A 53,904-nucleotide genomic window follows, 5' to 3' on the forward strand; every position below is an offset into this window, starting at 1 on the left:
CAGGTCGAGCGAGCGGGATGCCCAGCTGAGGCAGATCACGGCGATACGTTGAAAGACCGTGCGGAGCCACTGCGGAGCCTGCGTCTCGTGAGCGGCCCGGCGAGCGCATTGACCGGCGATGTGGGCCGCCCAAGGCCCTCCTTCAGGGAGTACGTCGAACGGATCCGGGCCGCCTTCGAGTGGCAACGTAGCGAGTGCCGAAGCGAGGTCCTGCTGCGGATTCCCACGAATGGCCTGGGCCCAGTCCACCAGCACCACGCGTCGACCGACGAAACACAGATTGTCGCTCCGGACGTCGTTGTGCACCAGCGCATCACCCCCGACTGGGACGTTGCCCTCGGCTTCCATCAGTCCATCCAGCGCAGCGCTGAACCAGGCCTCGCTGCACAGGCCGAGCGCCAGGAAGTCATCCGCCTCGCGCTCGATCAACGGCCACTGCGGTCGGAATCTGTCCCGGGCTGACGGAAGGGATTCCGGCGGGGGCAGCTCACCGACCCGCCGCAGTGCCGCGAACAGGAGATCGAACTGACCGGGCTTCCACGTCACCGGGTCATGGTCGGCCGGCCAATGCGCAGCACGCAGGTCCTCCATCACGAGGACCGGGCGATCGCCGTCCTCGAGCCAGGCCAGCTCCCGGGCGACCAGGTCGCTATCGACAGTGGAGACGATCTCATGCTCTGTACGGAGCCCTTTCGCTCCCTGGTCATCGACTGCAGCCTTCACGAAGGCGCTCGAGCCGTCAGCAAAGCCAACGACGAAGGACGCGGCCGACAGCCCGGTGTGCGGCCGATGCCAGTCAATCGGCTCTTTGCCTAGTGCCGACGCAATCAGCGTGTGCAGCTCCTCCGTCGGAGGCCCGTCCTTTGTCAGAGCCATACTGTGCTTCTCCAAGCCGGTTGGATCTTGACTGCTCCGAGTGCCAGCGCCGGTCGCATACAACGAACGGGATCGTAGTGTCACCGAAGTCCTGACACATCCATGGTCACCGATGTCCTGATGCAGAACCGGCACCGATGTCCTGAGACATCACATCCTGACTCGTCAATCGGCCGCTGGCAGGTTGTGTCACCAGTGGCGTGCTGTAACCCGCCAGCCATCACAAACCCGCAAGTGGCAAGCCGCCGAGCCAGCGGTGGGCTGGCTGCGGTCGGCCCGGCGGGCGGCGGTTCTGGGGGTGGTCGGCTGCGGGCGGCTGACGGGTAGCAGCGCGCCGGAGCCGGCCGCGTGGTGCGGGGCGGTGGGTCGGTGGCTGGGCAGAGGGGTTAGCGGCGTTGGGTGGTGGAGTGGGGGAGGGCGCGGTCGAGGGTGAGGATGGTGGCGGCGGCCAGGAGGGCTAGGGCGGAGAGGGCTAGCCATGGGAACTCGTGGCGGACTTCGAAGAGTTGGGCGAAGAAGGCCGGCGCCAGCACGCTCGCGAAGGTGAACGAGTACTGCCAGTACGACAGGTACTTCCCATGCCCCACCACCGGCGCCACCGCTGCGGCCAGTGCGTTCGAGGTCGCCGCATGCAGTACGTCGGCAAACGCAAAGACCGCCGTCGCCAGGATCAGAGCGGGCACCACGAGTGCGGTCGAGATGTGCAGCAGCGACGCCATCAGCACTCCCCACACCGCCCACGTCACACCGGCGACGATCAACACGTTGGTACGACGCCGGTTCTCGGTGTGCCGCACTACCAGCGTCTGTCCAGTCGCCAGTACGACGGACACCGCCGCCAGCAACACACCGACCAGCCACTTCGGCGCCGGCAGCGCTTCAGAGACGTACACCGGCAGTGCAACACCCATCAGCATCGTGCAGAGCGCCAAGACGGTGTTGGCGCCGATCAGCACCAAGAACGGCTTGTCCTTGCGCAGCAGCGGAGCCGGTCCGGTGTTGTCCTGCACCTGGCGCGTGTGGTGCGAAGGGTGCAGCCGCAGCAGGAGCAGCCCGGCCACGAAGAAGGTGACCGCGTTCAGCGCCATCGCAATGAGGAACGGTGTCTCGCCACCGACCGCCAACAGAGCACCAGCGGCCAATGCGCCAAGGCCGAAGCCGCCTGCCTGCATCATGCCGCCCAGTCCGAACCACCTGTCGCGGTCGCCCTCGTCGGCCACGTCCGACAGCAGGCTGAAGATCGACGACCAGAACACCCGCTGACCGAACGTGGTCACCAGTGCGCACAGAAACAGCAGCCACAGCGACCGCCCGAAGAAGAACCCGGCGAACGCCAACCCTTGCGCGAACTGCGACCCGACGACCAGCGTCCGCGGACCGACGCGGTCGATCACCACACCCACACCGGCCGGTGCAGCGATCGAGAAGAGGGTCGCTACGGTCAGCAGCGTGCCCGCCGTACCCAGTGGGATCTCTGCGACCCGCACGAAGTAGAGCAGCAGCAGCGGTCCGGCGCAGCCGCCACCGAAGGAGTCGATTGCGAGCCCGACGAGCAGCGGTAAGCGGCCGCGGACGTTCGGCAGGCCGAGGGACGTGGCTGTAGGCATGACAGAGTGCTCCGATCGCATCGACTCGGCCCACTCGCAGCGCTGCTACGAGACCACTCCACCAGGGGCTTTCCCCCTGACTACAGTTGGGGCTCTTCGGCCGAAAACAGTAGCAAGTCCCGGCCGAGAGCCTCCAGCCTTTTTCAGTCGGCCACGGGGTCTGCGGCCGGCGCTCGCCGTACCGAGACATGCCTGAGCGGCCGCCACGCGACCACTGTCATCAGCACCATCCCGACGAACGCACCTGCGAACGGCGCGGCCAGTCCGTAGTTCTGAGCCAGTACACCGCCCAGCGCCGAGCCGATCGCCGCACCGCCAACGGATGCCAGCAGGTACACGCTGTTCACCCGCCCCATCAGCGGCTCCGGCGTCGCAAGCTGCCGCGCTGTGGTCGACACGATGCCCCACACCACCGCATGGACACCGAACACGGCCATCGTCGCGCCAGCCACCCACGGACTCCGAGTCAGCGCAAGGATCAGGTGCACCGCCGTCTCGATGACCAGTCCGGCGCGTAGCAGGGTCAGCGAGCCGACGCGCGGCTCCAGCAGGTGGTACGTCGGCATGCCCAGCAGGCCGCCGACCGCACCGACCGACACGAGCAGTCCGAACTGCGTCTCACTCAGCCCGAGTCGCTCCCGCGCGAACAGCACCCACGTCGCAAAGGCCGCACAGAACGTGATGTTCATGACCAGGATCGAGCACGCCAGCGTCCGCACACCCGCGTGCGCCCACAGCCAGCGGACCCCGTCGCGCACTTCACTCCAGAGCGCCGTACCAGACCGCTCCGGAAGCGCTGGACGTACGGCGACCCGCGCGATGAGTGCGGCCGCGGCGGCAAAGGTGACGGCGTTGAACACCAGCGGTACGCCCGAGCCGACTGCGAACAGCAGCGCGCCGAGCGGTGGCCCGCCGAGCAACTGCACCAGCGTGCCGGTGGCGAACAGCCGGGCATTCGCCTTGCCCAGCTGCTCTTTGGGTACGGCGCTCACCAGCAGCGCACCCGATGCGTTGTCGGCTAGCGTCTCCGCCGTACCGAGCAGGAACAGCGCGACGTAGATCGCCCACAGGGGTGAGGCATCGAGCAGTACGGCGACCCCGAGTCCGCCGAGGACGATCGTACGAAAGATGTCGGCGGCAACGATCATCAACCGGCGGTCGAGCCGGTCGACGAGCGCCCCGCTGAACAAGGCGAACAGCAGCCACGGCAGCTGCTGGACGAAGGCGGCCGCGCCGACCGCGGCGGGTTCCCGGGTGATCGAGGCGACGAGCAGCGGGCCGGCGGCAAGCATGGCGCCGTCGCCGAGGTTCGAGATGATCGAGGCCGGCCAGATCTTGCCGAAGTCGGAGCCGAGGGCGGGCGGCAGCAGAGCGGTACGAAGGGATCGCATCCAGATCTCCAGAGGGCATGACGGAACAACCTGACAACCGGCGCCCTCCGGCGCCGGCAGGTGATCCGGTCAGCTGCTGATCAGCGAGCCGACCGGACGGTGCGTGCCATGTCCTCGAACAGCCGAGACATTGCCCTCACCTCCGTCCGCACAACCAGGCGGCCCGTCCGCCTCTCCGCAGACCATACAGTCCACTACCCGCCCCCGCACGCCCGTTCGCCCCGCCCCCGACCGCCGCGCTATCCTCGACGATCGGCGACCACGTCGCCTGGAGGGTTCGCATAGCGGCCGAGTGCGCTGGTCTTGAAAACCGGTATGGCGGGTGACCGTCATCGTGGGTTCGAATCCCACACCCTCCGCCTTCTGAGTCCCGTAACAGGTCTCTGACCAGCTGAAACACCGGCTGGAACGCAGTCCGGCGGTATCTGGCCATGTCCGACAAGCACCAGGCGTCTACGGCCATCTGTGCCCGCATTGTGCCCGCGAACCGAGCTGCGGACCGGGGTCGTTCGTGCCGGGCCAGCCCTACTAGCGCCCTGTGTTTCAGCGCCTTCTCTGGCGCGCCAACACCCGGGTTCGTAGCCGGTGCGGCTGCTGTCCCCGGTGTCGTTCTGCTGCACTGGGCGGCTCAGATTGGTTCGTCGAGTCGTCTCAGCAGATTGGCGAGCAAGATCACGGCGTCCGCCGCAATGCCTGCATCTCGACGGGTGCCTGTCCCTGAGTTGGCTCACGATTCTGGGTGGGTGAGGGGCGCGTAGCGTTGACCTGCGGGTTCGCGGATTTTGATCAGCGGATTTGCGCACTAACGGTGGCCCGTAGAGATGGCTGGTGCCGTATGTGCGGACGGCGAGGACGACTATCACGTGATGGCGAGCGGCTCGCCGTCACGGTGGAGCACCGCTACCAGGTCCTCGAGGAGTCCCGCCAGTTCCCCAGCCCCTATCTCAACGGCGAAGACCATCCCAACGTGCGCAGGATGCCTGAGCAGGTGCTCTTCACGCCAGAACTGCCAGGTGATCTCCAGGCGCTCCCCGTCACGGAATAGGAACGCCTCCACGTTGTCAGTCGTCGGGCCCCAGTCGCCGAAGTGAAACCGCCTGCGCAGCGCATCGTCTTCCTCCTCGCGCCCTGTCCCTGCAATCAGGCGCCGGTGAGCGGCGGCCGCGGACAGACCAGCAAAAGGCAAAGCCCAGCCATGCCCGGCACGCAGCCAGGCAGCAGTCCTCGCTACACTTCTGCGGAACTGCGGGACGAAGGCCATATTGTCGTCACACGTCAGCCACTCGCCGCCAGCCCACAGGTCGACACGACGAAGCGCCGGGCCGGCCCAGTCGCCGACCTCCACGGCCAGCCTCGCCCTGTTACCGAAGCAAGCCGCCACCCGAGCATCCTGGCAGCGTCGTCACCCAGAACACAACGAGATTTACATCAGCCCAGCCAGCCGACTTGCGCACTAACGTGAGCCAAGTCGGGTCTCTGGCGCGCCAACACCCGGGTTCGTAGCCGGTGCGGCTGCTGTCCCCGGTGTCGTTCTGCTGCACTGGGCGGCTCAGATTGGTTCGTCGAGTCGTCTCAGCAGATTGGCGAGCAAGATCACGGCGTCCGCCGCCATGCCTGCATCTCGACGGGTGCCTGTCGGGCTGTGATTCACGCCCTGCGCGAATTCGATCGCTGCCCGCGCTAGTTTGCGCAGATCTGCCTGCCCTGATCCTGGAGCCGCGGCGCCGCTCCCGGCGGCCGCCGTCTGGGCGGCCGTCGGGTGTGGGTACGGCTGGAAAGGGTTCAGGAGTCGTCGCTGAAGGTTCCGCCGAAGATGTCGGAGTTGCCGAAGGTCGCCGGGCAGTCGTTGTTGGGCCCTGGGCGCAGGTCGGTAGAGTGCGTGGCCGGTAGTTCGGCTGCCGCGTCTTGGTCCTCCTTCTCGTCTCCGACAATGGGTTCGGTGGTGCCGGCCAGGACGTCCTCGACGAAGGCCTGACGGTAGGCGTTGATGGCGGGGCAGACGGCTCCGTTGCGCATGTCGTTCCAGACGCCGGAGCCGTAGTCCCTGGTGGCGACGGCGTAGTTGTAGTCGCCGAGGAACTCCGAGGTCAGGCTGTTGGCGCTGGAGGCGCGCCCGTCGCCTACTGCGCCACGCAGCACGGTCGTGAACGCGCCGACGGTGTGGGCAGTGCCGGTGATGTCGGCGTGCCGGACCACGCCCAGCACCCGGCGAGGAGAGGTCGTGTCGTTGCGCCACGGGTCGAGCCAGGCGTTGTAGACCAGCCACGCGTCGGTGCCGTCGGGCGAGATTGCGACCGCCGGGAAGTTGGCTCGGTCGCTGCCCTCGCTGACGACCACCTTGGCCGAGTAGGTGCCGCCGCCGTTGGTCGAGCTCACCAGGAACGCCTTCTCGAGGTTGGTTCCCTGGCTGTCGTCGGACCAGGTGAGCAGGATCTGGTCGGTGGCGTCCGCCCCTGTCGGCGCACCGTTGGCGATGTCGAACGACGGGAAGGTGTTGGTCCGGGCGCCCGCGATGCCGTCGATGGTGAACCGGCCCTGCGCAGGGTCGAACTGCCCGATTCCGCCGAGCCCCGAGACCACGGCCCTGGGTCGCTCGAAGTTCTGGCCACCGTTGAAGGACCGGGCCTGGAAGAAGACGCCCTGGCGGGTGCGGATGTCGGTGCCGACCCACACCACGTAGACCACGCCTTGGCTGTCGGTTCGGATGGCACAGCCCTGCCGTCCGCCGGTCTGGTTGTTGTTGGTCGCTGCGGACAGCTGGCGCGTGGTCCAGGTGTCGCCGCCGTCGGTGGAGCGAGCGAACAGCACCGGTTCGGATCCGGCGGTGCCGCGGAACCCGACGTTGCAGACGTAGGCGTTGCCGAAGTGGGGGCTGCTCTCGGCGTTGTCGGCCCAGACCTGTTCCTTGTCGCTGAACAGGGCCTGGTTCTGCCTGGTCACCACCACCGGGTCCATCCAGGCGTCGTTGTCACCGGCGATGGCGCCGGCCAGGTCATCGGTGCGGGACACCGCGATGGCTGCATCGCCCGGAAAACCGGGATTGCCCGGGAAGTTGGTGGCGATGTTCGCGTAGTACAGCCGCTGCCCGTTGTCCCAGGAGAAGTTGCCGGAGGCGTCGGGAACGGGACCGAAGACCAGCTCCGGGTCGCCGTTGGAAACCATGCCGTTGACGTCGTAGTTGGGCAGTGTGCCGATCGGGCCGTTGGGATCGGGCACGCAGCCGGTGTCGCCGGCCGGGGGCTGGCCAGGCGCGACGTCGGGCGCACCGAGGCAAGACGCTGTGACGCGCGCCGAGAAAGCCGGTGTACGTCGGTTGCGTCCACGTGCGGCCGGAGTCGGTCGAGAACTGGATGCCGGACACGCCCACGCCCGGGGTGAACGGGCAGGTGCGGTCATCGCCGGCGTTACATGCCTCCAGGTCGATGTTGTCGTTGGCTCCCGCCGCGAGAATCGCGGGGTTGACGGGGTTCACGGCCAGACCCGGCTCGTTCTGCTTGTTCTGCGAGAACAGCTGGTCATTACTGCCGACGGTGACTTCCGTCGACCCGCCGGGTGTGATCGGCGCGGCCTGGGCCACCGCCGGGGCAAGTAGTACTGCGACTGCCGCGGCGACCGTCGCGGCGACGTTGATCCTGCGCATGACGCTCCTCAAGTAGATGGATCGCTTCTGCGCGGCGCGCCCGGCTGCCCCGAGCACCGGCCGGGTGGTCGCAAATCCGAGTTTCGTCCGCTCGCGGCACCCCGGCAAGGGGAAGCCGCACCCCGCCCGGCCCCGACGACGGGCGAGTGGCGGTGCGCGCGAAGCAGGACAAGCCGGCCCAAGACTGCGCGAGTGCTCCGCTGTGGGCTGCGTTGCCGGGGTAGTTGGGGGTCTGGCAGTGTGGAGTTATGGGTGGGGCGGGGACCCCGTTTCCCGGGGTGCTGGAGCGGAGGGCCGTTGGCCGGGCCGCTCGCGGTCGGGTGCCGCGCCGCGTGCACGGTCAGTGGGAGCCGTCGCCGGATCGGCCGGATCCGCTCGAGATCCTGCAGGCGCAGGCCGGGACCCGGGAACCGGACCTGGTCCCGGTGCGGTACGGGCGGATGCTGTCGTCGCCGTTCGCGTTCTTCCGTGGCGGCCCGGCGATCATGGCCAACGACCTGTCCGGAACCCCGACCAGCGGCATCACCGTTCAGGCGTGCGGGGACGCCCACCTGGTCAACTTCGGACTGTTCGGAACACCCGAACGCGACCTCGTCTTCGACCTCAACGACTTCGACGAAACCCTGCCCGGACCTTGGGAGTGGGACGTCAAACGCCTGGCGGCCAGTGTTGCCGTCGCCGCCCGGCAGAACGGCTTCACGCTGGATCAGCAGCGGCAAGCGGCTCGCGACACGGTCCGCGAGTACCGGGAAGCCATGCTGGCGTTCGCCGAGTTGGCGACCCTTGACCTGTGGTACCTGCATCTGTCGTCCGCGCAGCTGACCGACATCATCAGGCGCCTGGAAAAGGAGTTCGGGACCACGGCGCCGAAGCTGACGCCCGAGAGGCTGCACAAGGTCTTCGCCAAGGCCAAGGCTCACGACAATCTGCGCGCGTTCGCCAAGCTCTGCGTGCGCAGCGGCGCCGGGGTGCGACTGGCCAGCCACCCGCCCCTACTCGTGCCGGTGCGCGACCTCTACGCCGTCGCTGACGCCGACCGCGTCGCCGACGGCATCCAAGAGGCGGTCGGCAGCTACCGGCACAGTCTCGACGACAACCGCCGGACACTGTTCGACCAGTTCGAGCTCGTCGACGTGGCGCGCAAGGTCGTCGGCGTCGGGAGCGTCGGCACTCGCTGCTTCGTCGTACTGCTCCGCGGCAAAGACGCCAACGACCTGCTGTTCCTCCAGGTCAAGCAAGCCGAGGCCAGCGTCCTGGAGCCGTACGTCGCCGCCAGTGAGTTCCCGCATCACGGCCAGCGTGTGGTCGCCGGGCAACGGCTCCTGCAGGCCCTTCCCGACATCTTCCTGGGCTGGACGACCGGACCTCGCGGTTTCGACTACTACGTGCGCCAACTGTGGGACATGAAAGGCGCGATCGACCCCACCAAACTCACCCCTGGGGGCCTCGGCGTGTAGGGCGGGATGTGCGGCTGGACCCTCGCCCGTGCGCACGGTCGCGGAGGCGATGAGATCGCCATCGCCGGCTACCTCGGAAACGGCGAGGTCTTCGACGAGGCCGTCGCCGACTTCGCCCTGACCTACGCCGACACCAACACCCGCGACCACCGCAGACTCGCCCTCGCGGTCAGCGCCGGCACTGTCCCCATTGCACGCGAGACCTGACGTGTGCTCGGCGCTCAGTCCCTCGCCCGAAAGCACCCGGACGAACGACCGGTCATCTACGGGCTGCAGATCGGCTCATCCCGCGGGGATGAGGCGCTGGGGGTCTGGGGACTCTGTGATGGTTGCGCGGACCGACAGGCGGTCGTCTGCGTACGCTCGTGGGTTGGCGTTGCCCCGGGAAGCGAAGGCTGCGCCGAGGCTTCGAGGGAGGAGCGGTGGCATGACCACGTTCACGGTGTGGAAGTTCGATGATCCGGGCGGCGCCGACCGGGCCGTGCGGGTGCTGCGGGATGCTCAGGCGGACGGGCTGGTGAAGATCCTCGACCACGCGGTGGTCAGTTGGCCGAAGGGGGAGTCCAAGCCGGCGACGCACCAGAGCCACGAGGAGACCTGGCGGGGCACCGGGTGGGGTGCGTTCTGGGGTCTGTTGCTCGGAGCGCTCTTCTTCGTGCCGGTGATCGGTGGCGTCGTCGGCGCCGCGATCGGCGCGATCAGCAAGGCGACCGAGGATGTCGGCATCCGGAAGCAAGATCTCGAGCGGATCCGCACCGAGGTGACCGAGGGGACGTCCGCCCTGTTCGTCGTCACCGAGCACGGGAACCTCGATCGCCTGGGTGAGCGGTTCCACGGCATGGGGAGCAAGCTCATCGAGACCAACCTCACCGAAGCCGAGCGCGCAACCCTGCTGGAGACCTTCGGAACCCGCTGACCCGATCAGGTCGCGGCCTGACACCCTAGGGGCATGGAGCTGAGGGTGCCGGTCGATGGCGGTGAGGTATGGGTCGAGCATGTTGCCGGGCCTGGGATGCCAGTGGTGTTGCTGCACCCGGGGGTCGGCGACTCCCGGGTGTGGGATCCGGTGATGCCCCGGCTGGTGGAACGGCATCGGGTGGTGCGGTACGACGTTCGTGGCTACGGGCGCTCGGCCGCGCCGACGAGCGAGTTCTCGCTGGCCGGGGATCTGGTGAGTGTGCTGGATCAGCTGAGCATCGAGCAGGCCGTGCTGGTCGGGTGCAGCCTGGGTGGAGACACGGCGCTGAGCCTCGCGTTGAGTGATCCCGGGCGGGTGCGCGCGCTGGTGCTGCTGTGTCCGGGGGTGAGTGGGTTTCCGCTGCCGCCGGAGCCTTTGCTCGATGCCGAGGTCGAAGCGCTCGTCGAGGCGCGGGACGTCGACGGGCTGGTGCAGCTGGGGTTGCGGTTGTTCGCGGGTGCCGGCGCCGACGAGGCCGCGGTCGCTCAACTGGAGGCCGCCATGCCCGCGTGGTTCGACCAGGGTGAGTACCTGCGTCCGGACCCGCCTGTGTACGACCGGCTGCACGAGATCCAGGCGCCGTCGGTGGTGATGGTCGGCGACAAGGACCGGCCCATCCTCGCGGCCGTCGCCGGCGCCGCGGCAGCACGTATCCCGGGCTGCGAGTTCATCTGGCTCCCCGGCGCCGACCACCTGCCCAGCCTGCGGTCCCCCGACATCGTCGCCGAGACCATCCTCCGCCAGGCCCTCTGACCTAGTCGCACTGGCGGAGCGGGTTTCGTCGTACGGCGTCACCGTCGACACCAACGCGCTCAGCCGTGTTGGTTGCGTATGGCAACGACAAGCGGACTCGCTCGTCACTTCGCCTTGGCGGCGTGGCGGTGCAGGCGGATTGCGGAGATCAGGAAGAAGATGCAGCCCAGTGTCGCGTACCCGGCGATGGTGGTGACCGACGCCTTCGCGCCGCCGGCCTGCAGGATGAAACTGGTGCCGGCGAGGGTGGAGATTCCGCCGCTGAGGATCATCGCCGACTGGCCACCGAGCCGGTGGCGCAGGATTGCGACGATCACTTGGACGATGCCCGCGGTGATCGCCCAAACGCCCCACACCCGCAGGACATCGGGAATGCCGGAGGTGACGGCGACGGCCAACCCGATCGCGGCGAGCAGACTCACCGCCATGTTGACGTACAGCGGCACTCTCGGACGCGCGGGTCCCGAGGAGCGGAAGTCGATCACGGCCGCGGCTACGTCGAAGAGCGGGTAGATCACCAACAGGGCGATGCTCGCCGGATTGAGCGTCGAAGCGGTCAGGGCGAGCAGACCCGCCCAGATGACGGCGAATCCGAAGCGGGCGTAGTACAGGTTCCGCAGCCCTTGGGTCGTGCTAGCAGCCACGGCGCCGGCAGTGGTGGATGTGGACATCAGGTCCTTCTCTCGACGGTGAAGCGATGGACGATCCCACCGAAGTGGGAGACAGAACGATCGGTACACCTGATCCTGCGCAAAGTCAGTCGGCAATGTCAAGACCGATCGTTCTGTCTGCTAATCTCGACGCAGTACTTCGGGAGAGGACGGCGGATGTCGGAAGCAAGGTCCCGGCTGCTCAGCACGGCTAGTGAGCTCTTCTACGCCGAAGGTCTGCACGCCGTCGGCATCGACCGCGTCATCGCTGCCGCACCGGTGACGCGCGCCACGCTGTACAGGCACTTCCCGAGCAAGGACAACCTCGTCGTCGCCTACCTGACTCAAGCCGACGAGGCGATCCGCGCACGGGTCGATGCCGCACGGACTCAGGACGCATCCCCCGACGACATCCTTCGAGCTGTCAGTCGGTCCATCGTCGACGACATCCAGCGCCCCGGCTTCCGCGGCTGCGCGTTCCTCAACGCCGCCGCCGAGTACCCCGACCCGACTCACCCGGTCCACCAGGCGGTTCTCAAGCACCGGCAGTGGTTTCTGGCCACGATCACCGAACTCTTCTCAGCGACCGGAAAGCCCGACCCGGAACCCGCCGCCCGGCACTTCGTCATGCTGCGAGACGGCGCCATGACCGCCGGCTGCCTGACCGATCCCAAACCCATCAGCGAAACCTTCCTGCGCGGCATCGAAGGCCTCCTCACGTACCGCAGCCAGCTGCAACCGCACGTCTAACGCCGGCTTCATCTGGCTGCACGGCGCGGACTGCCCGGCCTCCGCTGGCCCGACCTGGTGCCCGAGACCCCAACTGGCCTGACTGGTCTCATTTGGCCGGGTAGGAGAGGTGCTGGTGGATCATTTGCCAGCCGGTGGTGGTGTGTTTGAAGACTCGGGTCGAGCGGGATTCGGTGTCGGTGCCGTCGGCCTCGACATGGTCGATGCCGTAGGCGACGGCCAGGTCGCCGGAGGACTCGACGGTGAGGTCGGGGGTGGTGAAGATGATGTCCGACGGGGTGGACGCCAGGCCGGCTTTGCAGACTTCGCGGACGGCGGGTTTGCCGGCGTACTCGCCGTCGATCTCGTAGGAGACGACATCCTCGGCGATGGGTCGCATCAGGGCGTCGAGGTCGAGGGCGCCGGTGTCGGTGGTCCATTGGTGCATGAGGGCGCGGATCTGGTCCGCGGCGACGGCGGGCGGTACGTCGTCGTGCGGGAACGAGTGGTGTTCGTGCGTCACGATCCAGCGGCCGTTCTCGCGGCGGAGCCCGATGGTCAGCCGCAGGCGCAGCGCAGGCTTGGCCTCGAGCTCGTCCGGGGTGCCGCAGCGCAGGAGGGCGAAGGCGAAGGCAACATCCGAGCCCGCCGTGACCTCTAGGGACTCCAGCGCGAACGACGCACCCGAGCGTTGCCACTCGAAGAACCCCGGCCAGGTCTCGCGGTAGGCATCCAGCCCGCGCACTCCGTCGTACGGCGGGGGCACGTCGAACATCACGATGTCCGGCGAGTGGTCGGCGAGCACCGTGGCCAGGTCGCCGGCGTGGACCGCGGTGACCCAGTTCTCGATCAGCGTGCGGACTTCCTGCTCGTTCGTCATCCTCGGGTCCTTTCGAAGGGGGCTGTCACCCCTACAACCCCGGCACGTCGAGGAAACTCATCGCAGGACCTCGTCCGGGAGCCCGAAGGACCCGAAGTCGGCGTCCAGGAAGGACACCACCTCGACGATCTCGGACCCGCGGACGACGATCACGTCCAGCCCGCCCGGCACGAACCGGTCGTGGTCCCACAGGTACGTCCCGAACGCGAGCTGCCCGTTCGCCCGGACCGGCAGGAACCGCCACTTCTCCCGGAGCGGTCCGTCCAGCAGGAACCGCCGGATCTTGGCCCGCCCCGAGAACCACTGCAGCAGCGGCGGCATCGAGTACTTCGCGTCGTCCGCCAGCATCGCCACGATCGCATCGACGTCACCGGCTTCCCAGGCGGTCATATACCGCCGTACGAGGTCCCGCTCAGCGGACTTGCCCAGCTCCCGCAGCGCCTCCTGCTGACTGGGCTGCAACGAGCTGAGCACTGCCCGCGCTCGCTGCAGTGCACTGTTCACTGCAGCAACCGACGTCTCGAGCAGCTCGGCCACCTCACGGGCAGCAAACGCCAGTACGTCGCGCAACAGCAGGACTGCACGCTGTAGCGCGGACAGGTGCTGCAGCGACGCCACGAAGGCCAGCTCCACCGACTCCAGCGCCACCACTCTGGCCTCGGGGCTGAGGCGTGCAGTCCAGTCCAGTCGCTGAGACGGGTACGGCTCGAGCCACTCGGCCTCGAAGGACGCGTTGAGGTCGGTCGGCAGCTCCCGCTTGCCGCGCTTCTCGAGCAGCGTGAGGCACCGGTTCGTCGCGATCTTGTAGAGCCAGGCCCGGATCGAACCGCGGTCCTGGTACTTGCCGAGACCGTTCCAGGCCCGCACGAGGGTCTCCTGGACGGCGTCGTCCGCGTCGGCGTCCGACCCGAGCATCCGGTAACAATGCGCATGCAGCTCTCCACGCCACGGCCCCACCAGCTGTCCGAAGGCGTCTTCATCCCCGCGTCGTGCGGCGTCGAGCAGCTCACGCATTACCTGCACGCTAGCGAGTGATCGGTCCAGCGAGCCAGCGTTGCCGCTGCCTTTCCGTTGTCCACAGCCTCCCGGCACCGCTCCAGGCAGTCCGCGAGCTGCTCGAGCAGCAGCCCCTGCCCAAGCTCCAGCGTGGCCAGTGCAGCAGCCGCATTGAGCAGTACGACGTCCCGCACCGGCCCACGTACACCGTCGACCAGACCGCGCAAGACGCGGGCGTTGTAGGCCGCGTCACCGCCGCGCAGCTCAGCCAACGACACCGGCCGCAACCCGAGCGATCGCGGATCGAACACCACCTCCGACGCACGACCGCCGTACACGACCCAGACGCGTGAGAGCCCGGTAGTGGTCAGCTTGTCCAACCCGTCGTCGCCACGGGCAACCAGTGCGGACCGGCCTTGTGCAGCGAGTGCACCAGCGAGCACCGGGAGCATCTGCGCGTTGGCAACGCCCACTAGCTGGTGCTGCGGGTCGGCCGGGTTCAGCAGCGGTGCGAGCACGTTGAACGCGGTGGGCACCGCCAGCTCACGCCGTACGACGGCCACATGGCGCAGCGCCGGGTTGAAGCGTGGAGCGAACAGATAGGTCAGCCCGACCTCGGCAGTGACCTGCACGGCATCGTCAGGCGACAGGTCGAGTGGCACACCCAAATGCTCGACCAAGTCGGCTGAGCCGCCGGCGGACGAGGAGGCAGCGCGTCCACCGTGCTTGACCACGGTCACACCGGTGGACGCCGCCACGACCGCAGCCATCGTGGAGATGTTCACCGCGCCGGTCCGGTCGCCTCCCGTGCCGACGATGTCGACGAACGGTCCGCGGATCCGCACCGGCGCTGCGTGCGAACGCAGTACCGAGGCCAGACCGCTGATCTCGTCGGCCGTCTCGCCCTTGGCCCGCAAGGCGATCAGGAAGCCGGAGATCTGGGCCGGCGACACGTCACCCAGCACCAGTTGGTCCATCGCCCACGCGGTGTCCGCGGCGGTCAGGTCGGAGCCGGCCAGGAGCGCGGAGATGAGCCCGGACCAGGTCCGGAACGTTGTTGCCATCGGCAATCCTCGGGGGTGCTGGGCCGTCCGCGAGGAGAGAACACAACGGCCGCCTCGCAGGAGACGGCCGGGTGGATACGCGGGAGCAGACCGTCTAGTCGACGGCCCACCAGCTACCCGCGCGCAGGAACATGCGCACGACTATAGCGTCAGGCGACGAGCTCCTCGGCGATGTTCCAGCCCCGGATGTGGTCGACGGTGAAGCTCGGGACCAGGTGCGCGTCGTCGCCCAGGCTGCGGTCGGGGAAGTCGAAGACGGCCAGCATCAGCTGCATCGGGTACGACGGAGCACCCGCGCAGGTGCGGATCGCGGCGCCGTCGACGAAGAACGTCGCCTCGCCGGGGACCCACTGGACGGCGTAGCTGTGGAAGTCGCGCAGGTCGATCGGCAGCGGCACGACCTCGAAGTCCTGCGGCAGGATCGGGTCGCGCAGTTGCTTCAGGCCCATGCCGACCCCGGTGGACCCGCCCGGCACGATCGCGTCACCGAACACCTCCATCACGCAGATCTCCCCGCACCGCTCCGGCTGGTCCTCGAGCCCGACCATCCACAGCGACACCATCGACCGCGGACTGATCTCGGCGCGGGCGCTCAGCTCGACGTACCCGCCGTACGGCGTCCAGCCCCAGAACGGCTCCTGCTCCTCCTGGACCACCAGCCCCTCGCGGTACGGCTGCTGGCCGACTGTGCTCCCGACGGGACCGGCATAGTTGCCGGACTGGATCCCGGATACGCGCAGGTCCGGCTTGTGGTCGCCCTCGCACCACAGTCCCTGGCCGGTGGGGATGCTGAGCGTGATGCAAGAGTCATCCAGGGTGTACGACGCGGCTGACGTCGTACGCGAGCTCCAGTGCGGCAGGTAGTACGGCGACCACACGGACAGGTCCAGCGAGGAGCCGTCGAAGTGGTCCTCGAACACCAAGTCACCACGAGTGGCAGGCATGCCACCATCATGGGCCCTGTCACATCGATGTGGCGCGATCCGTCAGGGAGATGACGGCGTACGACGGGAGACAGTGAGCAGTGGACGACCACGACCAGCTGGCGCGGCAGTTCGAGCAGCACCGGGCGCACCTGCGTGCGGTGGCGTACCGGATGCTCGGCTCCTTGGCCGAGGCCGAGGACGCGGTGCAGGAGGCATGGCTGCGGCTGAGCCGGACCGACGTGAGTGACGTGGGCAATCTGGGCGGCTGGCTGACCACTGTGGTGTCGCGGGTTTGTCTGGACACGCTGCGCAGTCGCAAGTCGCGGCGGGAGGACTTCGTACCGGACCCGATCGTGACGCGGGAGGACACCGGACCGGGGCCGGAGGAGCAGGCGGTCGAGGTCGACGCGATCGGTCTCGCGCTGCTCGTCGTACTCGAGACTCTGACGCCGGCCGAGCGGCTCGCGTTCGTGTTGCACGACATGTTCGGGGTCAGCTTCGACGAGATCGCGCAGATTGTGGACAAGTCGCCCGCCGCGACCAGGCAGCTGGCGAGCCGGGCGCGGCGGCGCGTGCAGGGTGCGCCGGCCGAGGACGGCGACCCGGGCCGCCGCCGGGAGATCGTCGAAGCCTTCCTGGCGGCCTCGCGGGGCGGCGACTTCGAGGCACTGCTCGCGCTGCTCGACCCCGACGTCGTACTGCGCGCCGACGCCGGCGACGCGACCGCCGAGTTCGCCGGCCCGGCCGTCTCCAAGCTCGTCCGCGGCGCCCGTGCCGTCGTCGAGCAGGCCCTCCTTTTCAGCCGCATGGCCCCCTACAACCAGGTGGTCCTCATCAACGGCATGCCAGGCACCATGACGATCGTCAACGGCCGCCTGCTGGGCGTCATGGACCTGGTCGTCACCAACAACAAGATCACCGAAATCAACATCCTCGCCGACCTCCCCCGCCTCGCCGCCCTCCCCGTTCCCGCCTGATCAGCGCGAGCAGCCGCCCGGCCTGCGCTTCAGCCGTGCCGGGCGGGTTCCGGTCGGCGCTGGGTCCTCCCGGCCCGACCAAGGTCAACCAGAAGGCCGCCCAGAGGCAGCGGGCCGAGTGAAACCGAGCCGGATCGACAGCGAACCGGTCGGCAAAGCCGGTCCAGTCGGTCTCTCGGCCGGACAGATGCTCGACCAGGTTGGCGAGCTCGACGGCAAGGTCGCCGCGGCCCGCGTCCTCGAAGTCGACGATGCGGATGCGGGTTCCGTCCCAGAGGTAGTTCTCCAGGTTCGGATCGCCGTGCGCGACAACGGGATCCGGTACGTCGGTCAGCTTGTCGGCAGTCTCCAGCCAGGCCTCGGCGGCGGACCCGATGACCCCTGGGACGTCCCGCTGTACGGCGAGTCCCCGGTGGATCCGGTCGATGAGCGCCGCCAGGTCGATCGGCGGCAGATCATCAGGTGGTATCGACCACAGCGTGCGCAGCGCGTCGCCGAGGGCGTCGAGCCGAGGCCCGTCAACGGTGCCGCTGAGCGGCACACCGGGGACGACGGTCATCGCGATCGACGGCGGCGGGCCGGCCCGGTCGAGTGGGGTCGGGGCGAGATCCGGTGCGTGGCGGTTGATCAGCGCGAGGGCGGCCCACTCGCGCCCGGGCTCGTCACGGGGCCATGACCGGTAGCGCTTGGTCAACACCGAACCTTCGACCTCGACCGCGTGTGTGGGTGCCATCCAGAAAAGTTTGGCCGGGGTGTCAATCCCGGGCCGGCTTCTTCGACGTTCTGGTGAGAGCGGATAGCGAGGGAGTGGGTTGGGATGACGGTTCAGGCGGTTGGGGCGGTTGCTCAAGATGTGGTGGCCGGGCTCCTGGGGGCGGGGTTCAACGGGGGGATTTGGCTGCCGGGGACGGCGGAGTACGACGTTCAGCGGCGGTCTGTGATTCCGACGGTGGACTCGCGGCCGTTGGTGGTTGCGGAGGCTTGCGGGCGGACGGATGTGCAGGCGGCGGTGCGGACGGCTCGGGAGTACGGCGTACCGATCGCGGTGCAGGCGACTGGACACGGAACCCGCGTCCCGGCCGACGGTGGGATCTTGCTGAAGACCACGTCGATGAGCAGTGTGCTCGTCGACCCGGAGCGGCGGATCGCGAAGGTGGGGCCGGGCGCTCGGTGGGGTGCCGTGCTCGACGCCGCGGGGCAGTTCGGCCTCGCGCCGTTGTCGGGCTCGCACCGCGACGTCGGCGTCACCGGGTACACGTTGGGTGGCGGGGTCGGCTGGCTGGCGCGGAAGTACGGGTTCGCGGCCGACAGCGTGATCCGCGCCGAGCTCGTCACCGCTGACGGCCGGTTGATCACCGCGAGTGCCGAGCAGCACCCGGACCTGTTCTGGGCGATCCGCGGCGGCACCGGCAACTTCGGCATCGTCACCTCGCTCGAGTTCCGGCTGTACCCGGTCCGCCAGGTCCACGCCGGCATCGTGTACTTCGGCAACGACCACGCGGCCGCCATCCTGCGCCGCTACCGCGACTGGACCGCCACGATCCCCAACGAGCTGAGCACCGCCGTCGTCCTCACCAAGGACGACGGCGTGGCGATCAAGGTCATGTACGCCGGTCCCGCCGACGTCGCCGAACACCTGCTGAAGTCCCTCTTCGAGGTCGCCGGACCGCGGTTGGCCGGCGAGCTCCGGACGATCGAGTACGGCGACGCCGCGATGGGCGGCACGCCCGCGCGGCACCTCGACTTCCTCGACGAGGACGAGCTGACCGACCACCTGATCGCCACACTGACAAAGCAGGACGCCACAGTGGAGATCCGGCACTGGGGTGGCGCGATGGCACACCCGGGTCCCGGCGCCGGACCGGTCGGGCACCGCGGCGCGTCGTACTCGCTGATCGTCGACCAAGAGCAGCCGCACCTGCCGAGCTCCGGCCGCACGTTCGTGAACTTCCTGGCGAACCCGGCGCAGGCGGAAACCGCCTACGCGGCAGACGACCTCCGCCGGCTGCGCGAGGTGAAGCGGGCCTACGACCCCACCAACCTCTTCCACCTGAACGCCAACATCAAGCCGTGAGACAGAGAGCGACCCCGGCCCTCAGGTTCCGGAGGGCCGGGGTCGCTCGGGGCGTCAGCGGAGGGGCCGACTTCTCAGGCCCTGTCTGCTGATCCCCCGCCTACTGCGCGGCACTCGGCACGGCACCTCGCCGCACTGGCCCGAAGGCCGCGATGCTCCGCATCGAGACCTCCGTTCCAGCACGCCGAGCCACCGCACCGAGCACCTGCTCGCGACGGCGTGGGATCAGCAGACAGGACCTATACCGTGCCTTCGTTTCCGTAGACGGAGACGTGCACGTGGTCCATGTGGTTCGCGGTCGCGCTACCGCGGTCCTCCATCCCGCGCCAGCCCTCGGAGCTGCGCTGGACGGTCCAGATCTGCTGCTGGTAGATCAGCTCGCTGATCCCGAGCTTCGTGTAGTTCGCCTTCAGCCACTCGGCGACCTCCTTGCCCTCCGAGCCGCTGACCATGATGTCGAGCGCGCGGCCGGTGGAGTGCTCGGAGCCGCTGTCACCGGCGCGGAGCCCGCCGTACGACGTGATGTTCGGGAACTTCGCGCAGACGGCCCGGTGCACCCGGATCGCGTCCTGGGTCAGCCCGTCCTCGACACTCGAGCCCGACTTGCAGGCAGCCTGCGAGATCGTGCCCGCGGTGCTCGCGACCGGCTTGGTGGCCGACAGGTACGCCGCCTTGACCCAGCGGGACTTGCCGTCCCGGACGATCTCGGCCCAGATGCCGTCGATCTTGCCGGTCACGGAGACCTTGGTGCCCTTCGGGAGGACGTCGAGCAGCACACCGGTGAGTGGGAGGGACCAGACGTTCAGGTCGGTGGTGGTGTACTTCGAGCCCGTGATCTTCGGCGGCGTCGCCGCCGCGGCGGCGCGGGTCTTGGTCGCGGTCGGCTTCGGGATCGGCGCCTGCTTCTTCAGGTGCTTCGCCGTCGGCGACGCCTTCGGCTTCGGCGTGGCGACCTTGATCGGGGGACGGAGGGCGTCCCGGCTGATGGCTGCCTCGCGCTGCACCTGCAGGGACGAGGTTGCGGTCGGGATGTCGAGCTTGACCTCTTGGTCGGGGAACGCGGCTGCCGAGCCGGTGGCTACCAGGGCCACCGCCGCACCGGGGATCACCACCTTCGCGATACCGGGCTGGATCACCTTCGGGCGCGGTTGACGGTGCCGCGCCTGTCTATGCCGTCCTGCAGCCACTGACCTTCCCAATCTGTCGAGACCAAACCGTTATCGACCGGAGGAGTCAAGCACACATCTCGGCCACGGTTCGAATCGACCCCCGTTCTTAACGCATTACGAACATGGATTTGGGGTACCGGGCGTAATCCGCCCGCTATCCGGAAGTTACCGGTCCGAGATCAAGCGATTGGCGCAATTTCGTGTGGTCGTTTCAGCACAGAGCGTCAATGATCGCCCGCCCGATCCAGGCTTTGTAACGGTCGATCGACCAGCCGCGGTGCAGCACCAGCAGCTCGTAGAGCTCGACCGCGATGTAGGTCCACAGCACGTCGGCGACCTCGTCCACCGTGATGCCGTCGCGCAGTTGACCACTCTCGAGCAGGTGACGGCCGAGCATCGTCATCCCGGTCAGCCGCTCGTCCAGCAGGGTCTGCCAGGTCTCTCGGAGCGTCTCGTCGTGGTGCCTGCCGTCCCGGATCGCGATCTGGACGCGGGCCGACCGCTGCTGCCGTACTGCGAGACCGTCGACGTACAGCTGGATCTTCCGCCGTACGTCGGGTTCGGCCTGGATGGCCTGTGATTCCGGGCGCTCGGCCATCGGGACCGGCTCGTCGTCGCCGGCGATGACGAAGTCGAACACCGCCTTGGCCAGCGCGGCTTTGGTGCCGAAGCCCTTGTAGATGCTCTCGGCCGAGACGCCGGACCGCTGGGCGACCGCGGTGACGGTGGTGGCCTGGAAACCGTCGGCCTCGAACAGGTCCCGGGCCGCGACCACGACGTCCCGCCGCCGTTGCCGGGCCCGCTCGCGCCGGCCGGACGCGTCGTACTGCCTCTTGACTTCCGCCATCACCCGTCCCATGGTTTTAAGTACAGGCTGACTGTATCGAATTTCAGGGGGAAAGATGAACACCGACGTGACCTCAGCGGGGGAGATCGCCACCCGGGCGATCCGGATCATGGCCGACGGGGCGCGGGCCGACTTCGACGCGCTCGTCCATCCGGCCGCGGTCAACTCCGAGGACAGTGTCGAGCCGCCGGCCTGCCGGGTCGGCGGGCCCGAGGGGTACTACCAGATCGCGCTCTGGCTGCGGACCGCGTTCGCCGACCTGGCCTACGAGATCCACCACGTCGTTGCGAACGGCAACCTGGTGGCGATCCACTCGACGATGAGCGGCCGGCACGTCGCGCCGTTCGCGGTCTACACCGAGTCCGGCGAGGTGGACACGGTGTTCCCGCCGACCGGGAAGACCTTCGCCATCACCCAGTCGCACTGGCTCCGGATCGAGGACGGCAAGGTGATCGACCACTGGGCGAACCGCGACGACCTCGGCCAGGCCAAGCAACTCGGCTGGGTCCCGCCGACCCCCGCCTACCTCTTCCGCATGGCCCGCGCCAAGTCCCGCGCCAAGCGGGCCGCGTGACTTTGTGCACGGCGTGAGTACGACGGCCGCCGTCAAGTGCTCGGGTCGTGCACAAAGTGTGATCCAGCTGGCGGCGCAGTCGGGTGCCGGCTGGTTGGATGCGGGGTGTGGACGAGCTGGGTTTCCGGGTCGAGGGCGGGGCGGTGGCCCGGCTGGTGATCGACCGCGTCGAGAAGCGGAACGCGCTGACCCGGGCGATGTGGGAAGCGTTGCCCGGGGTGCTGGCCGAGCTCGCCGCGGACGACGCGGTGAGGGTGCTGCTGGTGACCGGCGCCGGACCGACCTTCTCGGCCGGCGCGGACATCGGCGAGCTGATCTCCGGCGCCGATCCGGCCGATCCGATGGCGGAGCTGCGGGCGTTCAACCTGCGGGCGCAGACGGCGTTGCGGGAGTTCCCGAGGCCGACCGTCGCCGTCGTCCGCGGGCACTGCATCGGCGGCGGGCTGGAGCTCGCGGTGAACTGCGACTTCCGGTTCGCGGCGTACGACGCGACGTTCGGGGTGACCCCGGCCCGGATCGGCGTGGTGTACCCGCCGGATGCGATCAAGGTCCTGCTCGACCTGGTCGGTCCGGCGACGACGAAGTACCTGCTCTTCAGTGGCGAGCTGCTGACCGCGGCACAAGCCGAACTCAAAGGCCTGGTCGACCGGGTGGTCGATCCGGCCGAGCTGGACGCCGAGGTGGCGGCGTTCGCGGCGACCCTGGTGTCGCGGTCGCAGCTGACGATCCGCTCGGCCAAGGAGTCCGTCAATGCGCTGCTCACCGGCGCGGACGCCGATGCTCGAGCGCGACGGCGCTACCAGGAGACGATCGCGACGGGTGAGTTGGCCGAGGGCATCGCGGCGTTCGCCGAACGGCGTGCGCCGCAGTTCCCGTCAGGCGCTGATTAGGGTCCCGCGGAGTTCGACCCGGTCGCCCACGATGGCCGAGATGCGGGCGGCGACGGCTTCGGCGCCGGCGTCGTCGGCCACGTCGATCAGGACGATGCCGGCCACCTGCGGGTCGGCGGGGACGAACGGCCCGGCGGTCGCGGTCTGCTCGTCGTCGCGGATCCGCACGATCCGGCCCTCGCTGGGCAGCTGCAGCTCCTCGGCGCTGACCACCTCGGGCAGGTCGGCCTTCACCTCGGGAATCCGGCGGGCGGCGTCCGCCCCGTAGATCATCACGACGTACTTCATGGGCCTCACCGTAGCGACGAAGGCGGACAGAACCCCGCGGGACAAGGCGCCCGCGGGGTTCTGAGGTTCAGGTCTGTCAGTACCAGTGCCTGCGTCCCCCGACGGCACGGCCGGTGGATCCGAGCAGGAACAGCACGGCCCCGACGAGCAGCACGATGATGCCGAGCGTCCACAGGATCGAGATGTTCAGCACGAGACCCAGGACCAACAGGATCAGTCCGAGGATGAGCATGAAGCCTCCTTGTCGAGGGGCCGCCGGGCGGAGGGTGGCGGCCCACGCGAATCCGGTGCCCACTCCGGCGGCGGTAAACCTCCAACAACTGTTTGACCTCAGTGGGTGGCGACTGCCTGCAGCTCGCGCTCCACCGGGCGCTTGCGGCTCAGCAGGACGGCGCAGCCCGCGAGACCGACGGCAAGGCACGCCCACACCACCCAGAACGCAATCCGGTAGCCGTGTGTCAGCGCGGACGGCGTGGAGCCCGTCGTACTGGCGGCAGCGACCGCGGACAGGGCTGCGATGCCTACTGCGCCGCCGATCTGGAAGCTGGCGCTCTGCAGACCGGACGCGACACCGGAGTCCTCGCCGGCCACGTCACTGAGCGAGGCGATCGACCCTGCCACGGTCCCGGCGCCCAGTCCGGCGCCGAAGATCGTCAGGCCCCAGAAGGCGAGCTCGAAGTACCCGGAGTGGACGGTCAGCTGCGTCATCAGCGTCGTACCGACTCCAGCCACCAGCAGTGCGGCGAGGGCGACCCGGCGCGGTCCCAGTCTGGTGACCAGGTGCTGGCCGATGATCGACGCCACCACAGCGGCTGCGGCGAGTACTGCGGACATCAGTCCGTAGCGCACCGCGGACACACCAAGCGCGAACTGCGCGTACTGCGTGTAGACGTAGTTCAGCCCGAACGCCGCCAGGCCCCAGCTGATCGTGATGAGGTTGCCGCCGACCAGAGCCCGCGACCGGAAGATCCGGAGCGGTACGAGTGGCGCGGCCGACCGCTGCTCCACCAGCACGAACAGCCCGAACAGCAGGCCGGACAAGAGCACCAGCGCGAGCGTCCGGCCGATCGACGAGTGCGGTGCCTCGACGACGGCGTACACGAGCACGATGAGTGCAGCCGTCACCGTGACCGCGCCGGCGACGTCGAACCCACGCCGGCCCGGTCCGCGGCTCTCCTGCAGCAGTGCGGGCGCCAGTACGACGACCAGCAGGCACACCGGCACGTTGATGAAGAAGATCCACTGCCAGCCCAGTCCGTCGGTGACCGGGCCGCCGATGAGCGATCCCGCCGTACCGCCGACTCCACTGGTCGCTCCCCAGATCCCCAGCGCCTTGTTGCGGTCCGGTCCGTCCGGGAAGGTCGTCATCACGATCGCCAACGCACTCGGCAGCAGTACGGCGGCCGACGCGCCTTGCAGCCCACGTGCGAGCACCAGTGCGTCACCACTCCAGGCGAACCCGCACAGCAGCGACGACGCGGCGAACAGCACCAGTCCGGTGATGAACACTCGCCGTCGGCCGAGCAGGTCGGAGATGCGCCCGCCCAGCAGGAGCAGGCCGCCGAACATCAGCGCGTACCCGCTCGGCACCCACTGCACCCCACCGGCCGAGAAGGTCAGCTCACGCTCGATCGACGGGACCGCGACCAGCACGATCGACGCGTCCAGGATGATCATGAACCCGGTCAGGCACAGCAACGCCAGCGCCCACCAGCGCTTCGACTCCGTAACCATCTGACATCTCCAGTACGGCGGGACGCCCCGGCTGGGCGTGCACTCGGCGGAGACGTCGGGGCTGTCCGGACCACATCGACATTTCTGTCGAAAGTCGCCCGGTGGGTACGACGTACCGGGTGAGAGGGGGTCACAGCGGCCTCCGTGAGCGACAGGATGGTGTCTGTGAAGTACGTGCTGCTGATCTACAGCAACCCCGAGAGCTGGGCGAGCCTGTCCGCCGAGCAACGCGAAGGCCTGTCCCGTGCGCACGACGACCTCACCCGTGAGCTCAGTGAGCAGGGTCTGCTGGTCAGTGCCGCCGGGCTGGCCGACCCCATCACCAGCCGGACCGTCTTGGTGCGCGACGACACCACCACGACCACGGACGGACCGTACGCTGAGGCCAAGGAGCACCTGGCCGGGTTCTACCTGGTCGAGTGCGACGACATCGATCAGGCGATCGGCTACGCCGCCCGGATGCCGGACGCGAAGTACGTCGCCGTGGAGGTGCGGCCGGTGATGGACACGTCCGGGCTGGAGATGTGAGCGAGCGCAGCGAGCGAACAATGGGTAGAGCAGCGTTCTCGCTCGCGCCGGAACCGAGCGAAGCGAGGTGAAGGCGTGAGCGACACGGCGGACTTCGAGCTGCTGCTGCGGGAGCAGGCGCCGCAGGTGCTCAGTGCGCTCGTCCGGCATTACGGGCACTTCGACCTGGCCGAGGAGGCCGTCCAGGAGGCGCTGCTCGCGGCCGCTCAGCAGTGGCCGGACGAGGGCGTCCCGGACAACCCCCGTGGCTGGCTGATCCGGGTCGGGTCGCGCCGGCTGACCGATCTGCTGCGCAGCGAGTCGGCCCGGCGCCGGCGCGAGGAGAACGCGGCCCAGCTCGCCGCACCCGAGGAGTTCGTTGCCGCAGGCCCCGACATCGACGATCCGGGCGGCCGGGACGACACGCTGACATTGCTGTTCCTGTGCTGCCATCCAGCCCTGTCGCCGGCGTCGCAGATCGCGCTGACGCTGCGTGCGGTCGGCGGTCTCACCACCGCGCAGATCGCGGCCGCGTTCCTGGTGCCGGAGGCAACGATGGCGCAGCGGATCAGCCGGGCCAAGCGTAGTATCAAGCAGGCGGGCAGCACGTTCGAGCTGCCTCCGGAGGCCGAGCGGGACGAGCGGATGGGCGCCGTACTGCATGTCCTCTACCTGATCTTCAACGAGGGCTACACCGCCTCGTCCGGTACGTCGCTGCACAGTGCAGAGCTCACCACTGAGGCGATCCGGCTCGTGCGCGGCGTACGACGGCTGCTGCCCGACGACGGCGAGGTGGCCGGGTTGCTGGCGTTGATGCTGCTGACGGACGCGCGGCGGCTGGCTCGCACCGGGCCCGACGGTGCTCTGGTCCCGCTGGCCGAGCAGGACCGGTCGAAGTGGAACAAGGCCGCCATTGTCGAGGGCGATGCGCTGGTGACCGATGCTTTGGCGCGTACCCAGCTCGGGCCGTACCAGGTGCAGGCGGCGATCGCTGCTGTGCACGACACCGCCGAGCAGGCTGACGACACGGACTGGCGGCAGATCGTCGCGCTGTACGAGGTGCTCGAGCACATGGTCGACAACCCGATGGTGAAGCTCAACCACGCCGTTGCGGTGGCCATGGCGACCGGTCCGAAGGAGGGTCTCGCCGTACTCGAGCCGTTGGAGTCCGACGACCGGCTGACCGACCACCACCGGTTGGAGGCCGTCCGGGCGCACCTGCTGGAGATGTCGGGTGACCTGGCCGGTGCGCGGGAGAGCTACCTGCTGGCAGCCCGCCGTACGACGAGTGTCCCCGAGCGCAACTACCTGCAGTCGAAAGCGGATCGGCTGGCCTGAGGGCGTCTCTCCTGACTCCCCGCCTACTGCGCGGCACTCGGCACGGCACCTCGCCGCACTGGCCCGAAGGCCACGATGCTCCGCATCGAGACCTCCGTCCCAGCACGCCGATGCACCGCACCGAGCACCTGCTCGCGACGGCGCGGAGTCAGGAGACACGCCCTGGTCGCGATGCACCCACGGGTGTGTCAAGTTGGAGGGGTGGATCTCACCAGGGCCTCGCTCCTCCGCGAGATGCTGACCGGCACCGAGCTCGGCAGCCGTACGACGGACTTCGCCCACGCACTGCGGCGGTTCACCACCCGGACCGGGGGTCTGCTGCTGTTCGGTCCGCCAGAGGAAGAGCCCTGGCACCTGACCGCTCACCTGGACGACGAGCTGCACCGAGCCGGTGTGGAGGACGTCCGGCCGTCGCTCGTCCGCTGGTCACCGCCGCCCGGCGCACCGCCGCACCTCGCGATCGGTCTGGACAGGTTGCGGGACGCAGGCCGTGGCGAGTCACTACTGGTCGTGGCCGAGGAGGACCCGGCGGACACGCTGCTCGAGCGCATCAGCGACGTACGGCGGCGCGGTACGACGATCTTCAGCATCGGCAACGGCGACAAGGAGCTGTCGTCACTCAGCCATGAGTCGCTGGTGCCGGAGCTGCTGGTGCCGGACGGGTTCGGCTGGACCAGTCGGCAGATCGAGCTCGACCACGACGAGCCGCAGGCCGCGGTGACCGACCTGGAGCCCCGGACCACCGAAGGCTTCGAGATGGCCCAGCACCTGGTCAGCCTGGCCGCGGCCGACGAGGAGGCAGGCCTGCCCAGCTGGCGCCGCCGCCTCCGCGCCGCGATCGAACGTCTCGGCGGCGAGCCAGGGTGACTGTCGCTCAGTTGTCCAGGTAGAGCCCCGCCAGCCGCGGCAGGTGGCCGTGCAGGTCGTCCTCGTCGTCGAAGTCGATCTCCTGCCCGGCCGGCAGGTCCGGTGTGTCCGGCGCCTCCGCGTCGACCGCCTTCCAGTACGCCGCCTCGTCGCCGGTCAGGTTCTTGTACGCGTGACTGCCGACGTGCAGCACTCCCTCGCCGTCGAATCCCTCGAAGCCTTCCGGCCGGTCCTCGTCGACCACGTCGGCCAGGGAGTCCGGGTCGGCCAGCGCCGCCTCCCAGACCTCCCGTCCCTGCGCGACCAACCAGCCCCGGAACGAGTCGAACCCGTCCTCCGAGGCCCCCGAGTTGATCAGGTACGCCGCCGCCCACAGGTCCCACCGGTACGACTCGACCTGCAACCGCGCGAGCTCCACTCCGAACCCGGCGATCTCCTCGGCCTCCAGCCCACCCAGCAGCTTGGTCAGCGCGTCCGCTACCCCATCCGGATCCGCCACGGTGTCATCCACCCCACCGCGCGCACCCTCGACCAATCCCCAGAACCCGTCCGTGTCCACCCTCACAGCGTCCCTCCGCGGCCGGGGCCTGTCGAGGTCCCGGCCCGCGCTCAGACGCGTTGGAAGGTGGTGATCAGGATTCCTTCGCCGACGGTGCGGGACTGGGTCAGGCGCCAGGTGGTTTTGCCGGGGGTTTCGCCGAAGAGTTTGCGGCCGGTGCCGAGGATGACGGGGAAGGTCATCAGGTGGAGCTCGTCGACCAGGTCGGCGGCGATCAGGGTCTGGGCGAGCTGGATGCTGCCGGGGACCTGGATCTCGCCTTCGACCTCGGTCTTGAGCTTGGCCACCTCGTCGCGGACGTCGCCGGACAGCACCCGGGTGTTGTTCCACTTCGGGTCCGTCAGGGTGCGGGAGACGACGTACTTGGGCATGGTGTTGTACTTGTCGGCCAGCTCGCCCTCGTAGTTCGGCCAGGCGGCGGCGAAGCCCTCGTAGGTCTTGCGGCCGATCAGCAACGCGTCGGCGCCGAACGCCTCGTCCTCCTTGAACTTCTCCCCGTCCGGCCCGCGGTCGAACTCGAAGCTCCAGTTCTGGTACTTGAAGTCCTCCCCGCCGGGCGCCTGGACGACGCCGTCCAGCGAGCTGAACGTGGTGACCACGATCGTCCCCATCTCACAGCTCCTTCGCGAACTGCCGCAGGACCGGGGCGAGGACCGGCGGCTCGACGTTGTGGTTCTCGCCGGGCACCGGCAGCAACCGGGCGGTCGGCAGCAACTCGGCCACCGCCTCGGGGCCGACCTTCAGGTACGGCGGGGTGTTGTCGCCATGCATCACCAGGACCGGCACGTTCACCGCGGACCAGCGATCCGTCGGCAGCGGATTGCCGGACATCGTGGTGCCCATGATGCGACCGTCGTACGCGATGGTGCCTGCGATCTGCTCGACGCCGGTCCAGATCGGGGTGCCGCGCATCGCGTCGACGAACTCCGGCGGCATCAGCGCCGCCGCGGTCATGAACAGCTCGACCGCGTCACCCGGGCGACCTGCCTCGACGCTGGCTTCGAGTCGCTCGACGTAGTCGGTGGGCAGCGGCGGGCGGGCGTCGTCGACGACCACGGGCGGCTCGAACAGCGCGAGCGCTGCGACCGGCAAGCCGGCAGCGGCCGCGTCCAGCGCCAGCAGGCCACCGGACGACCACCCGAACAGGATCGCCGGCTGTCCGGCATCCTCGATCAGCGCGGCCAGGTCCTCGATCTCCCGCTGGATCGCGTACGGCTTGGTGTCGGTGCTCTCGCCGCGACCGCGCCGGTCGTAGACGTAGACCCGGAACTCGTCGCTGAGCAGCTTGGCCACCTCGGCGTTCGACGGGTTCACCGCCCGATGCGCGGTGGCGCCGTCGATCATGATCAGCGGCCGGCCCTCCCCGATGGCGTCGAAAGCGATCGTGGTGCCGTCGGCGGATTTCACGGTACTCATCTGAGCCCTCCCTGTGTGGTCTCTCGGAACTAGACCGTACAGTACTCATGCGAGAACTGGACTGTCTAGTATGATTTTGGGAAATCTTCGAGGAGGACTCCGTGGACCAACGCCAACGGGCTGCCGTCTGGCAGCCGGACCAGGCCGTCGAGATCGAGGGCGAGGGCCGGACGCCGCGCAAGCGCCGCGCGATCCTGGCCGCCGCGACCGAGGTCTTCCTGCAGCACGGGTACCTGGGCGCCAGCATGGACCTGGTCGCCGCCAAGGCCGGGGTCTCGAAGCAGACCGTCTACAAGCAGTTCGAGAACAAGGAGCGCCTGTTCGCCGAGATCGTCGGCGGCACCAGCGACCAGCTCCTCGACGGCCTGACCAAGGCGTACGCCGAGAAGCTCGACGGAGCCACCGACGCACGAGAAGCGCTCGGCAACCTGGCGCACTACTTCCTGGACAGCCTCACCAACAGCAGCGTGCTCCAGCTACGCCGGCTCGTGATCGCGGAGGCGGATCGTTTCCCGGAGGTCTGCGGGGCCTGGTTCACCAGCGGATTCGAGCGGTCGCTGGAGGCGCTGGGCGTGGCCCTGACCAGCCTGACCGACCGCGGCATGCTTCGCGAGTTGCCCGATCCGACGCTCGCGGCCTACCAGTTCGCCGGCCTGGTCATGTACAAGCCGATGAACCGCGCGATGTTCGCCGGCACCGAGGCCCGGCCGCCCGTCGACGAGTTCGACCAACTCGCCGACCAGGCCACCGAGGTCTTCCTCGCCGCCTACGGGCTAGAGAGTTCCTCGCGTTGACGTGCGGACCACGAGCTCGGGTGTGAACGTGACGCGCTGGTGCTCGTGGTCCGGGTTGGACGACTCGTCGAGGAGTAGCTCGGCGGCCGTGCGGCCGAGCAGCTGCCGCGGCTGACGGACAGAGGTCAGCGGTACGGCGGCCGCCGCAGCGAACTCGATGTCGTCATAACCCACGATGGCGAGATCCTCAGGAACCCGCAGCCCGAGGCTCACGCACTGTTGCAGCAAGCCCAACGCCAGCAGGTCGTTCGCGCAGAAAGCTGCGGTCGGCCGGCGGGACGCGGGCAGGCCGGCAAGTCGTTGCCCTGCGCCCCTACCTTCGGCGACGGTGAGGGCGCCGGTGGTGAGTTCGATCAAGTTTTCCGGGGGTTTGCCGGCCTTCCGGAGTGCGCGGCGGGCGCCGTCGCGACGGTCGATGACCTGGCCGATCGTGTTCGGTCCGCCGACGTACGCGATCCGGTCGTGGCCGAGTTCGAGCAGGTGCGCGATCGCGAGCTCGCCGCCGAGGATGTCGTTCACCGCGACCGAGCAGTGCTCGTTGTCGTCGATCGCGCGGTCCACCACGACGACCGGCGTACCGCGGGCGGGGAGTTTGCGCAGGCGGGACGAGTTCTGGTCGATCGGGGTGATCAGCACGCCCTGCACCCGCTGCTGCTCGAGCAGGTCGAGGTAGTCGGCCTCGCGGTCGGCGTCCTCGTTGCTGTTGCACAGGAACACCGAGAGGCCCGCCGCCCGCGCCGCGTCCTCGACACCCTTCGCGACGTCGGTGAAGAACGGGTTGCCGGCGTCGAGCATCAGGTACGCGAGGATCCGGCTGCTACCGGCCCGGAGTTGGCGGGCCGACTCGTTCCGCACGAAGCCCAGCGACGCCATCGCCGCCTCGACCTTGGCCCGAGTCACCGGACTGACGACCTCGGGCCGGTTCAAAACGTTCGACACGGTCCCCAGGGACACGCCCGCGGCGGCCGCCACGGCCTTCACCCCAGCCGCGTGCTGCTTCGCATTCTGCCGCCGACCGCCGGCCCTCCGGCCGGCTCGGCCGGGCTCGGCCGAAGGTGCAGTGGAGGATGAACCCGCCGAGCGGGATGAACCGGCGGAACCGGACGACGAGCCTGAGCGGGCCCGGCCGGCGGAGCCGGACGAGGTGGTGGAGCGGCGGTCCGCGGTGCGCGAGGCGGGGTCCGGCGCGTTGTCTGCTGCCATGCGCGGCCTCCCGGCGTCAAGGTCCCACGGGGACGGGTTTGAAACGTCTTAGCAGCCGAGAGCGTACCTGTTTTCCGCCCGTTGTCCGCAGTCCCGCGTCCGGGATCGGCCGTCCGGGCCGGACGAGCCCTTGACGCCAAAAGCCCTTCGCCCGTACTTTCGTGCAATCTTCTTGAAACCTTTCAGCAACTCAGCCGCCCCGAGTTGGAGGTGACCATGGCCGGCGCCACGCCGCTGTTGCGGGTCCGCGGGGTGCCGATGTTGTTCGGCGCGGTCGCCAGGCCGGCAGCCTCTGGGTCGTTTCAAAACCGTCGACCGCGACCAAACATCGACCAGTTCAACTTCTGAGAGCGGCCCGTGAATCGCTACTGCTTCTGCCTCCAGGTCAGACCGGACCGTCTGGAGGAGTACGTCGAACGCCACCGCACTGTCTGGCCGGAGATGCAGGCCGCGTTGCGCGAGACCGGGTGGCACAACTACTCGCTGTTCCTCCGCGACGACGGCCTGCTGATCGGGTACGTCGAGGCCGAGGACCTGGCGGCGGCGCAGAAGGCGATGGCGGCGACCGAGGTGAACGCCCGCTGGCAGGCCGAGATGACCGAGTTCTTCACGGGGATCGACGGACGGCCGCCGGACGAGTCGTTCCTGCTGCTCCCCGAGATCTTCCACCTGTCTGCGTTGAATTCTGAAGGGGACTGAGAACCATGACGACCGATGCTGTGAAGACCGCCCTGAGCCGACAGGAGATCGAACTGCCCTCGTGGGCGTTCGGCAACTCGGGCACCCGGTTCAAGGTGTTCAGCCAGCCCGGTGTGCCGCGCTCGCCGGAGGAGAAGATCGCCGACGCCGCCGTGGTGCACAAGTACACCGGTGTGGCCCCGAGCGTGGCGCTGCACATCCCCTGGGACAAGGTGGACGACTACGCGGCGCTGGCGGCGTACGCGAAGGAGCAGGGGGTCCGGCTCGGCGCGATCAACTCGAACGTGTTCCAGGACGACGACTACAAGCTCGGCAGCGTCACCAACCCCGACCCCGCGGTACGGCGGAAGGCGACCGACCACCTGCTCGAGTGTGTCGACATCATGGACGCGACCGGGTCCCGGGACCTCAAGCTGTGGTTCTCCGACGGCACCAACTACCCCGGCCAGGACGACATCCAGGACCGGCAGGACCGGCTGGCCGCGGCGCTGAAGGAGGTGTACGACCGGCTCGGCGACGACCAGCGGATGCTGCTGGAGTACAAGCTGTTCGAGCCGGCCTTCTACACCACGGACGTGCCGGACTGGGGTACGTCGTACGCGCACTGCCTGGAACTGGGGCCGAAGGCAACTGTCTGCATCGACACCGGGCACCACGCGCCGTCGACCAACATCGAGTTCATCGTCGCCTTCCTGCTGCGCGCGAAGAAGCTCGGCGCGTTCGACTTCAACAGCCGGTTCTACGCCGACGACGACCTGATGGTCGGGGCGGCGGACCCGTTCCAGCTGTTCCGGATCATGAACGAGATCGTCCGCGGCGACGCCCTCGACCCGGACCGCGGGATCGCCTTCATGCTCGATCAGTGCCACAACATCGAGGTGAAGATCCCGGCCATCATCCGCTCGGTGATGAACGTCCAGGAGGCCACCGCGAAGGCGCTGCTCGTCGACCGGGACGCGCTCCGGAAGGCGCAGCAGGACGGCGACGTGCTGGAAGCCAACGCCGCGCTGATGGACGCCTACAACACCGACGTCCGCCCGCTGCTCGCCGAGCAGCGCGAGTCGCAGGGCCTGGACCCGAACCCGGTCGCCGCCTACCAGCGCAGCGGCTACTACGAGCAGATCGTGAAGGACCGAGCCGACGGCCAGCAGGCCGGATGGGGAGCCTGAGAACACCATGAGCGACACTGCAGCCGAGCTCGTTGCGAGAAGCAACCGACTGGGTGCCGATCCGCGCAACACCAACTACGCCGGCGGAAACACGTCGGCGAAGGGCACGACGACCGACCCGGTGACCCAGCAGCCGGTCGACCTGGTCTGGGTGAAGGGGTCCGGCGGTGACCTCGGCACGCTGACCGCCGGCGGTCTCGCCGTACTGCGGCTGGACCGCCTGAACTCGCTGGTCGACGTGTACCCGGGCGTCGACCGGGAGGACGAGATGGTCGCCGCGTTCGACTACTGCCTGCACGGCAAGGGTGGTGCGGCGCCTTCGATCGACACCGCGATGCACGGGCTGGTCGACGCTCCACACGTCGATCATCTGCACCCGGACTCCGGGATCGCGCTGGCGACCGCCGCCGACGGCGAGAAGCTGACCGCCGAGTGCTTCGGCGACCGGGTGGTCTGGGTGCCGTGGCGGCGACCCGGGTTCCAGCTCGGTCTCGACATCGCGGCCGTGAAGCGGGAGAACCCGCAGGCGATCGGCTGCATCCTCGGCGGTCACGGCATCACCGCGTGGGGCAACACGTCCGAGGAGTGCGAGGCGAACTCCCTCGACATCATCCGTACGGCGGAACGCTTCCTGGCCGAGCGTGGAAAGCCGGAGCCCTTCGGTGCGGTCGTGCCTGGCTTCGAACCGCTCGACGCAGCCGCACGTCGCGAACGCGCCGCCGCCTTGGCTCCGGTCATCCGCGGTCTCGCGTCGACCGACAAACCGCAGGTCGGCCACTACAACGACTCCGACGTCGTGCTCGAGTTCACCGCCCGGGAGAAGCTGGGCCAACTGGCTGCCCTCGGCACCTCGTGTCCTGACCACTTCCTGCGGACGAAGGTCCGTCCGCTGGTCCTCGACCTTCCGCCGACTGCGCCACTCGAGGACGCGATCATCCGGTTGCGCGAGCTGCATCTGCAGTACCGCGAGGACTACGCGGCGTACTACGACCGGCACGCAGAGCCGGACAGCCCGCCGATGCGGGGCGCGGACCCGGCGATCGTGCTCGTCCCCGGGGTCGGCATGTTCAGCTTCGGCAAGGACAAGCAGACCGCGCGGGTGGCCGGCGAGTTCTACGTGAACGCGATCAACGTGATGCGAGGCGCCGAGGCGGTGTCGACGTACGCGCCGATCGACGAGCGCGAGAAGTTCCGGATCGAGTACTGGGCGCTGGAGGAGGCCAAGCTGCAGCGGATGCCCAAGCCGAAGCCGCTCGCGACCCGGGTGGCCTTCGTCACCGGTGGTGGGTCGGGGATCGGGAAGGCGATCGCGCAGCGGCTGGCCGCCGAGGGCGCCTGTGTCGTGGTGGCCGACCTGGATCTGGCTGCTGCCGAGGCGGTGGCCAAGGAGATCGGGTCGTCCGACGTGGCGGTTGCCGTGGGCGCGGACGTGTCCTCCGGCGAGGCCGTCGATGCGGCGCTGCGGGAGGCCGTGCTGGCGTTCGGCGGTGTCGATCTGATTGTCAACAATGCCGGATTGTCCATCTCCAAGTCGTTGCTGGAGACAACGGACAAGGACTGGGACCTGCAGCACAACGTGATGGCGAAGGGCTCGTTCCTGGTGTCCCGGGCGGCCGCCAAGGTGATGATCGACCAGGGCATCGGCGGCGACATCGTCTACATCTCCAGCAAGAACTCCGTCTTCGCCGGCCCGAACAACGTCGCGTACGGCGCGGCCAAGGCCGACCAGGCGCACCAGGTCCGGCTGCTCGCCGCCGAGCTCGGCGAACACGGGATCCGCGTCAACGGCGTGAACCCCGATGGCGTCGTCCGCGGGTCCGGGATCTTCGCCAAGGGCTGGGGCGCGCAGCGAGCCGCGGTGTACGGCGTACCGGAGTCGGAGCTGGGTGCGTACTACGCGCAGCGCACGCTGCTGAAGCGGGAGGTACTACCGGAGCACGTGGCGGCAGCCGTCTTCGCGCTGACCGGTGGCGAGCTCACCCACACGACCGGTCTGCACGTTCCCGTCGATGCCGGCGTAGCCGCCGCGTTCCTGCGTTAGGAGGGGTGGAATGACCGAGTTGGATGTTCGCCCGGGGCTGGAGCGGATCACGTCGCGCAAGACCAGGATCGGCCTGGTCGCGGGTGGTCTGGGTGCCTACTGGCCGCAGTTCCCCGACCTGCTGCCGCAGTTGCAGGCGTCGGCTCGGCGGGTGTCGTCGCGGTTCGCTGAACTGGACTGCGAGGTCGTCGACGTCGGCTTCATCTCCGACGCCCAGGAAGGCGCTGTGGCGGCCGAGAAACTGCGGGTGGCGGACTGCGATCTGATCGTCGGCTTCCTGACGACGTACATGACCGCGTCGATGCTGGTGCCGATCGCGCAGCGCAGCGGTGCACCAGTGCTGCTGCTCAACCTGCAGCCGACCGAGTCGATGAACCACGCGACCTTCGACACCGGTGCATGGCTCGCGTACTGCGGTGCCTGTCCGCTGCCGGAGATGGCGAACGCCTTCGAGCGCTGCGGGATCGACTTCCGGTCGGTCTCCGGCTACCTCGAGGACGAGCGGGCATGGGCGCGGATCGACCGCTGGATCCGGGCAGCCGGCGTGCGCGCGGCGTTCCGGCACGGCCGGCACGGTCTGCTCGGGCATCTGTACCCGGGCATGATGGACGTGATCACCGACCCGACGCTGGTGTCGTCGCAGCTCGGCGGGCACGTCGAGATCCTGGAGATCGACGACCTCCGGGTCCGGGTCGAGAAGGTGACCGAGGCGGAGACCGCGGCCCGGATGGACCTGGCCCGGGAGATCTTCACGCTCGACGACTCGGTGGTCGAGGAGGACTTCCGGTGGGGTGCGACCGTGTCGGTCGCGCTCGATCGCTTGGTCGAGGACTTTTCCCTTGATTCGCTGGCCTACTACCATCGCGGGCTCGACGGGGAGATGCACGAGCGGGTCGCGGCCGGGATGATCCTCGGCGCCTCGCTGCTGACGGCGCGGGGGATTCCGGCGGCCGGTGAGTACGAGCTGCGGACGTCGCTGGCGATGCTGGTGATGGACCGGCTCGGTGCGGGCGGTTCGTTCACCGAGCTGCAGGCGCTGAACTTCCACGACAACGTGGTCGAGATGGGTCACGACGGGCCGGCGCACCTGGCGATCAGCTCGGACAAGCCGTTGCTGCGTGGGCTCGGGGTGTATCACGGCAAGCGTGGCTGGGGTGTGTCCGTCGAGTTCGACGTGAAGCACGGGCCGGTGACGGCGTGCGGGCTCGGGCAGCGCCGGGACGGCTCGTTCAACTTGATTGCATCCGAGGGCACCGTCGTACCTGGGCCGTTGCTGCAGATCGGGAACACCACGTCGCGGGTCGACTTCGGGTGCGACCCGGGTGAGTGGACCGACGCATGGTCCGGGTCCGGCGTGGCGCACCACTGGGCGCTCGGCACCGGTCACCGGGCCAAGGACCTGGCGGCGGTCGCCGACCTGCTCCACCTCGACCTGACCGTCGTCTCCCCATGAAGCGCGTCGCGGCGGTGGATCTGGGCGCGTCCAGCGGACGCGTCATGCTCGGCTCCGTCGGTGACGGCGTGCTCGAACTGTCGGAGATCCACCGGTTCTGGAACGGCCCGGTGCAGGTCCACAACACCCTGCACTGGGACATCCTCCACCTGTACCGCTCCATGCTCGAAGGCCTCCACCAAGCCGGCCCGGTCGACGCCATCGGCATCGACTCCTGGGCCGTCGATTACGGCCTACTCGACTCCACCGGCCACCTCCTCGCCAACCCCACCCACTACCGCGACACCCGCACCGACGGCGTCCTGGAGAGGGTCCTGGAGAAGGTTTCGGTCGCGGAGTTGTACGAGGTGACGGGCTTGCAGCAGTTGCCGTTCAACACCATCTACCAGTTGGCCGCCGAGGGATTGCTCGAGCAGGCGGACAAGCTGCTGATGATTCCCGATCTGTTGGCCTACTGGCTCACGGGGGAGATCGGGGTCGAGCGGACAAATGCTTCCACCACGCAGTTGTACGACGTGCGGGCGCGGGGGTGGAGTGAGGTGCTCGCTTCGCGGGTCGGTGTATCGATGAAGCTGTTGCCGGACTTGCGGGATCCGGGAGCGGTGATCGGGACCGTGTTGCCGGAGACCGGGCTGGCCGCTGGTACGCCGGTGATCGCAGTCGGATCGCATGACACTGCGTCGTCCGTGGTCGCCGTACCGGCGGCTGACGAGCGGTTCGCGTACATCTCGTCCGGCACGTGGTCGTTGGTGGGGCTGGAGCTGGATGCGCCGGTGCTCTCCGACGAAGCGCGGGCGGCCAACTTCACCAATGAAGGCGGCGTCGACGGGCGGATCCGGTTCCTGAAGAACGTGATGGGGCTGTGGATCCTGCAGGAGTGCCAGCGGATCTGGGGCGACGACGACCTGCCCGGACTACTGCGTGACGCCGCCGGCGTACAGCCCTTCGCCGTACTGATCGACCCGGACGCGCCCGAGTTCCTTGCTCCGGGCAACATGCCGGCCCGGATCGACGAGCACTGCCGGGCCGGCGGGCAGGAGCCGCCGCAGTCGAAGGCAGCCGTTGTCCGTTGCGTGCTCGAGAGTCTCGCGCTGGCCTACCGCCGGACGCTGCGATCGGCGCAGGTGATCGCTGACCGGCCGGTCGACGTACTCCATGTCATCGGTGGCGGCTCGCAGAACGAACTGCTCTGCCAGCTGACCGCCGACGCCTGCGGACTGCCCGTGCTGGCCGGTCCGGTCGAGGCATCCGCCCTCGGCAACGTCCTCGTCCAGGCCCGTGCCTTGGGCGAACCCCTGCCGGACCTGAGCGCCATGCGCGCCCTGGTCCGCACCACCCATCGACTGCGGCGCTACGAGCCGCGGGCAAAACCGGCCGACTGGGACGCCGCCGAGTCCCAGGTGTTCGGAACAAGGTGATTCGTAATGACCGTCCTCCCCCAGGAAATTCGTTCGGTTGCGCGGCGGGTGCCGCCGCGTGAGATCAGCCATGACGACCTGCAACTGCTGCGGCTGCTCGCGACCGGGCTGCCGGTGGACAGCGTGGCCCGCCGGCTCGACCTGTCCGAGCGGACCGTCCGCCGCCGTACCAGGATGATCTGCGACCGCCTCGGCTTCGGCACGGCCATCGAGGCGATCGTCTGGGCCGCCCGCCGCGGCCTGGTCTAGGCACTCACTCGGAGGAGTCCCGGGCGAGGGCCGGTGAGCGATCGGTTGCCTCAGGCACCTATCGCTTCGGGGTGCGTTAGCGGCCGGGGGTGTTCGGGTACCGGGAGTTCCGAACGTCGAGCCGAGGAGGAACGATGGACGGAATGACCGTCCTGTGGATCGTTGTCGCACTGGCGGTGCTGGTGCTCGTGGTGGGCGTGATTGCCGGGACCACGTCGTCCAAGCGCCGGGCCCAACGGGACCAGCAGGAGGCGTACGAGCACGAGCAGCAGGCCAGGACGTCGGCGGCACGCGCGGACAAGCAGCAGGCCGCGGCCGATGAAGTCGAGGCCAGGTCACGCAAGGCGCAGGCGATCGCCGACGAGAAGGCGGCCGAGGCACGCCGGCTCGCAGCCGGCGCCACCGAGCGGCGCGAGGCCGCCGCCGAGGCTCGCACCGATTCCGACGAGCACCACACCCGCGCCCAGCGCCTGCACCCCGGCCAGGACACACCCCATGCAGCCAGTTGGGGTCGGGACGGGCAGCCTACGGACGAGCACTGGGCCGACGGGCAGCACCCGGACGACCCGCGCCGGCAGCCCAAGCCGGAGGAAGAACACCCGAAGCACCTGAGGCACTGACGCACCAGACGCACTGATCCCGCCGGGAGCGCAATGGGGCCGATCACGGCACCCGACCGGAAGCAGGTCGCCCAGGCTCCTCTCGGCGGGATCAGTGCGTCCGGATCAGATCAGGTAGCGGAACTCCGGCGAGCTCGGGTCGATCTGCTCGATCTCCAGCGGCGCTGCCTCCATCCGGGACAGCAGGCCGTCCAGGTCACCGGGCCGGCTGATCTCGATGCCGACCAGCGCCACCCCGGTCTCCCGGTTGTTCCGCTTCACGTACTCGAACAGCGTGATGTCGTCGTCCGGCCCGAGCACCTCGTCCAGGAACGCACGCAGCGCACCGGGCTCCTGCGGGAACGTGACCAGGAAGTAGTGCTTCAGGCCCTCGTACACCAGCGAGCGCTCGAGGATCTCGCCGTACCGGCTGACGTCGTTGTTCCCGCCGGACAGCAGGCAGACCACGGTCTCGCCGGGGCGTACGTCGAGACCGTTGCCCAGGGCTCCCGTCGACAGCGCGCCCGCGGGCTCGGCGATCAGTCCGTCGGTCTGGTACAGCTCGAGCATCTCGCTGCACACCAGGCCTTCCGGCACGGACATCATCTCGACGCCGGCCTTCGCGACCAACGGCAACGTCACGTCGCCGACCCGCCGTACTGCTGCACCGTCCACGAAACTGTCCAGGTGCGGCAGGGTCACCGGCTCACCGGCCTCCAGCGCGGCCGCCATGCTCGCCGCTCCGGCCGGTTCGACGCCGACGATCCGTACGCCGGGATGGCGTTCTGCCAGCCAGGTCGCGACACCCGCGATCAGGCCGCCACCTCCGACCGGCACGACGAGCACGTCAGGCGCATGGCCGAGTTGGTCGACGAGCTCGACCGCGACAGTTCCTTGTCCGGCAACGGTTCTCGGGTCGTCGAACGCGGGCACCATCGTCGCGCCGCTGGCCTCGGCGTCCGCGAGGGCTGCCGCGGCGGCGTCGTCGTACGTGTCGCCGGTGACGATCACCTGGATCTGCTTGCCGCCGAGGCCGGCGATCCGGTCGCGCTTCTGGCGGGGCGTCGTACGCGGCACGTAAACCTTGCCCTGGACACCGAGAATGTGGCACGAGTACGCCAGGCCCTGGCCGTGGTTGCCCGCGCTGGCGCACACGACGCCGGCCGCCTTCTGCTCGTCGCCGAGCTGGGCGATCAGGTTGTAGGCGCCGCGGAGCTTGTAGGACCGGCCGATCTGCAGGTCTTCGCGCTTCAGCCAGACCTGGGCGCCGGTGCGTTCGGACAGCCGGAGGTTGCGTTGCAACGGTGTACGGACAGCGACACCGTCGAGCCGCTTGACCGCTTCATCGACGGCTGCCGCGTCAACTGCTTTCTGGTCTGTGCCACTGATCGATCGAGCGACTGAACTACTGCCCTGCATGAGCTTCCTTCCCGTGCATTTGCACGATCTTCGCCGATTCGCTCGATGCACAAGACAATTCGCGTCCACAGTACGGACGACTCGCTACCTTTGCGCAACAGACCCTTGCCTCAGGCGTGAAACGGCCCTTCACTGGGCAGTCTAGTTTTCATACGCTCACTCGGTGTAACGGCCAGGGTCCTGGACGGGATAAGCCGAGTAAAGCCGGTCACAGTGGACTGGAGGGCACGAATGGAACTGATTCCGTTCAGTCTGTGGGGAGACGCCCTGTGGTGTGGTCAGGAAGTCGTGCGCGAGGCCCCGCACGAGCAGGCGATCCGAAGCCTGTTCCCCGACCCCATCCCAGCGCGAGGAGCAGACCTGGACACCGTCGCGGACCTGGTCCCGGAACCGCGCAACCGTTTCGATCCCCGATCCATCGCCGTACGGGTGCAGGGGAAGGTTGTCGGCTACCTGCCGAGGGACGACGCGCACCGGTACCACCCGGTGCTGTCCGAACTGGTGGCGCAAGGCCTGCGACCGCAGGTGCCGTGCCACTTGTGGGTGAGTGAGTGGGAACCGGCCGACTGGGAGGGCAAGGGCGACCAGGGCACGGAGTTCCACGCGAGTGTCGCGGTGGCCCTCGGGCAACCGCACATGCTGGTTCCGGTGAACCTGCCCCCACCGGGCAGCTTTCACCTGCTGCCGCCCGGCAGCGGCATCGTCGTACCGGGCAGCGAGGTCCATCCCGACGTCCTGGCGCCGTTCTTCCGGGCCGAGGGCGAGTGCTGGGCGTACGGCACGATGCACGCGATCGAGGAGGAGGACGGGATCCAGGACCGGCACCGGATCGTGGTCGAGATCAGGCTCGACGACGAAGCCGTCGGGCGGCTGAGCCCCCGGCTGAGCGCCGAGTTCCTGCCGGCCATCCACTACCTGGCCGACATGCGTGCCGAGACCGCCGCCCGCGTTGCCGTCCGCGGCGACCGCACCGCATCGGAGGTGATCCTGTTCGCGGCTCGGAGTCATGACCTGCCGGCCACCTGGCCGGACGGCCTGACCCGATCCCCAGTCGCGTCCCCCCAATGGCACTACTGGGCTACGAAGGAAGCCAACTAGGCGGCTGCGCAGTACTCACCACGCCCTGTTGGCGGGTACTGCGGAGCTACTTTGTTCCACCATGGACCTGATGCCGGAGATCAGTGCTCTGGTCGAGGCGCGGCTGAGTCAGCACACCTCGCTGTGAAATCAGTTTGCTGAGCGGGGGGCGCTTGGCGTTGGGTGGGGGCGTGGCTGAACTGCGTACCGAGAGGCTGTTGCTGCGGCGATGGCGGGAGTCCGACCTGGAACCGTGGGCGGCGATGAACGCCGACCCGGAGGTTCGGGAGCATCTGGGTCCGGTGATGACGCGGGAGCAGAGCGACGCCTCGGTCGCGCTCTTCCAGGAGGAGTTCGACGCCCGTGGGTACGGCTGGTGGGCAGTCGAGGCGAACGGTGAGTTCATCGGCTTCGCGGGCCTGGACGACGTCGACCCTGAGGTCCCGTTCACCGGCGTCGAGATCGGCTGGCGACTCGCCCGCTCAGCCTGGGGCCACGGCTACGCCACCGAGGCCGCCCGCGCCGTCCTCGACTACGGCTTCGACACCCTGCACCTCCCCGAGATCCTCGCAATCACCACCGCCACCAACCACCGCTCCCAGGCCGTCATGCGCCGCCTAGGCATGACCCACAACCCCACCGACACCTTCGAAGACCCCACCGCCCCCCAAGGTCCCCTCCGCCCCCACGTCCTCTACCGAATCACCCGCTAAAAGTCGCAGAGGTAGAAGAGTTCGGGGTCGGATTCGTCGAGGCCGTGCAGGAGGCCGGTGGCGGACCAGCCGGTGCGTTGCAGGAGTTGCTGCATCGGGAGGTTGGAGACGTTGGTCGAGGTGAACAGCTTCGGGGTGGTGCAGGTGGTCTTCGCGGCGTGGAGGAGGCGTCGGCCGATGCCTTGCCGGCGGGCGTTGGCGTCAACCATCAGCATGGTGACGAAGCCTTGATCGAAGAACGTGTACTCGACGGTGACGTAGCCGACCAGTCGTTGTGACGCGTCCTCGGCAGTCAGGACGAGGCCCTGTTCGCAGCAGCGCCGGATCGCCTCGGCTCGCGCGGCGTCTCCGGCCGCGGCAATCGCATCGATCGCCGCCAGCGCCTTCCAGTCCGTCGCGGCTGCCCGGCGTACCGTCACGTCCATGTCCGGCATCCTGACACGCGGCCCGGCTGGGAAGCGCGCGATTTAGTCCTCCACGCGGAGGAGCTTCTCCAGCAGCGGGGACAGGGTCTTGCGCTCAGCCGCGGTGAGGCGGCGCAGGACCAGGGCGCGCTCGGCCACGGTCGCGGAGATCTCGTCCCGAAGCTCCACACCCGCCGGCGTCAGCTGGAGCAGCTTGACCCGGCGGTCGCTGCCGGGCACGCGGCACACCAGGCCGCGCTCCTCGAGCTGGTCGGCGAGGTTGGTGATGTACGACCGGTCGCACGCCAACCGCTCGGCCAGGTCCCGCATCGGCGCCGGCTTGGTCAGCATCAGTACGGCGCGCGCGAGGTGCACCGGCAGTCCGAGCGATCCGACGACGTCGGCGAAGTCCGACTTCGACTTCGCCGAGATATCGATGAACATCTGTGACAGCCGGCGTGCCTCTTCCACCCGGGTCTCCCGATTCCCCATGCCGTCATGGTACTCATCCCACTCAATAGTTGAGCCAGTCACGCATTGATGTATCGTGGTCCTAATGATTGACTGACTCAACAATGGAGTGACCCTATGAACCCGACGGTGTCGGCCTTCGATCCGGTCCGGATCGGCGGTCTGGAGCTGGCGAACCGGATCGTGATGGCCCCGATGACCCGCAGCCGCGCGTACGGCCCGGGCCAGACGCCGACCGATCTGATGGCGACGTACTACGCCCAACGTGCCGGCGCCGGCCTGATCATCACCGAGGGCACCCAGCCGTCCGTGATCGGCCAGGGCTACCCGGACACGCCCGGTCTGCACTCGGCCGAGCAGGTCGAGGCGTGGCGTCGCGTGACGGACGCCGTACATGCGGAAGGCGGCGTGATCTTCGCGCAGCTCATGCACACCGGGCGGACCGGGGATCCCGAGCTGCTGCCTGGGGATCTGAGCCCGGTCGGGCCGTCGGCGGTCGCTGCTGAGGGGCAGATCTACACGCATGCGGGGATGAAGCCGTTCCCGGTCCCGCGGGAGCTGACCGCGGACGAGATCGCTCAGACTGTGGCCGACTTCGCGGCTGCGGCGCGCAATGCAATCGCGGCCGGTTTTGACGGGGTCGAGTTGCATGGCGCGAACGGGTATCTGATCCACCAGTTCCTTTCGACCAACGCGAACCGCCGTACCGATGGCTGGGGCGGAACGGTCGAGGGCCGGACCCGGTTCGCCCTCGAGGTGGCCGCTGCGGTCGTCGCGGAGGTCGGGGCCGAGCGGGTGGGGATCCGGGTGTCGCCCGGCAATCCTCTGCACGACATCGTCGAGGACGACCCGCACACGACGTACAAGGCGCTGCTCGACGGTCTGGCTGACCTGGGTCTGGTCTACGTGCACCTAATGGAGACCGCGGGCTACCGCGACCTCACCGAGAGCCTGCGCGCGCAGTGGCCGGGGGCGTTCATCCTCAACCCGGCGACGCGCCCCGAGCCGACCGGGCTGGGCGAGCTCGCGCTGATCGAGGACGGCACTGCCGATCTGATCTCGTACGGCGCTCTGTTCTTGGCGAACCCGGATCTGCCGGTCCGCCTGGCTGCCGGTGGTCCGTTCAACAGCCCGGACCGGGCGACGTCGTTCGGCGGCGACCACCGCGGTTACACCGACTACCCCACGTTGAACTGAAGGAGGCGGGACATGTCGTTCACCGACGAAGAGATCGCCTACATGCGTTCCCAGCCGCTGGCGCGGGTCGCCACGGTGTCCGCCGACGGACAGCCTGACGCCGTACCGGTCGGGTTCGAGTACGACGGGACGCACATCTGGATCGGGGGCATCGATCCTGGGAACACACGCCGGGCCCGGAACATCCGGGACGGCAACACCAAGGTCGCGATCATCATCGACGACCTCGCGTCGACCCGGCCGTGGTCGCCTCGGTACCTGCGCATCTACGGCGACGCCGAGCTTGTCGAGCGGCCGGGGCTGCGTGGGCCGGTGCAGGTCATGAAGGTCACCCCGAGGGTCTCGTGGAGCATCAACCTCGACGGCAAGCTCAGCGTCGGCAGCGATCACCGAGGCTCTTTCGCCCCACGCAAAACCATCCACCACGCAGGGGCAATCACCGCGAACAGGAGTCCCCGATGAGTTTCACCACCCGCAACGGCACCCGAGGCGCGCGCCAGCCGAAGGCGAGCCGCCTGATGAAATGGATGAACGACCGCGCCGCGCACCGGATCCGCACCAAGGGCGGCAAGTTCCTGGGGTTCAACGCCTTGGTGCTCACGACCGTCGGCGCGAAGAGCGGGGCTCGGCGGGCCAACCCGGTCGGCTGGTTCCCCACCGGTGACGACGACAGTTGGCTGATCGTCGCGTCCGCGGCCGGCGGACCGAAGAATCCTGCCTGGTACTACAACCTGGCCGCTCACCCCGCGGACGTCACCATCGAGATGGCGGGAGCCAAGGTCCCGGTCATCGCGGAGCAGCTCCACGGGACGGAACGCGATGACGCCTGGCGACGGATCACGGCGGCCGCTCCCCGATTCGCGCAGTACCAGGAGAAGACCGACCGCGAACTCCCCATCATCCGCCTGACCCGCCGATCTTCCTGACGCCTACCGAAAGGCCGCCACGAGGAAGACCGGGAAGCGGTTCATGTCTTGTTTGGGTGAGGCGGGGTCGATGGCTGGTGCGGGTTCGGCAGTGCGGGTGAGGGTGAAGCCGTGCGCGTGGAGAGTGTTGAGGTACGTCGAGAGCGTGCGGTGGTTGGCGCCGACCTGTTGGCGGAGCGTCGACAGGGTGCCGTCGGCTCGCCAGTAGCGCTCGTCGTAGTAGGTGCCGTCGGACGGCCAGGCACCGGAAACGCCTTCTATGCCTGGGAAACAGGGATGCAGGATCGCGAAGGCGAATGTCCCGTCAGGACGCAGCAGCCGACGGACGTTGGCCAGGGCGCCGTCCAGATCGTCGATGTCGGCAATCCCCATGCTGCAGACGGCGGCGTCGTACCCCTCGCCCTGTAAGCGTTGCGGATCGGCCGCGTCTGCTTGGAGGTACTGGATACCTAGCGGCTCTTGCTCCTCGAGCTCACGTGCCTTGCCGAGCATCGCGGCCGAGACGTCGACGCCGACCACGGTGGCGCCGTTGCGGGCGAGGCCGCGGCTGATCCGTCCGTGGCCGCAGGCAACATCCAGCACCCGCTTGCCGGACACGTCACCCAGTAGCTCAAAGAGTGAGGTCGTGACCGGATCACGGAGATCTTCTGTCCAGCCGGAGGCGTAGTAGTCGGCGACTTCGTCGTACCGCGCGATCATGCTTCGACAGTAGCGACGTACGTCCGGCGAAACACGCGTTGCGTGTCTGCTCTCAGCGGAGTTGCGCTGCGTTCGGCCAGCTCATGCGAAGGCACTTCGGGCTGCCGTTGAGCCGTGTGGGGTCTCCGCCGGGTGGAGGGACCGTTGCCGTCTCGACCTGAACGCCTCCGCGGGCGACGTAGAAGTCCTGCGCGCTGGTGTTCTGCTGCAACACCCACAGGTACATCGCGTCGCCGTTCGCCTGCTCCGTGACCGTCTCCGCGGCGCGGGCGATCAACTGAGTGCCGATCCCGGTACGGCGATTGCTGTTGTAGACATGCAGATTGTCGACAAGACTGCCCCACCGTGGGTCGTGATCAAACATCACGTGCACGAACCCAACAAGCTGCCCCTCATCCTCAGCAAGAATCGTGGCGGTCCTGCCCGGCGCAACCAGCCGCTCCGCCCACACCGCCAGCCGCTCACTCTCGACATCCCCATCGAGAAACGAGTCGGCATACGCACCTCGATAGTGCCGCCGCCAACTATCAGCATGCAGCCAAGCAACCTGCCCAGCGTCCTCCACGCTCGCCGAACGAAACCCAAGCGGCATCTGCACTCCTCCGTATCCCCCAAAACCGTACCGAAGGAACCCCAGCAGCAAGCGCTTGTCCACGTCGTGGTCGGCGGCGGCGCTCAAGCCGACCGAGCTCGCCGGCACAGCGGTGCAAGGTGGGTCGCAAGACTGAAACCGCCAGGGCACCGGGCGAACGCGGCTCGGCCGTTCGGGAACATGGAGCATTCCTGAGCCCACCGGCTCCGCAGTTCGCCCGGAAACCCTGCTCGTGGCCAGTCGTCGCACACCTTGTCCACCACGGCGCGGTCGAGGTGCCACACCCGGTCCCCGATCGCATCCAGCAACGATCCGGCCTGGAGGTACTCGCCGAGCGGGTTCCCGGGGTTGAGCGAGACGTGGCTGGAGATCGCCTCGGCCACGAGCTCGGCGGCGTCCTCGTCGACGCCGGCTTCTACCGCGGTGGACCGAGCATTCGCCGAGCCCGTGACCGCGAAGCACTTCGTACGGTTCGCATCGAACAACCCGGTGTCGTGCAGGAGAGAGGCGACGTACAACTGCTCAGAGTTGGGCTCCTCCAGTGGCGCGCCCTGGGCGGCGGCCCGTCGACTGTCCCGAGATGCGAGCGCGGTCGCAAACTGCCAGGTGCGTTCCGAGTGGGCGATCCACCGCTCGTCCATCGTCTCGTCCGCGACCCTACGGGCCGCCTGCGCCCAGGGTGTCGTGGGTGGATCCGGGAGCTGTGGCACCGCGCCTGGTTCTGAACGGTCCAGCAAGGTGAGGAGGCCGTAGCCGACCAGGCCCGAGACGTACGCCGCTTGCTTCTTGAGGCTGTCGTCGAGCAGCGAAGCGAACTCGCGCCAGCCGATGACCTCGACCCCGTCCGACCTCATGGGTCGCCGCCAGCCCATGTTGCCACCCCCTACCGCCAGCCCGGCTGAGAATCGCCCGACCGCCAACTGACGCTACCCGACCACAATGAGCCTCGCCATCCGTCGTACGTGGAGCACCACGTCGGCGCGGCGGGGCGGGTGGTTGCGGAGAGTGGTGGGAAGAATGGGGAGGGTGGCAGAGTGGAGCAGGGGAGTGACGGTCTCGCGGTGGTGGCATGGGGTCATCGCGGCGGTCATTCTCGTCTCGCTGGCCATTCAGTTGGTGCTGATCTCCACCGGCGGCGCCGACGCGAACTCCGGGGAGACCGGTGAGTCGATCGGGGTCGGGACTCGGCTGTGGCGGCTCTTCAGCTTCTTTACGATCGAGAGCAACCTGATCGTCCTGGCCGCCGCCCTGGCGTTGGTACGGCGACCTGACCGGGACGGCTCGGGGTGGCGCGTCGTACGTCTCGACTCGCTTCTCGGCATCGTCATCACCGGTCTGGTGTTCGCCATCGTGCTCGCGCCGCAGGTGCACCTGACCGGCGCGGCATTGGTGGCGACGATCGGCTTCCACTACATCTCGCCGTGGACGACCCTTGCCGCCTGGCTGATCTTCGGGCCTCGGCCCCGCATCACGTGGCGGACTGTCGGGTTCGCGTTCATCTGGCCGTGTGCGTGGCTGATCTACATCTTCGTCCAAGGCGCGTTCACCGACTGGTACCCGTATCCCTTCCTCGACGCCGCCGAGATCGGCCTTGGGTCCGCCGTACGCAACTCCCTCCTCGTCCTCGTGATCGGCGTCGTACTCGCGTTGGCCCTGAAGGCCCTCGACGCCAAGCTCCCGACGACCGACCGCTCGGGTGTGCCTGCTGGAGGTGTCTGAATCCCGGGAACCCGTTCGTCGGAACAGTGTGACGAGTTCGAGAGGAGTCGAGATGCTGGTCGAGGTCAACGGTGTCGAGTTGTGCGTGGAGACGTTCGGGGACCCGGCGGACCCGCCGGTGTTGCTGATCGGCATCACCATGGAGAGCTGGCCGGATGAGCTGTGTGCGGCGCTCGCCGGCCGGTACGTGGTGCGCTACGACCTGCGTGACACCGGCCAGTCCACGTACGTCGACCCGGACAAGCCGACCTACACCCTGCGAGACCTGGTGACCGACGCGTCCGAGTTGTTGACGGCGCTGGAGTTGGGGCGTGCGCACGTGGCCGGGCTGGGGGTCGGCGGGTTCGTCGCGCAGTTGCTCGCACTCGACCACCCCGACCAGGTCGCCTCGCTGACCCTGGTGTCCACCCGCCCGGTCGCACCTGGCCGAGTCGACCGGGACCTGCCCGACCACGACCCGGAGGTGATGAAACAGCTCTTCGGCCGCCCGCAGCCCGACTGGACCGACCGCGACAGCGTGATCGACTACATGACCGGCTCGGCCGCGTTGCTCGGCGGCTCTGCCGGGTTCGACGAACAGGATGCCCGGGCAACGGCGGGCCAGATCTTCGACCGATCCCGCCGTACGGCGAAAGCCCAGCGCGCCAGCCACCTCGGCACAGCGTTCGCCGCCATCGACTGCCGCCCCCGCTGGCGCAACCGCCTCCCCGAGATCACCGCCCCCACCCTGGTCATCCACGGCGACGAAGACCCCTTCTTCCCCCACGGCAACGGCAAAGCCGTAGCCACCGAAATCCCCTCCGCCACCCTCCTGACCCTCCCCGGCACCGGCGCCGGCCTACCCCGCCCAACCTGGCCAACGGTCGGCGAAGCCCTCGCTAACGTGAGCGCATGACTTCTGCGATCCGGCGCATTACTGAGGCCAACCGGGCTAGCTGGAATGCCATCGCTCCGGTGCGGCAGGGGGAGCCCGCTGAGTTCTTCGAGAACGGTGGGCTGGCGTTGGAGGGCTTCGAGCGAGAGCTGACCGGTGACGTGCGGGCCCCGGTGGATCGGTGCTGATCTGCGAACACCATCCGCTCTGGGAGGTTCTCGCCGTACGTGGGCACAACCACTTGGCCGTAGCCGGTGACTACTTCGGCCGCGCCGTACCGCGTGCTGACACCGACGACGCCAAGCGCCCCTTCGGAGCCCGCGGCCAGTCCGAACCCCCGCCGTTCTCAGCCTTCGTCTGGCCGACCAGCGACGTCATCACAGCCCTCACCACCACCGGCCTCCACCTGAACACCTTCTTCGAGGCCGCCTCCCCAGACATCTACCCCGGCCTAGGCCCCACCGCCGCACACCTCCCCGCCTACTACGTGATCAAGGCAACCAAGCCGCAGCCTGGTGAGGTCGAGGTGAAAGCGCGTGGCTGGCAGGCTGGGGTTCGTGATTGATGACTTCGCGAAGGCTCTCCGAGGCCAGGTACCTCGGCGAAGTGTTCGGCCGCCCGTTCCCCGAGCCCCTGCCTCGATGGGACGACGAGTCCCAACGCGGCACCGACATGTGGGCGACCGAGCACGAGACCCGCGCCGAGATCATCGACCGCTACCGCCGAGTCTCGGACCACGCCGACGCAACGATCGACGCCCTGCCCATCGACGCCCCCGGCCACGTCCCCTGGTGGCCGCGACCAGACGTCAAGCTCTTCAACGTGCTGGTCCACCGCATCACCGAAACCAGCCGCCACACCGGGCACGCCGACCTCCTCCGCGAACAACTCGACGCCCCGCCCACAGCAACTATCCTTCCCGTGCGGTACGACGGGCTACGTGTCGTACCCGAGTCCGTCCCAGGGTTCGTAGTACGCGATGAAGTCCCCGGGCTCGATGTTGATGGAGTACTCGCCTTCGAACTGGTCGACCACCCAACCGAAGGTCACCCCGTCGACCACCTTGGTGAACGGCTCGACCTCGATCGGCTCCAGGACGTACTTGCCGAGCTCGGCCAGCCGCGCAGCGACGACCTCGTCCGCACCGGCCGAAGCCGCCTGCCCCGGCGGAAGCCCTTCGGCACGGGCAACCTTGTCGACCCGCACCTCGTCGAACGTGCCGTCGGCCTTCCACAGGTACAGCCCGACATACCCCGACCCTTGATCGAACAGCTCGTCGCTCAGGAAGAACTTCCGCCCATCCTCGGCGGTCCCGGCGTACGGCACGTGATAGTCGTCAGGAACGATCGTGAACCGCGCAGGCGCCTCATCCACAGCCTCTCCTCCCCGCGACGAACACCCAGCCAGTACGGCGACCAGCGAAAGCCCAACCGCCCACACCAGCCCACCCCTCCACCGATTCACGCCGCACAGCCTACGGCCGGGCCGTTGCCGTGAGTCAGTAGTACGGCGCGAGCCGAACGAGGTTGATCAGTCCCAAGACGAGGATCACGGCAGACGCGATGACGAATCCGCGAGACCTGACCACGACCATCGTCGTACCGGCGATGAGGACCGTCGCGATTGCCAGTAACGCGGCAGAGTCGCGCGCGTCGCTCGACACAATCCTGTCGAGCACGGGATCCCCGAGGCCGGCATAGTCATGCGAGGGAAGGAAGAACCCGAACACCACAAGCAACGCCGCAACACCGAGACCGACCGAGCCAACCAGCTCCCTGAACGCGCCGCGTCGGCTGCCAGCGTCATTCGACACAAGCCCACCCTACCGACGACGTTCCCCGCGCCGGAGAAAGCTGAACGCTACCTGGGAGTGAGTCGGGTGCCTGTGGTTGCGCTGATGACTGCTCGGTCTCCGAGCGGCTTGGTCAGGGTGACCAACGCTGGTGTCGACAGCCCAATGGCTCGGCAGGCGCGGCCCGGAGACGCATGACTGTGGGTTCCTCCGACGATCACCAGGTCGTCGAACTCCAGGACGTGAGCTCGAAGGTCGGTGTCGCAAGCTCCGTGACCGAGGTTGAAGGTGAGCGCGCTGCCGTCGATCCTGGTGAGGCTCTGGACCCGGAGGAAGCCTGGCGGCTGCTCGGGCAGACCGGGCGGCGGGACGGGCTCGACCACGGGTTTGAGTACGTCCTCAGGTACGGCGACGGCGACGATCGGCCTGGACAGTCCCTTCGCGGTGAACGACCAGGCGGGCACGATCGCCGTACCGCTGCTCGTCGTCACCTCCGCTGTCCGCAGGGAAGCCCCGGTGATCGTGAGCCTGCACGACACTGCCGGTATGTGCCTGCAGTTGTTGTAAGTGGCTCCGATCGCCGCAGTCAGCGCAGGCCGCGCGTCGAGTACGCTGACCGGCCGGCTCGACCCATCCGCGAACTCGATGCTGGAGCTCCCACCCGATCCGAGCCGAACCCCAGGCGCGAAGCTCACGTGCCCAGCAATCCACGCAATCTTCTGCTCGGTCGTGTCGAACGCGAGGCCGGGCGTCCGCGACGAGTACAGAAACAGCCCTTCGGGAGCCTCCGGGATCCCCGCAGCCCGGACAACCTCCGCCACAACACGCCCCCGCTCAACAAACGCCGCAGTCGAAGGCCCCACCGGAATCGCACCACTTGGCGCAGTCGGCCCGGCGACAGGCGTCGCACTACTCGCTCCACCCACAGGCGCGACCTCGGCCCCACACCCCGCCAACAGCACAACGGCAACTCCCAACCACGCACGCCACCGCACACCGCTCATACCCGAAGGACGCGCCAGCTCCCGCGAACCGTTGCATCGAGGCGGTCAGCTCACCCCGTACGGCGCTCCGTACCGCTCGACAAAGCCTCTCTCGTCTGCCTGCTCGACCACATGCCTAGTTACTGCGGCGGGCTACTACTCGGGTGAAGCCGAGTGTTCGGCCGGCGTCGGTTCGGAGCATCTCGGCTTCCCATTGCGGCGCGCTGCTGTCGCGGTCGCACACCTCGTTCCAGTGCAACCAGTCTCGCCACCCCTCGGGCAGCCGATCAGCGACCTCGACTGTGACGAGCCCGGTCTTCTCCCAGTGCCGGCGCCACCAGTCCGGGCTGTGCCAAGCGCAGAAGTCCCACTTCCAGTACGGCGCGAGGCCCGCAGGCGGAAGCGTCTCGCACTCCTCGGCAAGACCCGGCTGAACGATCCCGATCTGACCACCACGCTTCACGAAGCCGGAGTAGTAGCCGAGATAAAGGTCATCGGTGCCGAAGTAGTGATACGCACCAATGCTGACGAGCGCATCGAAGAACCCCTCGGCAAACGGCAACGAATGCGCTTCGGCATGGACCGGGTGAACCCGACCTTCGACGTCAGCCTCGACAACACGCCGCAAATTCTCGTCAGGCTTGATCCAGAGATCAGTGGCCCACACCTCAACCCCGAACTCCTTGGCCAGAAAGATCGAGCTCAGCGCAGTCCCACATCCCATATCGAGAACCCGCATACCCGGCTCGAGCGACATGACATCGCTCAACGCCTCCGCCTGCCATACAGCATTCGGCCCCATCACCCCATCCACCATCCACCGACCCGAATATCCAGCCGACCGCGGATACCGCTCATTCCTCAACAACACCGCAAGTTCGTCATCATCCATGCAGCCGGAGTCTGGGCGACGCAATGCAACCAGGCAAACGGTTATCCGCCTGCCCCGCCGCATAAGCCGGACTCGTGGCTCTACGCTTCCGACATGGCACCTCCAACGATCTTGTTGCCTGGAGACGTTCTGTGGCGGGTCCGGCATGCCATTCGCTGGAGGTGGCAGAAGCTTCGAGGTCTGACCGGCGAGTTCGACGTACCGGAGAACAGCGGTCGCTGCCATGCGATGACGGAGGCTTGGCAGCGCAATTGGTCCGAGGCCGACCCGATCGGCCATCGGCTGAGAGGACCCTATTGCGAACGCTGGGTCCGGTTCCACAGCCTGCCGGAGTCGAAACGCTACGCCGACTCTCCCGAGGAGTACGCCGAGATCATCCGGCGACACCGCACGGTCTTGGCAGAGTTGCCGGGCGAGAATGCCCCGGAACACTTGGTCGTCATCGCTGAGGACTGGGGGCCACGAGATCTGGCAACCGGTTGGTCCAAGACACACGTCCCCGGCGCGTGGCCATGGCGCCGGGTGGAAGGCGACGAGCCGGATCTCGGCTTGTGCTATCTGTGGGTGCGCACAGGATTGACTGACTCCCAGTTGAATGTGCTCTTGACGGCTGTCGCCGACGACAAAGCTCATGTCGTCCTCGCCGCCCCAGACCTGAGTTGGCTGTTCTGCCCGTACGACGGTGGCGCAGACGTGATCCTCCCCGACGTACCTACCCGGGACGCGATCCGCGATCGCCACACCGACTGGCTCCCAGCCCTTCCATCCGGACTCTGACCCAACCGGAGATGCCTGTGTCTCGGTGATGTTGGCTTGGCGGACGAGCCAGACTATTATCTGATTAGATAAGGTCTAGGGGTGCCAATATGGACAAGGACAGCCTGGCAGTCATTGAAACACTCAACCGCGCCCTCGCCGAGAGTGGGCTGTCTCAGGCTGCGTTCGCCACGGCCCTCGGCACTTCTGCTTCCCGCTTTTCCACCTACCGGACTGGCAGCACCAAGCCGACGGCGCAGTTCTTCCTGCGGGCTGGACGGATTGCTCGTGCCCTCCACGCAGCGCGCGAGTATCGAATCATGACCGCTCCGGCGACGGCGACGGCCATTCGCGAGGCGCATGACGAGGAATGGGCGTGGCGGATGCTGCTTCAGGGCCGCGACCACCTTCGTTTGCTGTTGCGCCGTCGCGATGGCTCGGAAGCTGCTTGGGAGGCAGCGCCCGGCACGACTGGTCACCCAGGCTTCGATACGCTGCTCGCCGTCCTGACTGCACACGAGTTCAGGACAGCAGGCGAAGAACCACCCGGTTGGAGCAAGGTCGAGGCTCTCGCGGATCCGTGGGTTCCCGAGCATCC

General features: G+C 68.2%; 60 protein-coding genes, 1 tRNA gene and 2 pseudogenes (2 of these 63 cut by a window edge). 33 read left to right on the top strand and 30 right to left on the bottom strand.

Going from position 1 to position 53,904, the window contains the following annotated elements; genetic code table 11:
- The 3 genes from ACIBL3_RS04170 to ACIBL3_RS04180 all read right to left on the bottom strand — a co-directional run.
- A protein-coding gene (locus tag ACIBL3_RS04170; RefSeq protein ID WP_396351700.1) for a phosphotransferase crosses the window boundary here: on the bottom strand, nt 1-876 show its 5' portion. The gene continues 39 nt to the left of window position 1, outside the view; the window shows 876 of its 915 coding nt (coding positions 1-876); the start codon lies at nt 874-876; its stop codon lies off the left edge, out of view.
- A 386-nt stretch (nt 877-1,262) separates the two neighbouring features.
- Nucleotides 1,263-2,483, bottom strand: a complete 1,221-nt coding sequence (locus ACIBL3_RS04175) for an MFS transporter (protein WP_396351701.1) — start codon at nt 2,481-2,483, stop codon at nt 1,263-1,265.
- Nucleotides 2,484-2,626: 143 nt separating this feature from the next.
- Nucleotides 2,627-3,874: an MFS transporter gene (locus ACIBL3_RS04180; RefSeq protein ID WP_396351702.1), complete on the bottom strand. Its 1,248-nt coding sequence runs from the start codon at nt 3,872-3,874 to the stop codon at nt 2,627-2,629.
- 270 nt (nt 3,875-4,144) lie between these two features.
- Here ACIBL3_RS04180 and ACIBL3_RS04185 point away from each other — a divergent pair.
- Nucleotides 4,145-4,233, top strand: a tRNA-Ser gene (locus ACIBL3_RS04185).
- A 500-nt stretch (nt 4,234-4,733) separates the two neighbouring features.
- Here ACIBL3_RS04185 and ACIBL3_RS04190 read toward each other — a convergent pair.
- Nucleotides 4,734-5,219 carry a hypothetical protein gene (locus ACIBL3_RS04190; protein WP_396351703.1) on the bottom strand — a complete coding sequence of 162 codons (486 nt, stop codon included), beginning with the start codon at nt 5,217-5,219 and terminating at the stop codon, nt 4,734-4,736.
- A 437-nt stretch (nt 5,220-5,656) separates the two neighbouring features.
- Entirely contained in the window at nt 5,657-7,090 is a 1,434-nt protein-coding gene (locus ACIBL3_RS04195) for a hypothetical protein (RefSeq protein ID WP_396351704.1), read from the bottom strand.
- Nucleotides 7,091-7,332: 242 nt separating this feature from the next.
- Between ACIBL3_RS04195 and ACIBL3_RS04200 the strand changes: the two genes are divergently transcribed.
- From ACIBL3_RS04200 to ACIBL3_RS04215, 4 genes and pseudogenes are all read left to right on the top strand, one after another.
- Nucleotides 7,333-7,530 (top strand): hypothetical protein, encoded by a 198-nt coding sequence (locus ACIBL3_RS04200; protein ID WP_396351705.1) that lies wholly within the window; start codon nt 7,333-7,335, stop codon nt 7,528-7,530.
- A 316-nt stretch (nt 7,531-7,846) separates the two neighbouring features.
- Nucleotides 7,847-9,178, top strand: a pseudogene (locus ACIBL3_RS04205) (DUF2252 domain-containing protein).
- 220 nt (nt 9,179-9,398) lie between these two features.
- Nucleotides 9,399-9,887: a DUF1269 domain-containing protein gene (locus ACIBL3_RS04210; protein ID WP_396351706.1), complete on the top strand. Its 489-nt coding sequence runs from the start codon at nt 9,399-9,401 to the stop codon at nt 9,885-9,887.
- Nucleotides 9,888-9,920: 33 nt separating this feature from the next.
- Nucleotides 9,921-10,682 (top strand): alpha/beta fold hydrolase, encoded by a 762-nt coding sequence (locus ACIBL3_RS04215; protein WP_396351707.1) that lies wholly within the window; start codon nt 9,921-9,923, stop codon nt 10,680-10,682.
- 104 nt (nt 10,683-10,786) lie between these two features.
- Here the strand turns inward: ACIBL3_RS04215 and ACIBL3_RS04220 are convergent, their stop codons facing one another.
- The gene (locus tag ACIBL3_RS04220; protein WP_396351708.1) at nt 10,787-11,353 is read right to left on the bottom strand and encodes a hypothetical protein; all 567 of its coding nucleotides are present in this window, start codon (nt 11,351-11,353) and stop codon (nt 10,787-10,789) included.
- A gap of 156 nt (nt 11,354-11,509) precedes the next feature.
- Between ACIBL3_RS04220 and ACIBL3_RS04225 the strand changes: the two genes are divergently transcribed.
- Nucleotides 11,510-12,082, top strand: a complete 573-nt coding sequence (locus ACIBL3_RS04225) for a TetR/AcrR family transcriptional regulator (protein ID WP_396351709.1) — start codon at nt 11,510-11,512, stop codon at nt 12,080-12,082.
- Between the two features lie 88 nt (nt 12,083-12,170).
- Here ACIBL3_RS04225 and ACIBL3_RS04230 read toward each other — a convergent pair whose 3' ends face one another.
- The 4 genes from ACIBL3_RS04230 to ACIBL3_RS04245 form a co-directional block, all read right to left on the bottom strand.
- Complete coding sequence (locus ACIBL3_RS04230) at nt 12,171-12,941, bottom strand: YybH family protein (RefSeq protein WP_396351710.1); 771 nt, start codon at nt 12,939-12,941, stop codon at nt 12,171-12,173.
- A gap of 57 nt (nt 12,942-12,998) precedes the next feature.
- A complete protein-coding gene (locus ACIBL3_RS04235) occupies nt 12,999-13,955 on the bottom strand; it encodes a sigma-70 family RNA polymerase sigma factor (RefSeq protein ID WP_396351711.1) in 957 nt (318 codons plus the stop codon).
- Nucleotides 13,955-15,001, bottom strand: coding sequence for an anthranilate phosphoribosyltransferase (gene trpD / locus ACIBL3_RS04240; RefSeq protein WP_396351712.1), 1,047 nt, complete (start codon nt 14,999-15,001; stop codon nt 13,955-13,957). Before trpD ends, ACIBL3_RS04235 begins: the two co-directional genes overlap by 1 nt.
- Before the next feature lie 149 nt (nt 15,002-15,150).
- Complete coding sequence (locus ACIBL3_RS04245; protein WP_396351713.1) at nt 15,151-15,945, bottom strand: glycoside hydrolase family 16 protein; 795 nt, start codon at nt 15,943-15,945, stop codon at nt 15,151-15,153.
- A gap of 80 nt (nt 15,946-16,025) precedes the next feature.
- On the opposite strand from ACIBL3_RS04245, the gene ACIBL3_RS04250 reads away from it, so the two are divergent.
- Nucleotides 16,026-16,904, top strand: coding sequence for a sigma-70 family RNA polymerase sigma factor (locus ACIBL3_RS04250; protein WP_396351714.1), 879 nt, complete (start codon nt 16,026-16,028; stop codon nt 16,902-16,904).
- Here the strand turns inward: ACIBL3_RS04250 and ACIBL3_RS04255 are convergent.
- Nucleotides 16,852-17,637 (bottom strand): phosphotransferase family protein, encoded by a 786-nt coding sequence (locus ACIBL3_RS04255; protein ID WP_396351715.1) that lies wholly within the window; start codon nt 17,635-17,637, stop codon nt 16,852-16,854. The two genes, ACIBL3_RS04250 and ACIBL3_RS04255, sit on opposite strands and share 53 nt — an antisense overlap.
- 84 nt (nt 17,638-17,721) lie before the next feature.
- Here ACIBL3_RS04255 and ACIBL3_RS04260 point away from each other — a divergent pair, with 84 nt between their 5' ends.
- Nucleotides 17,722-18,978 carry an FAD-binding oxidoreductase gene (locus tag ACIBL3_RS04260; protein ID WP_396351716.1) on the top strand — a complete coding sequence of 419 codons (1,257 nt, stop codon included), beginning with the start codon at nt 17,722-17,724 and terminating at the stop codon, nt 18,976-18,978.
- 239 nt (nt 18,979-19,217) lie between these two features.
- On the opposite strand, the gene ACIBL3_RS04265 is transcribed toward ACIBL3_RS04260, so the two are convergent.
- Complete coding sequence (locus ACIBL3_RS04265) at nt 19,218-20,114, bottom strand: SH3 domain-containing protein (protein ID WP_396351717.1); 897 nt, start codon at nt 20,112-20,114, stop codon at nt 19,218-19,220.
- 244 nt (nt 20,115-20,358) lie between these two features.
- Nucleotides 20,359-20,994, bottom strand: a complete 636-nt coding sequence (locus ACIBL3_RS04270; protein WP_396351718.1) for a TetR/AcrR family transcriptional regulator — start codon at nt 20,992-20,994, stop codon at nt 20,359-20,361.
- A gap of 55 nt (nt 20,995-21,049) precedes the next feature.
- Here ACIBL3_RS04270 and ACIBL3_RS04275 point away from each other — a divergent pair, with 55 nt between their 5' ends.
- Both ACIBL3_RS04275 and ACIBL3_RS04280 read left to right on the top strand, forming a co-directional pair.
- Nucleotides 21,050-21,568, top strand: coding sequence for an ester cyclase (locus ACIBL3_RS04275; protein WP_396351719.1), 519 nt, complete (start codon nt 21,050-21,052; stop codon nt 21,566-21,568).
- A gap of 107 nt (nt 21,569-21,675) precedes the next feature.
- On the top strand, nt 21,676-22,458 hold the full coding sequence (locus ACIBL3_RS04280) for an enoyl-CoA hydratase/isomerase family protein (protein ID WP_396351720.1): 783 nt from the start codon (nt 21,676-21,678) through the stop codon (nt 22,456-22,458).
- On the opposite strand, the gene ACIBL3_RS04285 is transcribed toward ACIBL3_RS04280, so the two are convergent.
- The 3 genes from ACIBL3_RS04285 to ACIBL3_RS04295 all read right to left on the bottom strand — a co-directional run bounded on the left by ACIBL3_RS04285 (nt 22,444) and on the right by ACIBL3_RS04295 (nt 24,480).
- Nucleotides 22,444-22,746, bottom strand: coding sequence for a YciI family protein (locus tag ACIBL3_RS04285; RefSeq protein WP_396351721.1), 303 nt, complete (start codon nt 22,744-22,746; stop codon nt 22,444-22,446). The two genes, ACIBL3_RS04280 and ACIBL3_RS04285, sit on opposite strands and share 15 nt — an antisense overlap.
- A 76-nt stretch (nt 22,747-22,822) precedes the next feature.
- On the bottom strand, nt 22,823-22,978 hold the full coding sequence (locus tag ACIBL3_RS04290; RefSeq protein ID WP_360534939.1) for a DUF6131 family protein: 156 nt from the start codon (nt 22,976-22,978) through the stop codon (nt 22,823-22,825).
- Between the two features lie 98 nt (nt 22,979-23,076).
- Nucleotides 23,077-24,480 carry an MFS transporter gene (locus ACIBL3_RS04295; protein WP_396351722.1) on the bottom strand — a complete coding sequence of 468 codons (1,404 nt, stop codon included), beginning with the start codon at nt 24,478-24,480 and terminating at the stop codon, nt 23,077-23,079.
- Nucleotides 24,481-24,636: 156 nt separating this feature from the next.
- Between ACIBL3_RS04295 and ACIBL3_RS04300 the strand changes: the two genes are divergently transcribed.
- The 3 genes from ACIBL3_RS04300 to ACIBL3_RS04310 all read left to right on the top strand — a co-directional run bounded on the left by ACIBL3_RS04300 (nt 24,637) and on the right by ACIBL3_RS04310 (nt 27,192).
- Nucleotides 24,637-25,008, top strand: a complete 372-nt coding sequence (locus ACIBL3_RS04300; protein ID WP_396352302.1) for a YciI family protein — start codon at nt 24,637-24,639, stop codon at nt 25,006-25,008.
- Between the two features lie 75 nt (nt 25,009-25,083).
- Nucleotides 25,084-26,325: an RNA polymerase sigma factor gene (locus ACIBL3_RS04305; protein WP_396351723.1), complete on the top strand. Its 1,242-nt coding sequence runs from the start codon at nt 25,084-25,086 to the stop codon at nt 26,323-26,325.
- Between the two features lie 201 nt (nt 26,326-26,526).
- Nucleotides 26,527-27,192 carry a hypothetical protein gene (locus ACIBL3_RS04310; RefSeq protein WP_396351724.1) on the top strand — a complete coding sequence of 222 codons (666 nt, stop codon included), beginning with the start codon at nt 26,527-26,529 and terminating at the stop codon, nt 27,190-27,192.
- Nucleotides 27,193-27,199: 7 nt separating this feature from the next.
- On the opposite strand, the gene ACIBL3_RS04315 is transcribed toward ACIBL3_RS04310, so the two are convergent.
- From ACIBL3_RS04315 to ACIBL3_RS04325, 3 genes are read right to left on the bottom strand one after another with little or no spacing between them, the layout of a single operon-like run.
- Entirely contained in the window at nt 27,200-27,751 is a 552-nt protein-coding gene (locus ACIBL3_RS04315) for a DUF4240 domain-containing protein (protein WP_396351725.1), read from the bottom strand.
- Between the two features lie 50 nt (nt 27,752-27,801).
- The gene (locus tag ACIBL3_RS04320; protein WP_396351726.1) at nt 27,802-28,362 is read right to left on the bottom strand and encodes a dihydrofolate reductase family protein; all 561 of its coding nucleotides are present in this window, start codon (nt 28,360-28,362) and stop codon (nt 27,802-27,804) included.
- Nucleotide 28,363: 1 nt separating this feature from the next.
- On the bottom strand, nt 28,364-29,167 hold the full coding sequence (locus tag ACIBL3_RS04325; RefSeq protein WP_396351727.1) for an alpha/beta fold hydrolase: 804 nt from the start codon (nt 29,165-29,167) through the stop codon (nt 28,364-28,366).
- Nucleotides 29,168-29,268: 101 nt separating this feature from the next.
- Here ACIBL3_RS04325 and ACIBL3_RS04330 point away from each other — a divergent pair, with 101 nt between their 5' ends.
- Nucleotides 29,269-29,961: a TetR/AcrR family transcriptional regulator gene (locus ACIBL3_RS04330; protein ID WP_396351728.1), complete on the top strand. Its 693-nt coding sequence runs from the start codon at nt 29,269-29,271 to the stop codon at nt 29,959-29,961.
- On the opposite strand, the gene ACIBL3_RS04335 is transcribed toward ACIBL3_RS04330, so the two are convergent.
- The gene (locus tag ACIBL3_RS04335) at nt 29,941-31,164 is read right to left on the bottom strand and encodes a LacI family DNA-binding transcriptional regulator (RefSeq protein ID WP_396351729.1); all 1,224 of its coding nucleotides are present in this window, start codon (nt 31,162-31,164) and stop codon (nt 29,941-29,943) included. The genes ACIBL3_RS04330 and ACIBL3_RS04335 overlap by 21 nt on opposite strands.
- A 357-nt stretch (nt 31,165-31,521) precedes the next feature.
- On the opposite strand from ACIBL3_RS04335, the gene ACIBL3_RS04340 reads away from it, so the two are divergent.
- The 7 genes from ACIBL3_RS04340 to ACIBL3_RS04370 all read left to right on the top strand — a co-directional run bounded on the left by ACIBL3_RS04340 (nt 31,522) and on the right by ACIBL3_RS04370 (nt 38,813).
- Nucleotides 31,522-31,863: an L-rhamnose mutarotase gene (locus ACIBL3_RS04340; RefSeq protein ID WP_396351730.1), complete on the top strand. Its 342-nt coding sequence runs from the start codon at nt 31,522-31,524 to the stop codon at nt 31,861-31,863.
- Between the two features lie 5 nt (nt 31,864-31,868).
- On the top strand, nt 31,869-33,032 hold the full coding sequence (gene rhaI, locus ACIBL3_RS04345) for an L-rhamnose isomerase (RefSeq protein WP_396351731.1): 1,164 nt from the start codon (nt 31,869-31,871) through the stop codon (nt 33,030-33,032).
- A 7-nt stretch (nt 33,033-33,039) separates the two neighbouring features.
- Nucleotides 33,040-35,073, top strand: a complete 2,034-nt coding sequence (locus tag ACIBL3_RS04350) for a bifunctional aldolase/short-chain dehydrogenase (RefSeq protein ID WP_396351732.1) — start codon at nt 33,040-33,042, stop codon at nt 35,071-35,073.
- 10 nt (nt 35,074-35,083) lie between these two features.
- Nucleotides 35,084-36,526, top strand: coding sequence for an arabinose isomerase (locus ACIBL3_RS04355; RefSeq protein ID WP_396351733.1), 1,443 nt, complete (start codon nt 35,084-35,086; stop codon nt 36,524-36,526).
- Nucleotides 36,523-37,944 (top strand): rhamnulokinase family protein, encoded by a 1,422-nt coding sequence (locus ACIBL3_RS04360; protein ID WP_396351734.1) that lies wholly within the window; start codon nt 36,523-36,525, stop codon nt 37,942-37,944. The genes ACIBL3_RS04355 and ACIBL3_RS04360 overlap by 4 nt, the downstream gene beginning before the upstream one ends.
- Before the next feature lie 6 nt (nt 37,945-37,950).
- Nucleotides 37,951-38,193, top strand: a complete 243-nt coding sequence (locus tag ACIBL3_RS04365) for a LuxR C-terminal-related transcriptional regulator (RefSeq protein ID WP_396351735.1) — start codon at nt 37,951-37,953, stop codon at nt 38,191-38,193.
- Between the two features lie 134 nt (nt 38,194-38,327).
- Nucleotides 38,328-38,813 (top strand): hypothetical protein, encoded by a 486-nt coding sequence (locus ACIBL3_RS04370; RefSeq protein WP_396351736.1) that lies wholly within the window; start codon nt 38,328-38,330, stop codon nt 38,811-38,813.
- A 105-nt stretch (nt 38,814-38,918) separates the two neighbouring features.
- Here the strand turns inward: ACIBL3_RS04370 and ilvA are convergent, their stop codons facing one another.
- Nucleotides 38,919-40,211, bottom strand: a complete 1,293-nt coding sequence (gene ilvA / locus ACIBL3_RS04375; protein WP_396351737.1) for a threonine ammonia-lyase IlvA — start codon at nt 40,209-40,211, stop codon at nt 38,919-38,921.
- A 231-nt stretch (nt 40,212-40,442) separates the two neighbouring features.
- Between ilvA and ACIBL3_RS04380 the strand changes: the two genes are divergently transcribed.
- Complete coding sequence (locus ACIBL3_RS04380; RefSeq protein WP_396351738.1) at nt 40,443-41,309, top strand: hypothetical protein; 867 nt, start codon at nt 40,443-40,445, stop codon at nt 41,307-41,309.
- A gap of 170 nt (nt 41,310-41,479) precedes the next feature.
- Nucleotides 41,480-42,001: a GNAT family N-acetyltransferase gene (locus tag ACIBL3_RS04385; RefSeq protein WP_396351739.1), complete on the top strand. Its 522-nt coding sequence runs from the start codon at nt 41,480-41,482 to the stop codon at nt 41,999-42,001.
- On the opposite strand, the gene ACIBL3_RS04390 is transcribed toward ACIBL3_RS04385, so the two are convergent.
- The gene (locus tag ACIBL3_RS04390) at nt 41,998-42,426 is read right to left on the bottom strand and encodes a GNAT family N-acetyltransferase (protein ID WP_396351740.1); all 429 of its coding nucleotides are present in this window, start codon (nt 42,424-42,426) and stop codon (nt 41,998-42,000) included. The two genes, ACIBL3_RS04385 and ACIBL3_RS04390, sit on opposite strands and share 4 nt — an antisense overlap.
- 42 nt (nt 42,427-42,468) lie before the next feature.
- A complete protein-coding gene (locus ACIBL3_RS04395; protein ID WP_396351741.1) occupies nt 42,469-42,897 on the bottom strand; it encodes a MarR family winged helix-turn-helix transcriptional regulator in 429 nt (142 codons plus the stop codon).
- A gap of 96 nt (nt 42,898-42,993) precedes the next feature.
- On the opposite strand from ACIBL3_RS04395, the gene ACIBL3_RS04400 reads away from it, so the two are divergent.
- From ACIBL3_RS04400 to ACIBL3_RS04410, 3 genes are read left to right on the top strand one after another with little or no spacing between them, the layout of a single operon-like run.
- Nucleotides 42,994-44,073 (top strand): alkene reductase, encoded by a 1,080-nt coding sequence (locus ACIBL3_RS04400; RefSeq protein WP_396351742.1) that lies wholly within the window; start codon nt 42,994-42,996, stop codon nt 44,071-44,073.
- Nucleotides 44,074-44,085: 12 nt separating this feature from the next.
- Nucleotides 44,086-44,535, top strand: coding sequence for a PPOX class F420-dependent oxidoreductase (locus ACIBL3_RS04405; RefSeq protein ID WP_396351743.1), 450 nt, complete (start codon nt 44,086-44,088; stop codon nt 44,533-44,535).
- Nucleotides 44,532-44,999 (top strand): nitroreductase/quinone reductase family protein, encoded by a 468-nt coding sequence (locus ACIBL3_RS04410; protein ID WP_396351744.1) that lies wholly within the window; start codon nt 44,532-44,534, stop codon nt 44,997-44,999. The genes ACIBL3_RS04405 and ACIBL3_RS04410 overlap by 4 nt, the downstream gene beginning before the upstream one ends.
- A 3-nt stretch (nt 45,000-45,002) precedes the next feature.
- Here the strand turns inward: ACIBL3_RS04410 and ACIBL3_RS04415 are convergent, their stop codons facing one another.
- Genes ACIBL3_RS04415 through ACIBL3_RS04425 form a run of 3 tightly spaced genes read right to left on the bottom strand, consistent with a single transcriptional unit; the run spans nt 45,003 to nt 47,144 of the window.
- Complete coding sequence (locus tag ACIBL3_RS04415) at nt 45,003-45,698, bottom strand: class I SAM-dependent methyltransferase (protein WP_396351745.1); 696 nt, start codon at nt 45,696-45,698, stop codon at nt 45,003-45,005.
- Between the two features lie 52 nt (nt 45,699-45,750).
- Complete coding sequence (locus tag ACIBL3_RS04420) at nt 45,751-46,398, bottom strand: GNAT family N-acetyltransferase (protein ID WP_396351746.1); 648 nt, start codon at nt 46,396-46,398, stop codon at nt 45,751-45,753.
- Nucleotides 46,374-47,144, bottom strand: coding sequence for a hypothetical protein (locus tag ACIBL3_RS04425; protein WP_396351747.1), 771 nt, complete (start codon nt 47,142-47,144; stop codon nt 46,374-46,376). Before ACIBL3_RS04425 ends, ACIBL3_RS04420 begins: the two co-directional genes overlap by 25 nt.
- Nucleotides 47,145-47,337: 193 nt before the next feature.
- On the opposite strand from ACIBL3_RS04425, the gene ACIBL3_RS04430 reads away from it, so the two are divergent.
- The 5 genes and pseudogenes from ACIBL3_RS04430 to ACIBL3_RS04450 all read left to right on the top strand — a co-directional run.
- Nucleotides 47,338-48,009, top strand: coding sequence for a Pr6Pr family membrane protein (locus tag ACIBL3_RS04430; protein WP_396351748.1), 672 nt, complete (start codon nt 47,338-47,340; stop codon nt 48,007-48,009).
- Between the two features lie 52 nt (nt 48,010-48,061).
- Nucleotides 48,062-48,904, top strand: coding sequence for an alpha/beta fold hydrolase (locus tag ACIBL3_RS04435; RefSeq protein WP_396351749.1), 843 nt, complete (start codon nt 48,062-48,064; stop codon nt 48,902-48,904).
- Nucleotides 48,901-49,071, top strand: a complete 171-nt coding sequence (locus ACIBL3_RS04440; RefSeq protein WP_396351750.1) for a hypothetical protein — start codon at nt 48,901-48,903, stop codon at nt 49,069-49,071. Before ACIBL3_RS04435 ends, ACIBL3_RS04440 begins: the two co-directional genes overlap by 4 nt.
- Nucleotides 49,065-49,448, top strand: coding sequence for a hypothetical protein (locus tag ACIBL3_RS04445; protein ID WP_396351751.1), 384 nt, complete (start codon nt 49,065-49,067; stop codon nt 49,446-49,448). Before ACIBL3_RS04440 ends, ACIBL3_RS04445 begins: the two co-directional genes overlap by 7 nt.
- A pseudogene (locus tag ACIBL3_RS04450) lies at nt 49,448-49,765 on the top strand (DUF664 domain-containing protein); the annotation flags it as partial. The gene ACIBL3_RS04445 and the pseudogene ACIBL3_RS04450, both read left to right, overlap by 1 nt.
- Before the next feature lie 54 nt (nt 49,766-49,819).
- On the opposite strand, the gene ACIBL3_RS04455 reads toward ACIBL3_RS04450, so the two are convergent.
- The 4 genes from ACIBL3_RS04455 to ACIBL3_RS04470 form a co-directional block, all read right to left on the bottom strand.
- On the bottom strand, nt 49,820-50,257 hold the full coding sequence (locus ACIBL3_RS04455; RefSeq protein ID WP_396352319.1) for a hypothetical protein: 438 nt from the start codon (nt 50,255-50,257) through the stop codon (nt 49,820-49,822).
- 124 nt (nt 50,258-50,381) lie between these two features.
- Nucleotides 50,382-50,696, bottom strand: a complete 315-nt coding sequence (locus ACIBL3_RS04460) for a hypothetical protein (RefSeq protein WP_396351752.1) — start codon at nt 50,694-50,696, stop codon at nt 50,382-50,384.
- Nucleotides 50,697-50,743: 47 nt separating this feature from the next.
- Nucleotides 50,744-51,496 (bottom strand): hypothetical protein, encoded by a 753-nt coding sequence (locus tag ACIBL3_RS04465; RefSeq protein WP_396351753.1) that lies wholly within the window; start codon nt 51,494-51,496, stop codon nt 50,744-50,746.
- Between the two features lie 298 nt (nt 51,497-51,794).
- Nucleotides 51,795-52,550: an SAM-dependent methyltransferase gene (locus tag ACIBL3_RS04470; protein ID WP_396351754.1), complete on the bottom strand. Its 756-nt coding sequence runs from the start codon at nt 52,548-52,550 to the stop codon at nt 51,795-51,797.
- A 93-nt stretch (nt 52,551-52,643) separates the two neighbouring features.
- Between ACIBL3_RS04470 and ACIBL3_RS04475 the strand changes: the two genes are divergently transcribed.
- Both ACIBL3_RS04475 and ACIBL3_RS04480 read left to right on the top strand, forming a co-directional pair.
- Entirely contained in the window at nt 52,644-53,327 is a 684-nt protein-coding gene (locus ACIBL3_RS04475; protein WP_396351755.1) for a hypothetical protein, read from the top strand.
- Nucleotides 53,328-53,416: 89 nt separating this feature from the next.
- On the top strand, nt 53,417-53,904 hold the 5' portion of the coding sequence (locus ACIBL3_RS04480; RefSeq protein ID WP_396351756.1) for a helix-turn-helix domain-containing protein. Its footprint extends 94 nt past the window's final position; the window shows 488 of its 582 coding nt (coding positions 1-488); the start codon lies at nt 53,417-53,419; the stop codon falls past the right edge of the window.

Source organism: Kribbella sp. NPDC050124 (genome assembly GCF_044460355.1).
Lineage (GTDB): Bacteria > Actinomycetota > Actinomycetes > Propionibacteriales > Kribbellaceae > Kribbella.

Excerpts from the sequence above, each read along its gene's own strand:
- ACIBL3_RS04175 (WP_396351701.1), bottom strand. The coding sequence starts at position 2,483 with ATGCCTACAGCCACGTCCCTCGGCCTGCCGAACGTCCGCGGCCGCTTA.
- ACIBL3_RS04180 (WP_396351702.1), bottom strand. The coding sequence starts at position 3,874 with ATGCGATCCCTTCGTACCGCTCTGCTGCCGCCCGCCCTCGGCTCCGAC.
- ACIBL3_RS04210 (WP_396351706.1), top strand. The coding sequence starts at position 9,399 with ATGACCACGTTCACGGTGTGGAAGTTCGATGATCCGGGCGGCGCCGAC.
- ACIBL3_RS04215 (WP_396351707.1), top strand. The coding sequence starts at position 9,921 with ATGGAGCTGAGGGTGCCGGTCGATGGCGGTGAGGTATGGGTCGAGCAT.
- ACIBL3_RS04220 (WP_396351708.1), bottom strand. The coding sequence starts at position 11,353 with ATGTCCACATCCACCACTGCCGGCGCCGTGGCTGCTAGCACGACCCAA.
- ACIBL3_RS04225 (WP_396351709.1), top strand. The coding sequence starts at position 11,510 with ATGTCGGAAGCAAGGTCCCGGCTGCTCAGCACGGCTAGTGAGCTCTTC.
- ACIBL3_RS04230 (WP_396351710.1), bottom strand. The coding sequence starts at position 12,941 with ATGACGAACGAGCAGGAAGTCCGCACGCTGATCGAGAACTGGGTCACC.
- ACIBL3_RS04235 (WP_396351711.1), bottom strand. The coding sequence starts at position 13,955 with ATGCGTGAGCTGCTCGACGCCGCACGACGCGGGGATGAAGACGCCTTC.
- trpD (WP_396351712.1), bottom strand. The coding sequence starts at position 15,001 with ATGGCAACAACGTTCCGGACCTGGTCCGGGCTCATCTCCGCGCTCCTG.
- ACIBL3_RS04245 (WP_396351713.1), bottom strand. The coding sequence starts at position 15,945 with ATGCCTGCCACTCGTGGTGACTTGGTGTTCGAGGACCACTTCGACGGC.
- ACIBL3_RS04255 (WP_396351715.1), bottom strand. The coding sequence starts at position 17,637 with ATGGCACCCACACACGCGGTCGAGGTCGAAGGTTCGGTGTTGACCAAG.
- ACIBL3_RS04260 (WP_396351716.1), top strand. The coding sequence starts at position 17,722 with ATGACGGTTCAGGCGGTTGGGGCGGTTGCTCAAGATGTGGTGGCCGGG.
- ACIBL3_RS04270 (WP_396351718.1), bottom strand. The coding sequence starts at position 20,994 with ATGGCGGAAGTCAAGAGGCAGTACGACGCGTCCGGCCGGCGCGAGCGG.
- ACIBL3_RS04275 (WP_396351719.1), top strand. The coding sequence starts at position 21,050 with ATGAACACCGACGTGACCTCAGCGGGGGAGATCGCCACCCGGGCGATC.
- ACIBL3_RS04285 (WP_396351721.1), bottom strand. The coding sequence starts at position 22,746 with ATGAAGTACGTCGTGATGATCTACGGGGCGGACGCCGCCCGCCGGATT.
- ACIBL3_RS04290 (WP_360534939.1), bottom strand. The coding sequence starts at position 22,978 with ATGCTCATCCTCGGACTGATCCTGTTGGTCCTGGGTCTCGTGCTGAAC.
- ACIBL3_RS04295 (WP_396351722.1), bottom strand. The coding sequence starts at position 24,480 with ATGGTTACGGAGTCGAAGCGCTGGTGGGCGCTGGCGTTGCTGTGCCTG.
- ACIBL3_RS04300 (WP_396352302.1), top strand. The coding sequence starts at position 24,637 with ATGGTGTCTGTGAAGTACGTGCTGCTGATCTACAGCAACCCCGAGAGC.
- ACIBL3_RS04320 (WP_396351726.1), bottom strand. The coding sequence starts at position 28,362 with ATGGGGACGATCGTGGTCACCACGTTCAGCTCGCTGGACGGCGTCGTC.
- ACIBL3_RS04325 (WP_396351727.1), bottom strand. The coding sequence starts at position 29,167 with ATGAGTACCGTGAAATCCGCCGACGGCACCACGATCGCTTTCGACGCC.
- ACIBL3_RS04335 (WP_396351729.1), bottom strand. The coding sequence starts at position 31,164 with ATGGCAGCAGACAACGCGCCGGACCCCGCCTCGCGCACCGCGGACCGC.
- rhaI (WP_396351731.1), top strand. The coding sequence starts at position 31,869 with ATGACGACCGATGCTGTGAAGACCGCCCTGAGCCGACAGGAGATCGAA.
- ACIBL3_RS04350 (WP_396351732.1), top strand. The coding sequence starts at position 33,040 with ATGAGCGACACTGCAGCCGAGCTCGTTGCGAGAAGCAACCGACTGGGT.
- ACIBL3_RS04355 (WP_396351733.1), top strand. The coding sequence starts at position 35,084 with ATGACCGAGTTGGATGTTCGCCCGGGGCTGGAGCGGATCACGTCGCGC.
- ACIBL3_RS04360 (WP_396351734.1), top strand. The coding sequence starts at position 36,523 with ATGAAGCGCGTCGCGGCGGTGGATCTGGGCGCGTCCAGCGGACGCGTC.
- ACIBL3_RS04365 (WP_396351735.1), top strand. The coding sequence starts at position 37,951 with ATGACCGTCCTCCCCCAGGAAATTCGTTCGGTTGCGCGGCGGGTGCCG.
- ACIBL3_RS04370 (WP_396351736.1), top strand. The coding sequence starts at position 38,328 with ATGGACGGAATGACCGTCCTGTGGATCGTTGTCGCACTGGCGGTGCTG.
- ilvA (WP_396351737.1), bottom strand. The coding sequence starts at position 40,211 with ATGCAGGGCAGTAGTTCAGTCGCTCGATCGATCAGTGGCACAGACCAG.
- ACIBL3_RS04380 (WP_396351738.1), top strand. The coding sequence starts at position 40,443 with ATGGAACTGATTCCGTTCAGTCTGTGGGGAGACGCCCTGTGGTGTGGT.
- ACIBL3_RS04390 (WP_396351740.1), bottom strand. The coding sequence starts at position 42,426 with ATGGACGTGACGGTACGCCGGGCAGCCGCGACGGACTGGAAGGCGCTG.
- ACIBL3_RS04395 (WP_396351741.1), bottom strand. The coding sequence starts at position 42,897 with ATGGGGAATCGGGAGACCCGGGTGGAAGAGGCACGCCGGCTGTCACAG.
- ACIBL3_RS04400 (WP_396351742.1), top strand. The coding sequence starts at position 42,994 with ATGAACCCGACGGTGTCGGCCTTCGATCCGGTCCGGATCGGCGGTCTG.
- ACIBL3_RS04405 (WP_396351743.1), top strand. The coding sequence starts at position 44,086 with ATGTCGTTCACCGACGAAGAGATCGCCTACATGCGTTCCCAGCCGCTG.
- ACIBL3_RS04410 (WP_396351744.1), top strand. The coding sequence starts at position 44,532 with ATGAGTTTCACCACCCGCAACGGCACCCGAGGCGCGCGCCAGCCGAAG.
- ACIBL3_RS04415 (WP_396351745.1), bottom strand. The coding sequence starts at position 45,698 with ATGATCGCGCGGTACGACGAAGTCGCCGACTACTACGCCTCCGGCTGG.
- ACIBL3_RS04425 (WP_396351747.1), bottom strand. The coding sequence starts at position 47,144 with ATGAGGTCGGACGGGGTCGAGGTCATCGGCTGGCGCGAGTTCGCTTCG.
- ACIBL3_RS04435 (WP_396351749.1), top strand. The coding sequence starts at position 48,062 with ATGCTGGTCGAGGTCAACGGTGTCGAGTTGTGCGTGGAGACGTTCGGG.
- ACIBL3_RS04440 (WP_396351750.1), top strand. The coding sequence starts at position 48,901 with ATGACTTCTGCGATCCGGCGCATTACTGAGGCCAACCGGGCTAGCTGG.
- ACIBL3_RS04470 (WP_396351754.1), bottom strand. The coding sequence starts at position 52,550 with ATGGATGATGACGAACTTGCGGTGTTGTTGAGGAATGAGCGGTATCCG.
- ACIBL3_RS04475 (WP_396351755.1), top strand. The coding sequence starts at position 52,644 with ATGGCACCTCCAACGATCTTGTTGCCTGGAGACGTTCTGTGGCGGGTC.